Consider the following 57,671-nt stretch of genomic DNA (forward strand, 5'->3'; position numbering starts at 1 on the left):
GGAAGTATCTGACTGTCTATCTTGAAGAGGGCAACCTCCAGATTGATAATAATATGGCAGAGCGGCGGATCAAACCCTTTGTGATTGGGCGCAAAAACTGGGTCATGAACCAAAATCCTCGTGGTGCTGAGGCCAGTGCTATTTTATATTCAATCGTGCAAACAGCGAAAGCAAACAACCTAGAGCCCTTTGCCTTTTTAACACACATTCTGACTGAGTTACCTAAGCTGGGCAGGCATTATGATGATGAGGCTTTAGAGCAATTGTTGCCATGGAATTTGACTGAAAAAATTCAGCCTTTAAATAAAGTGGAATGATACGTCAACGTGGGAAGTTTTGACGTATACGATTATGCTCATCAGAAAAACATTCCAGTGATCGCTGAGTATGTCTGTTCAAAAGAAGTGTATGATTATGTTAAATCGATTGGTGCTGATTATGCACAGGGTTATTATATTGGAGAGCCGCAGAAAGAATTATTAACTGATTAAAACTATGGTAATAAATATGGGTTAAATAATAAAAAGGCATAGAGCAACCTTGTTTACACTTCAGATGTAGGATGTGGTGAGGAACGAACCGCATCAATGTCTAAACCAAAGCCTTTAAACAAACGATTTGGGTGTAGTTCCTTTAAAACGACAAAATTCATTACCCAAAGTTGTTAACCTCTAAAAAATCATAATTTCTTTTTTTTTGACATTTTCTTATAAAACTTCCAATACATTTCAAAGTCACCACTGGATTTTAGTGAGCGTAATTTCAATACTGCTTCTGCTCCCTGCAGACTCCAACGAGCACCGGTTATATCAAGTCGGTCATTAATGAGGGACGGCATGCAACTTCAATAACGCCACTGGCAATAGGATAACCCGCTTTTAATGCGATGCCATACTGCAACCGCTCTTTATTTTTTGGTAAATAATCAGCACATTTATCAATATTTTCTCTACTTTCTATTTTCCGTCTTGTGGCACTGAGTCTGATCCCTTTGGCTACTTGTGAACAATGGCCATTAAGTATTTTGACTGCTCTTTCAGCTATCCATTCCTCAACCGCTTCGTCACCTTTATCAAAGAAGCACCAAGCTGCTTTCAGAGATATTCCAAGACATGGATAAAGTCCATTACAATAGTTGCTTTGATGCTCAGTTTCTTCATCACTTTTTTGATGAGTTTGATCTGGTGAGGTAAACCATCAATTAAAATAACCCATTCCCTCTTTTGTTTTGGATCTCTTTGTAGTGCTGATGTGTCAACACTTTTCCGGACAGTTTTCTAAATATTTTTTTGGCTGTTTCAAGTGATTTTTGTCATTTTGTATTTCCTATCATTTTAGTTTCTCATGTTAACTTTAAACAGATGAAGAGAAAGGGCTTTGCCCTCTGGAACGATAGAGCCGTTCCATTCACCCAAGGTATTTTCACAACGGTAATGATCCTGTTACAATATCTTCACGGCACAGGCTGAGGAGCCGATGGCCGTCAACGGTAATGGGCGGCATTTATGTCGCCTTTTACCCCTCTTCAATCAATCGATTTAAGCTATTTCCTGCTGTATTTCATAATCGACTGGTGACAAATAATCATTAGCCGAATGAAGTCGCTCCCGATTATAAAATACCTCAATATATTCAAATGTTGCCTGCTTTGCTTCTACTCTGGTTTTGAATCGACAATGGTGCGTCAATTCAGTTTTCAAACTATGAAAGAAGCTCTCTGATACAGCATTGTCCCAGCAATTTCCTTTGCGGCTCATAGACTGAATTATGTTATGATCCGACAATATTTTTCTATGACTATCAGAGGCATATTGGCTACCTCGGTCAGTATGCCAAAGCAATCCATCCATTGGTTTACGCTTCCATATGGCCATCAGTAAAGCATCATTGACTAGCTTGGCTTTCATTCGCTCATCCATCGACCAGCCAACAATTTGCCTAGAGAATAAGTCAATGACAACCGCTAAATATAACCAGCCTTCCTTGGTGGCAATATAGGTAATATCACCCACATAGTAGCGATCAGGTTGAGAGACAGTAAACTCTCTTTCCAGTAAATTTGGAGATATACGCTTATTATGCTTGGAATTAGTCGTCGCTTTAAAGCGTCTCTTCGTTTTACAAAACAAACCGGCTTTTTTCATTAATCGACCAATTCTCCGGCGGCTTATATGAACGCCTTTTTCAGCCAGTTTTTTCTTTTAAGACGACGGGTTCCATAAGTCTTGCGACTGTCTTCAAACAGTTTTTTTAGCTGCTCAGTAAGCGCTTCATTTTCTTTCTCTCTATCCGTTTTAGGAGAGCTAACCCAATCATAATAGCAACTACCTGGCAGTCTGAGAAACGGGTTGATCCGTCTCATTAGCTAATTTGACAGCTGATTCTTTAAATTCTGATGTATAGCTTTTATTCGGTTTTTTTGTTTGATCATTCATTTTAGGTCACACTTTTTATCTTTTAGTTATTTTAAGTTGTGTGTCCGGTTAAGTATAGCCACATTAGTGCTTCCGCTTCCTCAATAACAGTTTCTCGCCTCGCTCAAACTCGCCCCCGCTTATTTCTAACAAGCCGATAAACAAAGGTGTTGATATTTTTGTATAAAAACACCCATATTTGCTCAAAGTAATGAATTTCCAAGTTTAGAAATAGTTTTTAACAATGCTTGTCTTTTGATTTTGTTATCTTCATTATGTGCTACTACTTAATAATGCTGATAACTCTTTATGTTTCTTATTATCTGCATCAAATTCTGGTAAATTCATGTGTTTAAACACATTACCCACTTGAATTGAAATATTATGACTATCAATAAAAGCTTGTACTGTAGAGCTGTTTAGTAAACCACAAAGATAATAGGCTGGCTCTGAATCATAAAAATCAACAAAAAACAATTTGTGGTCGGGAACAAAAACTTTTTGACCACTGATAGGATCGTTACCTTTTGTAATGACTGCCGCTCTAAATGATTTATTGCCAGGCTGTTCAGGCCATACCACTTTAAATGGTGCGAAAGTATAACTGCCAACATTTGAAATACAGAAATAAGGTGCGTGTTCTGTCATTCGTTTGCTATATGTTGATCTTAAAATAAGCTGGTCTTGATAGGTGCTAAAAAATCCTTCACACTTTGGTTTGTCTTCCATGTCATTTTCACAATCTTCTAATAACTGTTTTGTGATCCCTTATTAGGCACCAGTACATATAAATCTTTTTTGATTGAGACATAACATTCCTGTATATCTCCAGCCCCTTAACTAAAGGATATAGAAAATCAGGTTCTATCCAAAACTTTCTTGCTGGTTTTACTTTTTCATTTCTTCCAAAGTCAGGGCAGGTTTCAATTTGCACCAAATTATTATTTTTATTTGTATCAATAATTTTTACAAAATAAATACCATTTAATTCTGTGGTTACTCCTTTTCTGCCGTTAACCCAAGTGCTTGCACCAGTGATCTTTTAAATGCTTTAAAACCACCTTTCGGTGTAATAGCCCATGGTGAATCACCTCCCGTAACAGGGGTTGCCTCACACTTATCAATGTCAACTGAATCAAGAGCTTCTTGTTTTGTGAGGTGAGCAGGGATTGCTTTTTTATTTCCTTTAGCCGCTTCCCATATAGCATAGGGTATAGGATATTTTATTGTGTTACCTTTGCATTTTTAGCAATAAAAATAGCTGTTTTATTGGCTGCATCAGGAAATGGCTTTAAAGCTTTTTAGATCATCAATCCCTACAGGTTGAATGATCTGATTATTTCCGATATAAAATGATCGAAAACCTGCTGAAGATGGTGATTGAAAATGAGTTTGCGTGATAACAAATGCTAAAATTCCGTCTTCATCTTTGAGCCATTTATCTGCAACGGTATAGGTGATCATTCCTGATATATCAAGTTCATTTCCACCATGAAATTTTGTTTTTGAGAAAATTCCATAATGATCACAGGTTGGCTTTATACGTTCACGGTATAATTCGGGTAATTTTGACCATCTGACCCAAGGTGGATTACCAACAACCACATCAAACTTTCCTGCAATAGCAGACCAGAAGAAATTACGCACTATACGAAACCAGATACCATTCCAGTTTCTTTCATGTAAATCCAGAATTTTTTCATAAGTATGCTTGAGTGGTGATCTCCATTCTTTCATTTCATTGGATGTAATTAATTTTTTTTGTATTAATTTTTTTTCTGTCTCACGCCACTGAGTACTTTTTGAAACTAAATTATCCATTAGTAAAAATACGGAATCTAAACGACTTCTATCAAAAGCCAATTCTGAAGGCAATAAAATTTCAAGATCGGCTACTTCACTACCAATTTTATAAGAGACAATCAATTCATCTTTTTAGGATTTCGAGCTGGGGAATACACTGCATCCGCTAAAAGAATCGGTATTTCTATATCTGTTCCTTTGTTATTGTCTAATAAATCAGAAATAGCGATTAATATATTCACTCGGGCAGTCTGGACTGCTAAAGGATTTAAATCAAAGCCCCAGACATTGTTTATGATGTGTTTTAACACTTCTAAATCACCCCACCCATCATCTGTTGCTTGTATTTTTATTTTCCTGATTAAAGCCAGTAAGAAAGAAGCTGAACCACATGTTGGATCAAGAAATCGTTGAGTTAAAAAAATTTTTTACATTGATTCTATCCAGAGTGACTTCAACCAACCATTCTGGTGTATAAACTTCACCCAGACTTTTCGTAGCTCATTTGGCACGAGATCTTGATAAAACGACTTAAGAACATCTTTTGAACGTGCGGAAGTTAATTTATCCGCTCTATACATGGAGAATGAAAGCAAAATACCTTTTAATCCATCAATTATTTTGGCTTGATGTTGTTTCAATCTTGCAACATCAAGATACCAACTGAAAATAACTTCTTCTCCAAACCCATTTATTCCAGCACCAGAAAAGAAATTACCCTGTTCAATTTCATATTCCATTCGGTCAATTAATAATTGACCATCAAGGCTGACTGTTTCTCTGATAAATCCTTTATAAGTGGTTAGTGCATGTTCGGCAACAACTTCTGCACCAAGAATTTTTATCAAAAGAGAGTTGTAAGTATGTATGACAAAAAGTGCAACAGGGATCTTCAATTCTTCAGACTTTTTTGTTCAGAGAAATTGACTTGAAATCCAATATTATCAAGAATCCCATTCACTTGGCTGATGGAAAGATTTGATGTTTGTCCATAAAGAGCTTTCCACTCTTCAAAGATCATTTTTATTTTATTATTATTTTTCTTTTCCAGTCGCTCTGATAATGCGTCAGATAAAGCCTGTAACATATTACAGCCAGCATCAGAACTATGACCAAAATCAGTGATTAGATTTCTGATGTAACAGGAACCCATTTACAATCAGTCAGAGCCTTAACTATCAAAGATACACTGGATTCACTTAATGGTAATAATGCATCATGAACTATTTTTCCTCGGCTGTACCGTGCAAATGCAATATGCTCTGCATCGGTAACTATTCCAATATAATCCTCATTGTCGAGGGATTCGAGTTTAGCACGAGTCGGGATATATTTTTTAAGCGATCAAACACCGCATTTTTAAATGCAGAACTGGAAGTACTGCCATTAAATAAGCCCTTATCCTTAAATTCAATAATAACTCTGTTATAACTGGCATCAACTCTTTGCCTCTCCATTTGAAAAGGAATATTTAAAGCATCACCAATAATCTTTATCCATCCCTGGCGTACTTCTGTTTCATTGAGCCAGTTACCTTTGTCTTTCTTAAGTTGTTTGAAAATTGTTTTATTCATAATGGCTCATAGTTAATTAGGTGAAAAATAAATGATGTCTTCTGGACTAACAATGCCTTTTGCCAGACCTAAACGCATAGCGGGTGTTTTTTTGTCTTTTCCTGCAATACAATAATTATAATAAACTCGGAATATATCGAGTAACTTAACAATGTTCTTTGGGTTGTAAGCAGAATACCCATACCACCTTCTGCCAGAACTGCTGGCAGATGAAATAGCTCGCTCTAATAATGATAATCTACGTCTAACCTGCATAAAAAATTATCAATCCCATGCATGGAGGCTTTGTTATATAACCATGCCTGATGGTCTTCATCATAGTGATGTGTCACAACGGTAATGGGCGGCATTTATGTCGCCTTTTACCCCTCTTCAATCAATCGATTTAAGCTATTTCCTGCTGTATTTCATAATCGACTGGTGACAAATAATCATTAGCCGAATGAAGTCGCTCCCGATTATAAAATACCTCAATATATTCAAATATTGCCTGCTTTGCTTCTACTCTGGTTTTGAATCGACAATGGTGCGTCAATTCAGTTTTCAAACTATGAAAGAAGCTCTCTGATACAGCATTGTCCCAGCAATTTCCTTTGCGGCTCATAGACTGAATTATGTTATGATCCGACAATATTTTTCTATGACTATCAGAGGCATATTGGCTACCTCGGTCAGTATGCCAAAGCAATCCATCCATTGGTTTACGCTTCCATATGGCCATCAGTAAAGCATCATTGACTAGCTTGGCTTTCATTCGCTCATCCATCGACCAGCCAACAATTTGCCTAGAGAATAAGTCAATGACAACCGCTAAATATAACCAGCCTTCCTTTGGTGGCAATATAGGTAATATCACCCACATAGTAGCGATCAGGTTGAGAGACAGTAAACTCTCTTTCCAGTAAATTTGGAGATATACGCTTATTATGCTTGGAATTAGTCGTCGCTTTAAAGCGTCTCTTCGTTTTACAAAACAAACCGGCTTTTTCATTAATCGACCAATTCTCCGGCGGCTTATATGAACGCCTTTTTCAGCCAGTTTTCTTTTTAAGACGACGGGTTCCATAAGTCTTGCGACTGTCTTCAAACAGTTTTTTAGCTGCTCAGTAAGCGCTTCATTTTCTTTCTCTCTATCCGTTTTAGGAGAGCTAACCCAATCATAATAGCAACTACGGAAACATCCATAAAACGGCACAGAATCGTTACCGGGTAATCTTTAGCCTGATCAGTTATCCATGCGTACTTCACAAAGTTTCCCTTGCAAAGTACGCTGTGGCCTTTTTAATAAATCACGCTCCTGAATCACTTTTGCCAATTCTTTTTTCAGACGTTTCATCATAAATGTGTTCATCACTTCTATTGGCTACCGTCTTCACCGGTTTGGAATATTTACTGATCCAGGTATGTAGAGTATTTACATTAACACCTAGCTCCCTGGCAGTCTGAGAAACGGGTTGATCCGTCTCATTAGCTAATTTGACAGCTGATTCTTTAAATTCTGATGTATAGCTTTTATTCGGTTTTTTTGTTTGATCATTCATTTTAGGTCACACTTTTTATCTTTTAGTTATTTTAAGTTGTGTGTCCGGTTAAGTATAGCCACATTATAGTCACCATAATCAGTAAGATAACAAATCGCTTTTTCTGGTTCAGACATATTAGGAAAAGGGTGTAAAAGCCATTTATCTTTCCAGTTTCCAATTTCCTGCATGTTTTCTAATCGATCTTTTATTATTTTTAATTTTATTTTATTTTTTGATAAATCAGGGTGTTCTTTTGCTGATCTGAAAAATAGTTCCTGGAATCATTTAAAGTTCTCCGCTTTTCATCAACAGTTAAATCCTTTGTTATTCGAACATAAAAAGCATCACAGCTTCTATTTTTTATTTCGTTATGGAAAGCTGTTAAGCAGGTTGCTCTCATTCCAGAATCTTGATCTCAAAAAGAATCTGATTTTTTTCAACACCACTGAACAATTTATGTATAAAAAGAAATGTCCATACATCGTATATTCAGAATGGATCTGCATTCCATTTTGAGGCAATTTTTGTACTTGATAGAGAGCTTCTGATTCTTCTATATCATCACGAGAAATTGCATCCTTGTATGTTGCTGATATATCGGCACTTAAAGATGATCCATTTGTCTTTTTGGATCTTGAATTTTTTCACACTCTCTTTATAATCACCATTCAACCAGAATCTTGCATGTTTTCGATAGGCGTATTGGGCATTATAATCATTAACAGATAAAGCATTTTCTTCTATTTCAATAGGGCTAATACAAGGATCATAGTTTAAATTCATTTGAAATACGTAGCCTGTTTCATTGTCAGCAGCACTACCGATTGCTGAAAGTTTAATATTTCGTTTATCTTCTCGTCTTGTCCAATTAACAATATATTCCTGTCTATCCACGCTAACATAAAGTCGCTTTATATTGCTTTTAATTAACCTCTGTTCTCTTTCTGATACAAAGGTCATGCACTGTTTATGCAGAAAATCAATTTTTGCATAAACAGTCGCCATACCAACATCAGCAACTTCACAGATTCGCCTTAAAGGGGATTTATTCATTAGAAGTTTGAAAATAAGATTGTTTTTATGAGGCTGTTTTTGACCAGTTGTAGATTGTTTAACTGAAAATGTTTTCTTACAAGACTTGCATCGATAACGACTAGAACCTGATTTTGTTTTCCCAAAAGACTGGTAAAATTCTTTTCCTAACTTAATACTAATGAGATTATTTTTACATGAATTATCAGGGCATGACACCTCTGGAGTTTCTTTTAAATATTCTTCAATTCGCTGTAATTCATCCCAAATTCCTTGATTGCTCTTAACTGGGAATAACTCATTACAAGACTTGCAAATCAGTTTAGTAACTGGCTTTCGACTACCACTTGATAATTTGTAGCAGTCTTTTTGTGATTTATGGAGTTTAACTTGGCTTTCTGTGCTGGCAGGAACACCATAATTTTGGCACAATGGATTTTTGCAAAAATTAACCTGAATATCGTTAATTTCAACTGGAATTCTTGGTTGTTTTATATCAGAAGATATTTTATCCATTTAGATATCCCCTTAAATGTTGATTTTACAAGAATAATAGCTTAATTTATCGCATTTATCAACACCTTTATTTATCGGCTTGAACTTTTGCACGAGGTGCACTACCCTGCACTTCTGTACCTTGTACCATTAACCAGTTGACGGCTTGCGCCTGACTAGCTACGAAAAATGAACAGCCAACAGCGGCTGCCATAAGTGAATTTTGAATTATTTTCATTTATTTAATCCCAAATATTAATTTAATATCAGTATTTATTGTTATACAGTTTGAGCACATTGATGCCCTAACTGAGTTAGTCAGCAATTATGGTTTAACTAAAGTATAGCCTTCAGCAACCAAGTCCATGATGCGTACAACGCCAGCAGAAACTGGAACAGCAACAGGATTAAGCTCAGGTGCATGACCTAATTTCTTAGTGAATGCTTTGATAGTATTCTTACATGCAGAAAACTGTACGCCTTCAGCACTCAAATTCTTGATACGACCGGTATTTATATTATCAAGTGTTAATAATCTCAAACCTGGACCAAAAGCAACAATTTCAACGTCCACTTTTTCTGAACCATAATGTTTCAGGATGTTACTTGCTACGTTAAGTACTAAAGTTTGTTTGAAAGGGTTGGGATCACTGATTTGTAAAACCACATGTTTTTCTGCAAAAGGCTTCGCTTCGCTGGCGAATCCCGTGATTGGTGCAAATGCAAGCATTAGTAATAATGCCGCAAAAATCATTTTTTGGTACATTGGAGCTCCTCTTTTTATTGTAATAATCTCTAGTAAGACGCAGTTGTTCCCATTTTATTCCATAAATAATAAAAATAAGTTGTTGTTTTATATAGTATTATATAATTATTAACTAATATAGATATTGATTCGCATTAGCAATTCGCTACAATGACAGTCTTTATTGACTAAATTAATCAGGATTTATTATGACCTTAGAACGAGCCAGAGAGTTGATTGCCATTCAAGTGGATATGGGTGGCGGTTATAATCGTAATTCGGTGCGGGTATTATTATCCGAAGTGAATCGTGAGCATGGGCAAAGCGGTGTGGATCAAATGATCACTGAGTTTGGCCTGGATGAAAAGTTTGGTTTGCAAGTTGGTCAGAGTATTCAGACTTAATTAGGTTCTGGGTGTTGATTGAGTGTTGTTATTCATGGGCTTATTCAACCTAAAATAATCAGTTGAATCGTAGCGAGAGCGACTTAGGTGCTGAAGGTTAAGGGTTTTATAGGTTATTTTGGCTTTATTCGTAGTCACCCTACGGGTGAAGTCAAAATGTTCTGGAAAATCCTTAAGATTCAGTGCATAAGGCGGTCGCAGTAGGTTCAACTGATTTTTTTTAGGTTCAATGGGTTATTGATGCGGTTCGTGCCTCACCACATCCTACGGGCATTAATGAGTACATGTAGGATGTGGTGAGGTACGAACCGCATCAGCAGTGCTCGAATAATCAAACTGACTTCATTAATTTACGAATATTGGACAGGTGGCGGCGGCTGACTTCTAAGCCTTCTGGTAAATCATTGAGTTTGATTAACATACGTCCATCGGTTTGTTTTTCCAAGGCGGCGATTTTGTCTTTACGAATGAGCGCATTGCGATGAATACGTAAAAAAGTATCGGCAAATTCTTCTTCTAAAGATTTCAATGTATCTTCAATAATGGTTTCTGCAATAACGCCCTCTTTGATATATTTAATGGTGATGTACTTATGATCCGCCAGAAAACAATAAATATCATCAATTGGCACGAGTAAAATCGTACCACGTATCTGCACGCTGATATGCGTCCGATAGGATACTTCTTTATTTTGCTGGCCGAGTTGTTCCAGCTGCACCTTGTTAAGCTTGCTGCAATTTCCCAGGGCTTTTTCCAGCCGTTCTTTGCGTATGGGCTTGAGTAAATAATCAATGGCCTGAGATTCAAAGGCCTGTAACGCATATTCATCATAGGCCGTGGTAAAAACAACCGCCGGTGGTTTGTCCAGTGACATCAGATGTTGTGTGGCTTCCAAGCCACCCATGCCGGGCATACGAATATCCATCAGGACAATATCCGGTTCTTGCTGGTTGACCTGCTCAATGGCTTCAAGGCCATTACTGGCCATGAGCAATTGATAGTCTGAATCAATTTCTGTTAATAGTAGTGACAGGCGTTCCCTTGCCAGCGGTTCATCATCAACAATAAGTATTTTCATAACATTTATAGATCACCTTGGGTTATATAAGGCATTTTCATAATGGCATAAAAAACATCTTCCTTGTCTTCACATATAATCGATGCTTTGCCCTGAAAATGCGCCGTTAGCCGCTCTTTGATATTGGCCAAGGCCATTTTATTGCCTTCTCGATGCACTAGATTTTTACTATTGCTATTTTGCACCGTCAATATCAATTGGTTTTTCTCATATTGACCACTGACAAGAATATGGCCACCATTAATCTCTGGTTCAATACCATGAAAAATAGCATTTTCCAGTAAGGGTTGAAGTATCAATGCAGGCAGCATCGCATCTTCCGGGAAACTGTCAATTTGCCAGTCGATACTTAGGCGCTCACCTAAGCGTTGCTTTTCAATATCAATATAGTGCTGACTGAGCGTCAGTTCTTGTGATCAGGGGATCATCTCATGGTTTTCTTTAAATAACATACGAAAGAGTTCAGCCAAGTCTTCAGTAATGCGTTCCGCAACTTCTGGACGGGTGCGAGTCAAACTGGCGATAGTATTCATGCTATTAAATAAAAAATGCGGACGTATCCTTGCCTGTAATAATTGCAGTTTAGTACAGCTTTCTGTTTCTACTTTAATGCGCCATTGATGTTGCACATAAAAATAACGCAATGCCAGAGCGCCGATGATGGCCCCAATCAATAAATTGTGAACGAGAAATTCCCAATGACTTGCGGATGAAATAATGTCTGTTAGATAATAATGATCCATGATAAGAAAGGTGACTTCACTGATCAAAGTCAGCATGAGTAATATCGCCAGATAACTAGCAACCGCAACAAATTGATTGGAATATTTTTCAAATACCGGCCTTAACAAACATAAGACACTACTACACATCAGCCCATTCCATTGAATAAACAACGATATCAGTGCCAAATCATTCCATAATTGTTGATCGAGCCTTAAGGGTGCAAGGGTCAAAATAAAAGCCAATAGTTCGCCAATGATCACCACAGTAAAAACCATTCTCAAGGAACAGAAATTGGGCAGAAAAAGTGACGATGTTGGGCTTTGATTATTCATATTGATTGACTGATTTGTGTGCTACTGGTGTTTATGATTATTTCACAGCTTAATACACCCTCGCCAAAAAATCTGTGAAAAAGACCATAATATAATGATTTTATGATTATTTTAGTCTTTTTCAGTTTATAATAGCGGATTATTTTTAATGCATATAATGGATCGATAAAGCTATGTCTGACAAGCCCACCACAACTTCAAGCGCCGCCACCCCTGCGGAAAAGAAATCTGTAAAACAGGCAGAAAAGCCCTGGAATGGCCGTTTTACTGAGCCTACAGATGCCTTTGTTGAAGCTTTCACGGCCTCTGTGACCTTTGATCAACGTATGTATCAGCAAGACATTGATGGCTCTATCGCCCATGCCAAGATGCTGGCTCATGTTGGTGTCCTCACTCATGCCGAGCGGGATCAAATTATTGTCGGACTGGGTGACATTCAAAAAACTATCGAAGCCGGTGAGTTCAATTGGTCTATTGCCCTTGAAGATGTACACATGAATATCGAAGCGGCCTTGACTGACTTAATTGGCATCACGGGCAAGAAACTACACACCGGGCGCTCTAGAAATGATCAGGTGGCAACCGATATTCGCCTGTATTTACGTGATGAAGTTGATCATATCCTTATAGCAATAAAACGCTTGCAGATTGCTCTGATTGATTTAGCTGAACAAGAAGCAGACACCATCATGCCCGGCTTTACCCACCTGCAAACTGCCCAGCCCGTTACTTTTGGTCATCACATGCTGGCATGGTTTGAAAACCTTGAACGAGACCGCCAACGTTTTATAGATTGTCGTAAGCGCATTAATATCATGCCGCTGGGCGCAGCAGCACTGGCAGGTACAACCTATCCGATTGACCGTGAATTCACTGCCCGTGAGCTAGGCTTTGATAGTGTGTGTAAAAACTCTCTGGATGCCGTCAGTGATCGAGATTTTGCCATTGAGCTAACGGCGAATGCAGCCTTGTTAATGACCCATTTATCACGTTTTTCTGAAGAGCTGGTCTTGTGGGCTTCGGCACAATTTAATTTTGTTGAACTCAGTGATAGCTTTTGTACCGGCTCATCCATTATGCCGCAAAAGAAAAATCCCGACGTACCGGAATTAGTGCGGGGTAAAACAGGCCGCGTCAATGGCCATCTGATTAGCTTATTGACTCTAATGAAGGGTCAGCCACTCGCCTATAACAAGGATAACCAGGAAGATAAGGAACCCTTATTTGATACGGTTGATACCCTTAAAGGCTCACTGAAAGTCTATGCTGATATGATGCAGCATGTCACAGTGAATAAGGAATCCATGCGTGAAGCCGCTATTCGTGGTTTTTCTACTGCGACTGATTTGGCCGATTATCTGGTCCGCGCCGGTGTGCCATTTAGAGATGCCCATGAAGTCGTGGGTAAGGCAGTGCGTTTGGGTGTTGATACGAAACGTGATCTGGCAGAAATATCACTGGCAGAATTACAGCAGTTTTCGACGGACATTCAGGCCGATGTTTTTGATGTGTTGACGCTAGAGGGTTCGGTTTCAGCGCGCAACCATATTGGCGGTACGGCACCGAAACAGGTGCGAGCAGCCGTTAAACGAGCTCGTGTCCGGATTGCTTAGTAAAGAAAAATGGGATTGAGCTTATTCAACCGCTTCAGATTTCAATTCTTTCACTGCCCGATCCATAAACATACTTGATTACCCATAAAGCTCCGCCATTTTTAGGAGCTTTCCATTCATAGGTGGCGTTTTCATCGCCACGCATAAAAACCTTGGCATCATGTCTTTTAAGTTAAAGCGTCTATTAAACCGATAACAAAATTCAGCAAGATACCGAGGTAAATGTTTTGAGTTAATGGAATGATAGCTTCCCTTCATAGAGTTTTTAATATTACCTATCATAGTGTTAACCCAGATAAACTCAATTTTATCAACACTTGCCGCACCACCACCCGTGACGATTGGAACATGCTTACAGTCAGCTTCTTTAACCGCAGGAAAACAATTAACAGTACTTCCAGGTGTTAAATGAGTTTGTGCCCATCGTTTTATTTCACTGGATTTAAACCCTTTAAGCACATTTAAATTCATTGCAATCGGGTGTCCATCTTCATTAGTAGAAACGGCTGCAACGAACGGTGTTTTATTTTCTGAACCACGACCTCTGGAGCCGCCTCTGTGCTCACCACCCCAGTAGGCATCATCAATTTGAATGATGCCTGATAAAGGTTTACTGTCATCACGTTCTTTCATAACCTGCATGATCTTTTGTTTCATACTCCAGGCTGTATTGTAGCTTACCTTAAGCTGTCTCTTTAATTCTAATGCTGAAACCGCTGTCTTCAATTGAGTCATAAGATGAATCGCTAAAAACCACTTAGATAAAGGCAGTTTGGTACTATCAAATATTGTCCCACAGGTTGCTGATGTCTGATGATGACAATGGTGGCACTGATAAAGATGGCGATGTTCTAGAGTGCAATAAGTCTTATTGCCACACTCTGGGCAAACAAATCCATCAGGAAATTTCCATTTAAATAAGGCTTGTCGGCACTGTTTGTCAGTGCCATAATCATTAAAAAGCTCAAATAAACTATAACCTTCTTGAAACTGAATTTTATTTTTTGACATCATTCTACTCCACACATAATCTATACTTTAATTATAGTATAATTATAGTATAATTATAGTATAATTATCGAAATATGGCGGAGCTTTGTGGGTAATCAAGTAAACATATTAACGTCATCGCCTTTTTGCCACTGGCTTAGGCCATATTGGATGCGATTAGTATCAATATTGGCGTTTTTCAGGCTTTCATTGAGTTTATTAATCAAAATTTCAGCCGATTCATAGACTGTTTCAGGTAATAAAGACAAAATCAAAGTCATCTAAGTGTCCAACGATATCAGCCCAGCGCATTTGATCTTTCAATAATTGGCTGATTACCAGGCGCATTTGCTCACGTTTTTCTTCTGTCATGTTAGACTCTGACTGAAAATCGACCTTCATCAATACCAGTGACAAAGGGTTATCGTAACGACGACTTCTGGATACTTCTGAATTCAAAGTCTGAAACATACTATGATGGTTCAACATGCCCGTCACGGGATCGTGAGACATTTTATGAGAGAGTGTGCTCTCTAATTGCAACAATTGTTTTTCAATCTGAATTTTCTTGCTCACATCGGCATAGTAACAAACGGTTAATTCCTGAGCCTCTTCACCAAACTGCTCACCATTTAGGCTCATTACATCTTGCAGTTCAATCCATTTGTCTAAAATACCGGCAAAAACACCAATACGGGCTTTAGCGCTCAGGATTTGTTGTAAGCAGGGCTCTTTAAGCTCACTAAATCCACGTCCTACAATAGTTTCACGCTCTATACCCAGAAAATCGCAAAAAGACTGATTAAGTTAATAAATACATTGCTGCTCATCAAGCACAATGATAAAAGAAGGGCTGTTTTCCAGCAAATTTAAACATAATGGTGAATTTATAGCTTTGTTTGTCATTATTTACACCTGTTTTATATCCAATCTAGGGGCTTTAATTTACCCTCTAATTATAAGTCACTTTTACCTGTAAGGATTGAAAAGTTTCCTTAAGAGTATAGCACTTAGCTTAAAAAGTGCTTAACATCTTTGCATTTCATTGCGCTAGATCACTATTTCTTCACTTAATTTACACACTCAATTTAGCCATAATGTATCTTTATGCATTCTACTGCTATACTTTATTGAGATTAGCAAATTAAGCTTATACGGTCAGTATTGATACCCACACTTGCGATAATATGGATAAATTTTACTTAGAAAATCATAGTCATAAGAAAATATTACGTAAGTTTTTACAACTTAACAGTCTCAAATTACAGCGCACTAAAAGCTCTCTCAAGCAACGTCAGGGGATTTTTTACAATTATTGCCGCTATTATTCCATATTAATCACCCCTCTTTACCCGGTTTTGTTTCTACCCAATGTCCTGCAGGCATTCCTAAATACAACCCCTCCAAGGACTGTATCCACCGCGCCAAAAAAGATAGCGCTCTCCTTTGATTATAAGCGCCGCGCCTATCGCCAATATGATATTTTGGCTCTGTATTTTATGGGTAGTACCGGCACCATTGCCTATTCCGATAAAAGTGACTTTGATATCTGGGTTTGCCATCGAGAAGACTTGTCAGCCATTGAACTAAAAGAACTGCAACTCAAAACCGAACGTATTAGCCAATGGTGTACTGAGTTTAATCTGGAAGCCAATTTTTTTCTCATTCATACCGAGCAATTTCGTGCCGGAAAAATTGAAAATCTCTCTTCTGAGAGCAGTGGCACATCACAACATCTATTCTTATTAGAGGAATTTTATCGGACTTCAATGCTATTGGAAGGACGCTACCCTATCTGGTGGCTAGTACCCGAATTTGAACAGGTCTACGATGAGTACGTTGAAAATATTATGATCTCAACGACTTTTGAGGACAGTTTCTAAAATTTTTTGGCTGTTTATGATTTTTGTCAACAGCATTGTCCCAGCAATTTCCTTTGCGGCTCATAGACTGAATTATGTTATGATCCGACAATATTTTTCTATGACTATCAGAGGCATATTGGCTACCTCGGTCAGTATGCCAAAGCAATCCATCCATTGGTTTACGCTTCCATATGGCCATCAGTAAAGCATCATTGACTAGCTTGGCTTTCATTCGCTCATCCATCGACCAGCCAACAATTTGCCTAGAGAATAAGTCAATGACAACCGCTAAATATAACCAGCCTTCCTTGGTGGCAATATAGGTAATATCACCCACATAGTAGCGATCAGGTTGAGAGACAGTAAACTCTCTTTCCAGTAAATTTGGAGATATACGCTTATTATGCTTGGAATTAGTCGTCGCTTTAAAGCGTCTCTTCGTTTTACAAAACAAACCGGCTTTTTTCATTAATCGACCAATTCTCCGGCGGCTTATATGAACGCCTTTTTCAGCCAGTTTTCTTTTAAGACGACGGGTTCCATAAGTTATGTAGAGTATTTATTTATTCATAAACGCTTACTCAATGAAGCTGACTTTTTAAACTTCGGTTCAATCAAAAATATTGTTGCCGATGAACTATTTCATAGCGCCACCCTCTGGCATCTCTATAAGGGTATTGATTCACCCTATAAATCCATTTTAAAAATTCTCTTAATGGAATGTTATACCAAAGAATACCCCCGCATTGATTTTCTCTGCCTGCAATTTAAGCAAATAGTCTATAACGAAGACAAGCCGGATATTGATAAGCTTGATCCTTACATTATGATGATGAGCAAAATTAGCCAATATCTTGAAGCAGAGAAGAGCCCGGAACGGCTGGATCTCGCTCGCCAGTGTCTGTATTTAAAAGTCAATGAGTCGCTAACAGAGGCTAACTCCGGCCAAAGCCATGCCTGGCGACAAAATATTATGCAAAATTTGGTCAATGAATGGCATTGGTCTCAAGCCAAATTAGAGTTGTTGGACGGGCGCAGTCACTGGAAGATCGACCAGGTTTGTATTGAGCATAAAAAAATTATTGATTCACTAACGGTCAGCTACCGCAAAGAATCTGATTATTTTCGCTATCATAGTAAGCATGTGCATATCAGTCAGCGTGATTTGCGCATTCTAGGGCGCAAACTCTATGCGGCCTTTGAGAAAAAAGCCGGTAAAATTGAGATCATGATTCATGATAGTGAAATTAATTTACATGAATCTTATGTCTCTATACACCCCATTGGCGAGGCCAATAATGAATTAGGCTGGGCTTTTTATGTGGGTGCTATCAACCAAATTGACAAAAAAACACCCCCACCAAGCAAAAAATCAACTCGCTTACTTAAACTTTTATGCTGGGGATTTTTCAATCATGTCATTTCCAGCCAAAGTAATTTTGTGCTGGATAAAGCACTAGAAGTGCTTAACACCCGTGAAATTAAGCAAATACTAGAAACGCTTGAGCAGATATTTCCTAATGCGGCACCTGGACATGCCAGTATGGAAGCACTCATCAAGCCAACCCAGTTGGATGCCAATATTTTATTTCTCAATATTGGCGTTGATCCTTTTTTAAACCATCATCCCAGTGGCACACAAATTACCACCAAGCAAACCAATGCGCTCAACTATAGCTCTTTGCATGAAAACTTATTGCTCACCATCGATCAAGTACTCATCAATAGTTGGCATGAGGTCATAACCCATCATTTTGATGGTGAAAATGGTTTAATTGAATGCCTCAAACAATATTTAAACTGGAATCACGAAACCGATTTAGCTCGTCAATCTCATGTGCCCAAACGCCCTTCATTGGTTTGCTGTTTTTCCTCTGTGCGTGGTGAGGCAATTTCCCGTTGTATCAGCGAGTTATTCAATAATGTGTTAAACGCATTTCATGGTCCTGAACATGCCTATACAACACGTTATTTGTTTTCCGTTGAAGAAAGTTTTTATCTCATCTGGCAAGATCACTCCGGCCCCAAACACCAAAAAATTCCCGATCAAAAGGAATTGCTGCGTGAGTTATCCTATCCATTGGCTAAATTTCAGTCTTTGCTCATTGATCCCGCCTTTAGTGAGTTTAAAGTATTACGCTTGATTTTTAGTCAAAATAAAGAAAATCATATTCAGTTGTTTTACCAGAATAATCGCAAGACAGCCGATATATACATTATTGATGAACGCGGCAGTCTCTATCATCAGTCCACGCCACTGGAAATCAATAATATCCATATCAATCACTTTGTGTTATTTCTGGATTCGGTGGTCAATCGTCTCAGCTATAGCAACAATTATTTTAATGGCACACTTGATGATGCCACCCTTGATATTGATAGTGCCTTTGATGATCTCCTCATTGATCTGGACAATGAGGGCTCCGAAGTTGATTTACAATTAGAAGTGTTTGAAATCCAAAAAGAGTCACCCAATCAACTCGTGTTGGAAGAACAGTTTTCAAAATTGCAGAGTATGCCGGTGCAATTTTTTAAAATTCAGGTAATTGCAGATTTAAACAAGGATGGTAGTCGGCGTTATGTCATTTATGCCAATGGTAAGGAGTTTAATTCGTTTGAATATGGCCGAGATGTTTATAAGAAAGTGGCGCATGATGTGATTCAGGCAAGACAAAGCAAACAGCGTTATCCCATTTATATTACCGATATCGATTTATCACCTGAACTCAAAGATGCAGAAAGCAGTCATGGCATTCAGGCCACACAATTATTAAAATTTAAGCAGGAAATTGAGCGGCGCTTAAATCAGGCGATTAAGAACCTTTAGTCAATTTCAGATGACATTACTCCAAACGGCGGGACAGATTTGCACTTTAGATGTAGGATGTGGTGAGGTACGAACCACATCAATGGCTTTAAATGTATGGCTTTGATGCGGTTCGTACCTCACCGCATCCTACAATGTAAAGATAAATTGGCTTATTTAATCTGTACCCAACGAGCATTATTCTAGATGACTAATGTTCTCAATAATCGTCTGCATATCCTGTTGCCATTTTTGCAAAATGGCATACAATTCACCATTTTTATCAGGCGCATAATCAGACTCAATAAAATGCGGTGACATGGCCGTTAAAATAGTTTCATCTGCCTCAGCAAAAATAGCAATGGCCAAGGGTAAATAAGGCGTTAATTCAGGGTGTTTTTTGGGCAAGTTTTTTATTTCTTCCGGCTTGCCAAAAAAGACAACGCGATATTTATCAGTTTTAAAACCCATGCCGGTTAAGCCCACATCGACTCGCTGTACGATACTGATGGTATAGCCCGCTTTGCGTATTTCTTCTTGCAAGGCACTCATGGTTTCAGGAAAGGCTTCGGTCGAACGCCCCATAATTAATTGCTCATGATCAGCCTGAGCCAGTGTAGAAACCAGCATCAAGAAAACCATTGAAAGCATTAGAATGCCTACTCGCCATTTTTTAACTACGTTATTTTTCATCTTAGTTTATCACTTTATAAGGTGCTTTCTTCAAGCATGGCTTCATATTTCTCGGACATAAATTCACAGCCCTGCTTGAGTTCATTATTGTTAAACATCGAGCATAAATAATCCGGATTCACTGTCATCACCAACACGGTATCGTCTTTCTTTATGATGGTGTCACGAAAAGGCAGAAACATACCGATACGAGGATCAACGGACAAGGCCTGATTGAGAAAGTTGAAGTTACAAAAATAAATCAGATATTCGTCTTTGTTTTCTTGTTCTTTATCGACAAACCCCTGATCTAGTGTCTGTTCACGAATATAGCGAAAATTATAGCCAATCGCTGCGCGTTTCATGTTTTCGATGGTTTCTTCTAGTGAATAAGAAGATTCGTAGACCAATACTGCCTGACCCTTCTCTTTATTTTTCTGCGCTATGCTTTTTTCTGACTTAGCCAGAGAACGTAGATAAGTGACCACATTGTCAACATCGACTTCTTTTAAGCCCATTGATTGAGCAGAGACCATAGGTGTTGATTCACGCCCAGTCATGATAATGCGCTTTAACATTTGATCCGACGCTGCTGATAAAAAAGCAGGATTGCCAATAGCCGGGGCAATAATTGCCGCATCACGAGGACGAGAGAATGTTACGCCAGTCCCCTTGCCACCCACACCTTTTTCACGATGACAATTGATGCAAATGCTTTCATAAACCTTTTGCCCTTTAGCGATATCACCCTGAATGTGGGCCAGTGAATATTCGGGCACTGCAATCTCAGGTTTCCAGCTACGAATATATTGAATAATATTGCGTATTTCAGTCTCACTCAGGCCGGTAAAGGCAGGCATAATACGACCAGGTCTACCCTTTTGAATCGTACGGTGTAAGTAGCGATTTGAACTGGTGCTTAAGAAGTCACGAAAATTAAGGGGCACGCCAACACCACCATCACCTTCACTGCCATGACAGACCGAACATTTTTTCTGAAACAAGGCATCACCTGCCGCAAGCGAAGCTTTTGTTTCCTTGGCTAAGGCACTGCTGTCTTGTGCTTCGTGAGACTGCGCTGGCATTGCTACAAACAATAAACTGGAGAGTAGTAGAGCTGAAAGCGCCTTAAAGCCTGAAATTTTGAGATGTGTGCTATAGAACATGGCTTATTCCAAATCAAGAACTATGTTGCTGCCCGATTGTTCACTCAGGCAGCGGTTGAGGGTATCAATAAAACTTTCACCACTGCGATCATCCTGCCAGGCATTGCCCTTATCCGTTGCCACATAGTCAAAATGATAGCCTCCAGATTTGGCCGCTAGCCACAATTGCAGAGCAGCCGTTTGGCGATTGATGATGAGTTGTGATTTATTTTCCATGATGATGGTCAGAATACCATCTGATGACTCATAATCGATATCACTGTCTAAGTCTTCCAATGCATCTTCTATCTGAATGATAATATCTTCTACAAATTCTTTGAATTCTGATTCGGTCATGGTTATTTTTGTCATTGTTACTCTTACACTCTTTTTACTATGGACTAGCTAGTTAAGGCTATAGAAGGTGGAAGCTAAGAGCAACTTCGCAAGTACCTCTATAAATAATAATTGAGTATAGACTATCTATTTTCAAGTATCGTAAATAGCTATCTATCTATATTTACTTATAACGCTATATTAACTTATAACGCTATATTAACTTATAACACTATACTAACATAAAGAAAAGCGCTATAGGCATAAAAAAAGCGCAACGAATTAAATCCGTTACGCTTTTTTCTTCAGCATTTTTTGAGACTAGCTCAAAATAGCTGACTGGCTCTTTACTCTAGCTATTTACTTAACTTTGGTTTCCAAAGTATCAGACTTGCCAGAATTGTCTTTCCAGGATAGTTTAACGCTATCACCAGAAGCACCTGCGAATTTGAATGACAGGTATGGGTTTTTAGAAATTGCTACACCCCATTCTGCATTCATGATTGGCGCACCATTGTGCTCACAATCAACGTTTTCAATGAAAAGAGCAGGAATTACTTTGCCTGTCTTTTTATTTTTACGTAAACCAGTTTCCATCTTATGACTGATCAGTGCTTTCACTGTTACTACGCCATTTTTTGCTTTAGCGCGTATTTTTATTGTACTCTTTGCCATTTTTATTCACCTGTTCGTGTTTTTTGCACTTAATAACTGTTTTCTTAATAGCTACGAAAATTAGTCGCTACTAAAAAATTAACCGCCACAACCACCGATGGTGACTTTGACTTCTTTTCTGGCGCTATAGAATTTACCAGCAGATTCACAAATTGCGATGATGTTAGATGTTTTACCCATTTTGATACGAGTAGAAACAAATGCTTCTGCTTTGCCTTTCAGGTTAAATTTGGCAACCAGAGGTGTACCATTCTTTTCTGAAAGTAAAGTAATTGAAGTCACACCACTCAAAGTAGAGCTGATAGTAACAGGCACAACGGCACCGTTTTCAGCGATGTCAGGTGCTTTAATATTGATTTTATCACTTGCAGTTGTCAATTCAGTACCAATTGAGCCTTTCATAGCGCCTGATACGTCTTTTGCTTCAAAAGCTTTTTTATTCCATGCTAGAACCTGAACAGGTACTAACAAACCACTTGCAGCGGCTAAAGCAACGGCACCAGTGGCCATTGTATTTTTCAGGAAATGTCTACGTTGCATCATATCTTCCTTAGTTTCTTGGTTATTGATTCATTTTTTTAACACATGTGTCCCTATACTAGCACTATTTGTGCCAAAATAATTTTTCTGTTAGTTTTCATTGTGATAGCTTTTTTTTGTCTTTTCTAGCCATTTATTTAAAGCAGTTTGCAAGTTGCAGTTTGCAAGTTGCAGTTTGCAAATTGCAATTTATATTCATTTCTGCAATTCAGCTTGGACAATTGGGAAAACAGCAATAAATAGTGCACCTCTAGCCGATTGATTGAGTTTAGCATCTTCGACCCAGATATCACCCTTGTGCAATTGCATTATCTGCCGACAGATAGCCAGGCCTAAACCTGTTCCTCCCGCTCCGGTGCGGGTACGACTGGACTGACTGAATTTATCAAAAATTAAATGCTTATCGACATCAGGCACACCGGGTCCCTGATCTTCAATTTCCAAACGAATACTACCGCTATTATTATATATACGGATATAGACTTTCGACTTATCCGCTGAAAATTTTATCGCATTGCCTAATAAATTGCGGATAAGCTGTTGGATTTTGTCCTCATCACCTTCCACAAAGATATGTTTGCCTGAGGTATCTAATAAAATTTCAATCTGTTTTTCTTCAATCAGGCTACTCAGTTCTTCAACCACACTTTGGGCAATATCGTATAATTGATAAGGGTGAAAAAATATGCCTTCTTTGTGATACTCCATACGAGACAAATCTAAGAGATTATTCACCAAACTCAATTGAACCTCACCGGAATAATTTATTTTTTCAAAATAGCTCTTGATCTTGTCATCACTCACCTGTCCCAGTCGAGTCAATCCAAAGTGACTAAAACTGAGAATAGAGTGCAGCGGGGTTCGCAATTCATGTGACATATTGGCCAGAAATTCACTTTTGGCTTTATCCGCCAGCTCGGCTTTCTCTTTGGCCGCAATCAGATCTGTGGTTTTTTCATCGACTAATTCTTGTAAATGATCACGATGTTGTTTCACTTCTTCTTGTTGCTGTTCAATGGTTTCCAAGGCACGACTGAGTTCATCGCTACGACTTTCTAATTGAATCTGGCGTATCAGCCCACATTGATTATCTGAGGCAATACGCATTGCCTGACTGATCACAAAAACCATCATCAGCAATACCATAAAAAATACCAGCATCGCATCCTGATTGCCGTTCATGCTCAATAAAATCAATGCCAATACAACCGGGAGCCATTTACACAGAATAAACACGGCCACACCACCTCGATAGGATGACAATGAGCCAATAGCGCCTCCGGTGGTTGCAATCACTAAAGATAAAGCGAGGTAACTGAAATTTTGTAATTGATCAAACCAGATCATCATGGCATTGATCAGTCCCCAGAGAAAACCGGATGCCAGGCTAAAAGCATAATAAGAGTATAAATATTGACGATAATTGTGTTGTTCGGCATGAATCAGTTTTGGCAGGACAATAAACCGTCCGATGGTGGTGAGCAGAATAAAGAGCTCAATATACCAATAGTTTTGAAAAAAATACCAGCCATTTTCTGTTGCTAAGGTGATGCTGAGCAATAATAAGACATAGGCCAACGGAGACAAACCAGCACGCACACCAAAATAATTGGCTATGCGTAATTCAGCAGTAGCATATTGTTCAGCAGTTAAATTACTGCACTGGGACGTTACTATAGAAAAAAGCTTAAACTTCAAAGTGAATGATTACTCAATTATTTATTCTTGTTTTAACGGTTCAGTATATAACCATGTTACTTTACAATACGCTAACATTAGCCTAAACATTATACTCTTTCAATTTACGCCATAGAGTAGATTTGTTCACGCCCAAGATACTAGCTGTTTTTTCTCGATTATCATTATTTGCATCTAACAGCTTAAAAATATATCGCCGTTCTAGCTCGGCTAAAGTCGGTTGATCGCTATCAATCTGCTCACTGGTATCCTGCCCGGGCGCTTGTACTGAAACAGGAATTTCATCCAGATGCAAAAGTTCAGTATCAGACAATGCCACTGCCCGCTCAATAATATTACTCAACTCTCGCACATTGCCCGGCCATTGATAGGTTTTCAACAATTGTAAGGATTGTGCATCAAAACCCTCGATAGTGCGCTGGTATTTTTTCGCAAAACGCTTAAGCATCACGCTAGTCAATAAGGGAATGTCTTCCAGGCGAGTGCGTAAAGGCGGCACCTGAATATTTATCACATTGAGGCGGTGATATAAGTCATGACGAAACTTGCCTTCCTGCACCATTTTATCCATCGGCTGATTGGTCGCCACGACAAAGCGTACATCAATATCAATCGGCTCTAGCCCTCCGACTCGAATAATTTGCTGCTCCTGTACTACGCGCAATAATTTGGTCTGCATATTGTCAGAAATATTGCAGATTTCATCGAGAAAGAGTGTCCCGCCTGAAGCGGTTTCTAAGAGTCCTTTTTTTTGTTTGTTGGCGCCGGTAAAAGCACCTTTTTCATAACCGAACAATTCACTTTGTAGCAAACTATCGGTTAAGGCGCCACAGTCAATCACAATAAAGGGCTTCTCTGCTGACTGGCTTTGAAAATGAATGGCTCTGGCCACCAATTCTTTACCCGTGCCCGATTCACCTTCAATAATGACATTGCAACGAATGTCGGCAATTTTGTCGATGATGTCATACACTTTTTGCATATTGCCACCCGTGCCAATCATGCGATAGCGCTCATCCTGATCCTGCTGGGCTTTTAATCGCTCTTTCAAGCGTAAGTTTTCTGCCTTAAGAATGGATACATTTAAGGCTTTGCCTATGGTTATTTTCAGCTCTTCAATATCAAAGGGCTTTTTAACAAAATCGGTTGCCCCCAGACGTAAAACTTCAATCGCATTATCCACATTAGAATACGCAGTGATCACAATGACGGGAATGAGTTTATCCACAGCACGAATCTCTGCCAGCACTTGAGCCCCTGTCATATTAGGCATTTGCATATCGGTAATGACCAGATCAACCGGCTCTTTGGCAAAAAAAGTCATCGCCTCCAGTGGATCAACAAAGATATGACACTCGTAGGTATCATCAAGGTATCGCGCCATCAAGCGCCCGGCTTTTGGCTCATCATCAATAATAATCAGTTTTTGCTTCATACGTCTTTCGTTTTATTTAAGTCTGTTGATGCGTTTGAGGGTGCTATTGTAGATAATCCTAAAAAAATCAGTTGAATCTACTGCGACCGCCTTATGCACTGAATCTTAAGGATTTTCCAGAACATTTTGACTTCACCCGTAGGGTGACTACGAATAAAGCCAAAATAACCTGTAAAACCCTTAATCTTCAGCACCTAAGTCGCTCTCGCTACGATTCAACTGATTATTTTAGGATAATAATGGCAAACTAATCTTCACCATTACTCCACCACCCTCTGCATTTTCTATGTGTAATTGACCTTTATGGTTCTGCACGATACCCAAAGAGATCGACAAACCCAAGCCCGTTCCCTGCCCGACTTCTTTGGTCGTAAAAAAGGGGTCAAAAATTTGATCGAGAATGCCTGTATCGATTCCAGTGCCATAATCACGTACCGATATGATCATCGTTTCGTTATCCAGGCTTAAGGATAAATCAATTTGTTTCTGCTGTGAACGCTTATCCTCTGGCAAATCAGCACTGGCCTGTATGGCATTGAGCAAAATATTGACCAGTGCTTGCTGTAATTTACCCTGATCACCCAAAATCATGACTTTATCATGCGTCATAATGCCATCAATACCATTGAGTTCAACTTGTGCTCGCTTCGCTTCTTGCTTCACCAGACCTTCGAGGTTTTTCAATAGATCAATCAAACAAATGGGTTTGAACTCCTTGTCTGGAATCTGTCTGGAAAAGCTTAATACTCCCTGGACAATTTCAGATGCGCGCAAAACTTCTTCATCCAATGAGCGAATATCTTCCAACATGGTATTCAAAGCCTGAACGAAATTAGTTTCAATAGGGCTGTCTTTTTCTTCTGAGTGAGCAATATTTTTTTCCAGTTCACGATAAATAAGCCGTGATAAGGAACGAATATTATTCAGCGGATTGTTAATTTCATGACCGATGCCCGCCGCCATCTGCCCCAAACTAGCCAGTTTGGCATTTTGGATCATCATGGTTTCTGCCCGAATCCGCTCTTCTAGTGCCTGCTCTAACTTACCGGCCATATAATTAAATGACTCGGATGACTCCTGCATTTCATCAATATCACTGATAATCGGTACCGCTTTTTTACCATCAGCAAAGGTCTTTAAGTTTTCTGCCAGATGCATAATTGGCGTAGAAATCGCCCGTGAAGCAAAATGTGCCAGAAACAAACTACTAAATGCTGCCAGGCCTGCCAGAAACCAAATCCCCATACGAATACTTTCAAAGGGCGTACTAAAAGCGGCATCTTCCACTTCGTTTACTATCACCCAGGAGGTCAGCGAGTCGGGATAAGGGAAGTATTCAATATAGTAAAAATGTTTATCCCCCTTCATATTGGCCACCGAGCCATAGGCTTGATCCTGATACGCATCCCAGATAACGCCTTTATCCAGCGTTTGTAATTTTTCTACTGTGGACTTGAGGTGGGCGAAACGTAAAAAAGTATTATCATCATAGAGTATTTGCCCATTGCGAACGCTATTTTCTTCATCCACTTCAGCAATCATTAACTTGCCGTCATACAATCGGGCTGCTAATTCCAATACTTGATCAATATTCGCCCCTTTGATGGCTACCGCCAGATAGCCTACTCGCTGCCCCTCAAAACTTAGGGGCACAACCCCATCAGGGATCACTATGTTATTTTCCTGTCCCATTTCATCACGCGTCTGGGGCAGTTCAATAAAGCTCACTTGGCCATCAGGCAATTCAGATAAGAGCTTCACCTGCTCTGGTTGAATGATTTCCTTGTCCATAATGGCGTATGGCTCAAAGCCTTCATAACGGGTAATGCTCTCATTGCCTGCACGTATTTTTAGCACGGTATTACCCCGTACATCGAGGATTCTAAAAGTATCAAATAAAGAAATAACGGATTGATATTGCTGTAAGAATTCACTCAGAACAAAGAGTCGAACAGCATATTCTTCATGACGCTCATTTAAACGTGCCTGATTAAGTACCGGCATAAACTGCTTCATGGCCTGAGATTCGGGCAATTTGAGAATCAGTCGTTGATCGGTCTGCAAACTGCGGGTGATTTCAATGGCAATGTTTTCTAAACTGCGTTGAATATCTTCAGCAGCATCCAAATGGTAGATATTTTGCACATAATAGCTGGCAAACAAGCCCAGAGCCGTCGCCGGTAATAAAGTGGCCAATGTCACCCAACGAAAGATGTAGGATTTTAGTTTCACTCCCTATCCTTTTTATTTCTACAAAACAGTAACTTATTCAATAATTTTTCCATCATTTTATACATCGTTTTATGCATTGCTTACAAATTGACTTAAATTCATTACTTACATATTATCATGAAAATGCGCGGTTCTTATGACTATCCACCTAAGTCATTATCCTAACTTAATCAGTTGAATCGTAGCGAGAGCGACTTAGGTGCTGAAGATTAAGGGTTTTACAGGTTATTTTGGCTTTATTCGTAGTCACCCTACGGGTGAAGTCAAAATGTTCTGGAAAATCCTTAAGATTCAGTGCATAAGGCGGTCGCAGTAGATTCAACTGATTATTTTAGGATTATCCTAACTTAAAATTTGTGTATAATAGCGCTCTATACCCGTGATACTTGGAAATGCAGCGAGGCATTTTGACTAAGAGCCGATTGAGTGTATAAGTACTACATGATTGAGGCTTTTAGTTACATCTCTTAACAAAAAGAACGAAGCCTGCATTTCCAAGTATCATGGGTATAAATAAATGCTTAAGTTAGCTATCAACATTCAACAACCATCAACAACACAATAGGTGAAACTATGAAATGGTGTCGTGCAGAAATGGCACTTTATCTAATTATCGCTATATTAGGTATTGGCAGTATGATCACAGCCTGTGGACAAAAAGGCCCACTGTATAAGGCAGACAATAACACTTCTCTGGAACAAACCGGTGCAAGACATACTTAATTGTCTGCCATTGACGAGCAATCACTGAAAAACGAAGCATTTTATGGATTATTTTAACTATCAAGACGGCCAGCTCATGGCTGAAGATAATGTTGTGGCAAAACTGGCACAACATTATGGTACGCCACTTTATATTTATTCTCGTGCGACCTTCGAACGTCACTGGCATGCCTTTGATGAAGCTCTGGGGGATCAGCCGCACCTGATTTGCTATGCGGTTAAAGCAAACTCCAATTTAGGGGTGCTCAATATTCTTGCTCGCTTAGGCAGTGGTTTTGACATTGTTTCTCTGGGTGAATTAGAACGCGTGCTAGCCGCTGGCGGCTCACCGGATAAAATCGTTTTTTCCGGAGTCGGTAAACGCCCCGATGAAATAAAACGCGCTCTGGAAGTCGGTATCCACTGCTTTAATCTTGAATCAGAAGCAGAGATTGAGCGTGTTAATGCCGTGGCAGCAGAGATGCAAATGGTCGCTCCTGTTTCGGTGCGTGTTAACCCCGATGTTGATGCCAAAACCCATCCCTATATTTCCACTGGTCTAAAATCCAATAAATTTGGTATTGCCATTGAAGATGCCCGTGCTGTATATCAACGCATCAGCCAATTAGATAACCTGAAAATTGTTGGTGTGGATTGTCATATCGGCTCACAATTATTAGAAATTTCACCCTTTATCGATGCCCTGAAACGCGTCCTGGCACTGGTGGATAACCTGCGTAAAGACGGCATTAAATTACAGCACATTGATTTAGGTGGTGGCTTGGGCATTCCTTATAATGATGAACAGCCCCCTTCACCCGCAGAATATGCACAGGCAATTAAAGTGGTCATGGCTGGTCGCTTGCAGACCATTATTCTTGAACCTGGCCGTGCGATTGCAGGCAATGCAGGAATTTTAGTCACACGTGTTGAATTTCTTAAGCCAAGCAATGATAAAGACGGTAAAAATTTCGCGATTATCGATGCCGCCATGAATGACTTAATGCGCCCAGCACTGTATCAGTCCTGGCAGGGTATTATCCCCGTACTTGAAGGCGGCAATCCCGATGCCGACACGATGGTATATGATCTGGTAGGGCCGGTCTGTGAAACAGGTGACTTTTTAGGCAAAGATCGTGCCTTGGCTATCAAGGCTAATGATCTACTAGCAGTACGTTCTTCGGGTGCTTATGGTTTCTCAATGAGCTCAAACTATAATTCCCGTCCCCGTGCCGCTGAAGTCATTGTTGATGGAGCAGAACATTATCTGGTGCGTGAGCGCGAGTCTATTGTCTCATTGTTTAACTCTGAATCTGTTTTACCCTAGTGGCTCGTTTAGCAAACCCTTCATCCAATAAAGCAAACCTAGCGGACTGCCCCTGTCAGTCCGGCTTGCTGTTTCAAAACTGTTGTCAGCCCTTTCTCGACACCACAGCTGAGCACATCCCCGAATCAGCTGAACAGCTAATGCGTTCACGCTATTGTGCCTATGTGGTTCAGGATGAGAGCTATTTATTAAATACCTGGCACCCAAAAACACGTCCAGCAATACTTGATTTAGACACTTCTGTTGATAAATGGATCGGACTGAAAATTCTAGGTTCTGAATTAGGGCAAAAAGCCGATAACACAGGTACAGTGCATTTTATTGCTCGCTTTAAAAGCAATGGCAAGGCGCATAAACTGGAAGAGAATTCACAGTTTGAGAAAATTGACGGACGTTGGTTTTATCGACAAGCGATTATCCTAAAATAATCAGTTGAATCGTAGCGAGAGCGACTTAGGTGCTGAAGATTAAGGGTTTTACAGGTTATTTTGGCTTTATTCGTAGTCACCCTACGGGTGAAGTCAAAATGCTCTGGAAAATCCTTAAGATTCAGTGCATAAGGCAGTCACAGTAGGTTCAACTGATTTTTTTAGGATTATACTGTCAGATACTTTTTAACCAGTTCATCATCCAGAGTATCCATTACACCGGTGGCCACTTTTCTGCCTCTTTCCATAATGATAAAGTCTTTACCCACACGACGGGCAAATGGTAATTTTTGTTCCACCATAACGACGGTGATATTCGCTTCTTCGTAAACGTCAATTAAAACCCACGTTCACAATAAGCTTCAGTTAGCTCAAACTATGATCTTCAATTCGTAATTTGGAGATACAAATGAGCAACCATTCAAAAGATGCTTCGATGAAGCAACACATAGAGGCCTGCCAAGCCAGTAACTTAAGCCAGGCAGTTTATTGTCAACAACATAAGATACCCTCTCATATTTTTAGCTATTATCGAAAGAAGTTGGGTTATGTTAGCTCATCAAAACAGGTCAACACCAACAATCAACTCATTCCCATTAATTTACTGGCCAATTCCCCCACAAGCAATGCAATTAAAGTAAGCCATACCAATGGTTTCAGTTTGGAAATCAATTCTGATACGAACCTGAATCAGCTCAAGTCCATTCTGGATTTGCTCAGGACTGTTTCATGATAACGGGCATCACAGTCAATCAGGTTTATCTGGTTTCTGGTGTTACCGATATGAGAAAAGCAACCAATGGGCTATCACTGATTGTCTCAGAGCAATTGGAACACAATCCCTTTGATGGCAGTGTCTTTGTTTTTTGTAATCGTCAGCGAGATAAACTTAAAATACTGTACTGGGAGCGTAATGGTTTCTGGCTTTACTATCGTACACTTGAAAAAGGGAAATTCCAGTGGCCGATGGAAAAAGAACAACCCACTCTTTCGTTAACACTGAGAGAATTACAGTGGTTACTGGATGGTTTATCTTGCACACAACACCATGCTCACCCTGAAATTCATGGTCTGGAAAACAACTAAAAAAGTCCCTTTAGATGCGCATTAAACAGAATAAATACAAGCATTTAACGCTCATTTTTAGTATAATATAACGCATGAGTTCAACAGACAAAATACTACCAGAAGAGATACCAACGCTCAAAAACAGGGTGCTTGAACTCCAGTCAAAAGTGGACTGGTATGAGGAACAATTTCGTCTGTTGCAACACAAACGGTTTGGTACTTCCAGTGAAAAAAAAGAAGCCCACCCCGACTTCTTTAATGAGGCAGAAACGTTCGCCGAAGAAGCACCGGAAGTCCGTGAAACCATTACTTATGAGCGTAAAAAGCCCGGTCGTAAGCCTTTACCTAAAGACCTACCTCGTAAAGTTGTTCGTCATGAGTTATCTGAAGCAGAACAAGTCTGTGACTGCGGTCATCACTTGCATGAAATTGGTGAAGAGACCTCAGAGCAACTGGAAATTGTTCCTGCTCAGGTATATGTTGTAGAACATGTTCAGGTTAAATATGCCTGTCGTGCTTGTGAGGAAGGCGTTAAAACTGCTCCTAAGCCTGCACAGCCCATTCCTAGAAGTTTTGCATCACCCAGCCTGCTGGCCTATATCATTGTTTCTAAATTCCTAGACAGCTTGCCTCTCTATCGACAGGAAGCGATATTTAAACGCTATAAGATAACACTTTCCAGAGCCAGTATGTCCAACTGGGTGCTTAAATCAGCTGAATTACTCAAACCCTTTTATAATCGGTTGTTGTATTATCTCATTAGGCAGAAAATCATCCAGGCCGATGAAACAACGATGCGAGTGATCCATGATGGACGTGAGAATTGCCCTAAATCTTATATGTGGCTCTATCAAAGTGGCGGCTATCATTCCAAGTGTCCCATTGTTTTGTATGAGTATCAGCCTACTCGTGCAGGCCAACATGCCAAAACCTTTTTAACGGGGTTTTCAGGTTACCTGCAAACGGATGGCTTTCCCGGTTATCATATATTCGAAAATGAGAACAGTGAAGTCACTTTATTAGGCTGCATGGCACATGCTCGTCGCAAGTTCCATGATGCCTTAAAAGCATTACCCAAGAACAGTCAGAAAAAGCCTGGCATGGTACAAATGGCGATCAGTAAAATTGCTAAATTGTATGCGATTGAAAAACAAATCAAACCGCTCAATGCTGAACAACGTTACCTGATCCGTCAGGAAAAAAAGCAAACCACTACTGGATGACTTTAAAAAGTGGTGTGATGATAAAGTGACTAAAACAACAAAAGACAGTAAGTTGGGTGTCGCTATTCGTTATGTGATCAATCAATGGAAGTATCTGACTGTCTATCTTGAAGAGGGCAACCTCCAGATTGATAATAATATGGCAGAGCGGCGGATCAAACCCTTTGTGATTGGGCGCAAAAACTGGGTCATGAACCAAAATCCTCGTGGTGCTGAGGCCAGTGCTATTTTATATTCAATCGTGCAAACAGCGAAAGCAAACAACCTAGAGCCCTTTGCCTTTTTAACACACATTCTGACTGAGTTACCTAAGCTGGGCAGGCATTATGATGATGAGGCTTTAGAGCAATTGTTGCCATGGAATTTGACTGAAAAAATTCAGCCTTTAAATAAAGTGGAATGATACGTCAACGTGGGAAGTTTTGACGTATACGCTTCTTCATTGAGCTTGATGATAATATCACCAATTTCCTGAACCACATTGGGCTGAATGCCTTCCGTGGGTTCATCCAATAATAGAATTTTGGGCTCCAAAGCCAGCGCTCGACCAATAGCCAATTGCTGCTGTTGCCCACCCGACAAATCACCACCGCGACGTTTGATCATTTGTTTTAATACCGGAAATAATTCAAATATTTTTTCCGGTAGTTCTTTGCACTTGTCTTTACGTGCAATCAGCCCTGTTTGCAAATTTTCCAGCACCGTGAGCTGAGAAAATATTTCCCGTCCCTGTGGCACATAGCCGATCCCTGACTGGGCTCGAACAGAAGCACTTTTGTCTTGTAGTGACTGATCTTCAAAGGTGATCTGACCACTACGAATGGATAATAGACCCATAATTGATTTCAATAAAGTGGTTTTACCCACACCATTACGTCCCATCAGACAAACGCAACTGCCTTGTTTGATCTCAATATCTAAATCCCAGAGAATATGACTCTCACCATAGAATTGATTGAGTGATTGTGTACTGAGTATATTCATTCGCCCAGATAAACCTCGATTACTTTTTGATTGTTTTGTACTTCATCCATTGTGCCTTCAGCCAGCACACTGCCCTCATGTAATACGGTTACTTGATTCGCGATAGAGCGAACAAAGTCCATATCATGTTCTACGACGACAACAGAGTGCTTACCTGCCAAGGAGGTGAGTAGTTCCGCAGTGCGATCCATTTCCTGATGGGTCATGCCTGCAACCGGTTCATCCACCAGTAAAACTCTGGGATCCTGAATCAGCAGCATACCAATTTCCAACCATTGTTTCTGACCATGTGATAGCAAATTGGCTTTCGCATGATAGAGCTCCATTAAACCAATGGTCAGCATTACCTGTTCAATACGATCTTTTTGCTCTGAATTGAGGACGGTGAACAAGGTATGCCAGACCCCCTTATTGGTTTTCATTGCCAGCTCCAGATTTTCCCAGACTGAATATTCAGGAAAAATAGTGGGCTTTTGAAACTTTCGACCAATACCGGCCGTGGCAATATCATGCTCTGACATAGTGGTCAGATCTATGGTTTGGCCAAAATAAACCATACCGGTATCAGGTCGTGTTTTTCCCGTGATCACGTCCATCATAGTCGTTTTACCCGCACCATTGGGACCAATAATACAGCGTAACTCACCATCATCGATATACAATGATAATTTGTTCAGTGCTTGAAAGCCATCAAAGCTAACACTGACATCTTCAAGATAGAGTACGGTCTGATGACTGATATCCAGTTTAAATTCATTGCCAAAATCCGTTTCTTGCAGACTATGATCAAAGGTACGATCACGGCTAAAAACATCCTGAAGGGTGTGTTGCACCCAACTCAAAGCACTCATGCTGTTTTCTCCGCTAATTTCTTCTCTGCTACTGGATGTTCCGTGCTATCTGCCTGACTTTTAAAGCGTGCTAATAAGCCGACAATTCCTTTGGGAAGATAGAGCGTTGACACAATAAATAATGTACCCAGAGCAAAGAGCCAAAACTCAGGTAAAGCACCGGTAAAATAAGTTTTCGCATAGTTCACCAGCAAAGCGCCGATGACAGCACCAAACAAAGTGCCTCTACCACCAATGGCGACCCAAATAGCCAACTCAATGGAGTTAAGCGGGGAAAACTCACCGGGGTTAATAATGCCGACTTGAGGGACATATAAAGCACCTGCCACACCGGCCAGCATGGCAGAGAAGACAAAAATCCACAGTTTAAAGTTTTCGACTTTGTAACCAATAAAACGGGTTCTTAATTCGGCATCACGAATAGCGACGACTATTTTCCCTAATTTGGACTCAACGATAAACCGTGAGGCCATGTAGCCCATAGCCAATGCTAGGGCAGACAAACTAAAAATAACAATTCGAGTACCATCTGATTGCAGGCTAAAACCTAAAATATCTTTAAAGTCGGTCAGACCATTATTACCACCCAGACCCATTTCATTTCTAAAGAAAGCCAGCATCAGTGCATAGGTCATCGCCTGAGTCATAATGGATAAGTAGACACCCGTCACCCTGGAGCGAAAAGTCATCCAACCAAACACATAGGCAAGTAAACCCGGAATGAGAAAAATCATCAGCGCAGTAAAGGCAAATGAATCAAAGCCCTGCCAATACCAGGGCAGCTCCTGCCAATTCAGAAAGACCATAAAGTCAGGCAATTCAGGATTACCATAAACACCCCGATCACCAATCTGACGCATCAAATACATGCCCATGGCATAGCCACCCAAAGCAAAAAAGGCTGCATGTCCTAAACTTAAAATCCCGCAATAACCCCACACCAGATCAAGGGCAATCGCCAGTAATGCCAAGCACAGGTATTTGCCCAATAAGGTCACCATATACGTGGGGATATGAAATGAGGAAGACTCAGGCACTAAAAAGTTAAAAATAAACACCAGAGTCGTGAGGAAAACTAATACGGATAGTAGCCATTTGCCCCCCGTGTCTTTATGCATGAAGTGTGGGAAAAAACGATTAATAAACATTTTAATGGCCTCCTGAAGAACGGCCTTTCTGTGGAAAGAGTCCATTGGGTCGTTTTTGAATAAAGATGATCAGAAAGATTAATACAATAATTTTTGACATCACGGCACCCGCCCAGGGTTCTAGGAATTTATTAGTAATCCCCAGCGTCATTGCTGCCACTAAAGTCCCCCATAAATTTTCTACACCACCAAAGACCACAACCATGAATGAATCAATAATATACGCCTGTCCCAGATTGGGGCCAACATTCGTTAATTGACTCAGGGCAACGCCAGCAACACCGGCAACGCCTGAACCCAGACCAAAGGTGAGTGAATCAACCCACTGAGTTTTTATCCCCATTGCGGTTGCCATACTGCGATTTTGTGCCACCGCTCGCACTTGCAAACCCAAGGAGGTTTTTTTCAATATGAGTATTAACAGAGCAAAAACCATTAAGGCAAAAAAGAAAATATAAATACGATTATAAGTAATGGCAAAGGCTGGATTTATAATCAATGAACCACTTAACCATGAGGGTGTAATCACGGGGACGTTTTGTGCGGATATTAGAGTACGCACCATTTGTTGCAATAGCAAACTGATGCCAAACGTAGCCAATAAGGTTTCTAAAGGACGACCATAGAGATGCCGAATAACGCCCCGCTCTATGGCAATACCAAAGAGTCCTGACACCACAAATGCAGCAGGAATCGCAACGATAAGAGACAGGCCAATATCATTAGGCATCAATTGTTGCACCAGATAGGTAGTATAAGCACCCAGCATGATTAATTCACCATGCGCCATATTGATCACACCCATCACACCGAAGGTGATGGACAGTCCAATGGCTGCCAGTAATAATACCGAGCCAAGACTTAAGCCAAAAAATAAAGTCTCCAGATTACCAAACACCGACAACTTGGCATTGATTCTTTTTAAGCCTTTCTGAGCCGCAGCAATAATCGTCTTATCCTGCTCAATAAATTCGCCTTTGTCATCCTGTGCTAACACTGCATTTAGTTTCCCCTTAGCACTGGGATAAAGACTATTACCTAAGATTTTAATGGCAGCATGACGTAATTGACTATCCTTGCTGTCAACTTCGATAAGGGCAATGGCAAGCTTGAGTAAGTCTTTTTGTGCATCATCTGTTTCATTGCTTTGGGCGGTTTTAAGAACCGGTAATAAGCTTGCATCCTTGCCGGTTAATATTTCTTTTAAAGCAGACTTTCGAGTCTTAAGATCAGCATGAGTTATTTTTTTCTGGGCTAATAAAGTGCGGATGGTTTTACGGAGTTTATTATTGGTGCTAATTTTCTTTATGGTCTTTTTTTCCACAAGTCCTATACTGCTATTATCCAAGGCATTGAAGATTTCATATTGTGCCTCTTTTTTCTGAATAATCACCACCGACTTATCGGCTTTTTGATAGTACAATTTTGACTTCAACAAAGCTTCCAGAAGAACCATGCTTTGTGGATCATCAATATTTGCTAATTGTTTGACAGCAATTATTTTTTTCTTAAAGCTTTTAACTTGCAACGGGGGAATTAATTTTTCCAGTTGAGCATGAGCTGATATTTTCTCCTCCGCTGAATCCGTATTGGCATAGAGATTGGCAACAGAAAGCAGACAAAGCACTAAGGCTGTCACTAATCTATTGAAATTAACTTTTTGCGGGATGAGTTTCATTTTATATTTATTAATCGTAATGGTTAATTTGAGGGTAGAAAAGCAATAAACGATTACCGAGGCTAGAGATACCAAGCCAGGGTAATCGTTACTTAAGGTGTTATTTATTTAGCCAGACACTTTTTCGCTTTAGTATCATAGTTGCCACATTTGATAGGAGCAGTCCAATCAGAAATCAGATTCTTACTACTGGGCAAGAAGTCAGACCATGCATCACCTGCGACAGTGCCTTCTGTTGACCAAACCGTTTCAATCTGACCATCATCTTGAATTTCACCGATTAAAACAGGCTTGGATAAGTGATGGTTCTTATTCATGACGGCGATACCACCGGTCAGATTAGGTACTTCAAGGCCAATCATCGCTTGTTCAACGTCATCCGTTGCGACTGATTTTGCTTTCTCAACGGCTTTAACCCACATTTCAAAACCAATATAAGTTGCTTCCATTGGATCATTGGTCACTCGCTTGTCACTCTTGATAAATGTCTGCCACTTTTTAATAAAGGCTTCATTTTCTTTGCTTTCAACACTCATAAAATAGTTCCAAGCAGCAAGATGACCGACTAGAGGCTTGGTATCAATACCTGAAAGTTCTTCTTCACCCACTGAGAAAGCCACTACTGGAATATCTTCTGAGGAGATGTTTTGATTACCGAGTTCTTTATAGAAAGGTACGTTAGCATCACCATTGATGGTTGATACGACAGCAGTTTTCTTACCTTGTGAGCCAAACTTCTTAATGTCAGACACGATGCTCTGCCAATCAGAGTGACCAAAAGGTGTGTAGTTAATCATAATATCTGCTTTCTTAACGCCTTTTGACAATAAGTAAGCTTCAAGGATTTTATTGGTTGTACGAGGATAAACATAATCCGTACCTGCCAGAACCCAGCGCTTGACGTCCAGTTCATTCATTAAATAATCAACCGCAGGAATCGCCTGCTGATTAGGTGCAGCGCCCGTATAGAAAACATTCTTTGATGATTCTTCACCTTCATACTGAACCGGGTAAAATAATAAGCCATTTAGCTCTTCAATAACCGGTAAAACAGATTTACGTGATACTGAAGTCCAGCAACCAAAAATAACGTCAACCTTATCTTTTTCAATCAATTCGCGGGTTTTTTCAGCAAAAAGAGGCCAGTTCGATGCAGGATCAACCACTACGGCTTCCAATTTTTTTCCTAATAGACCGCCTTTTTTATTTTGTTCATCAATCATCATCAAAACTGTGTCTTTCAATGTGGTTTCACTGATGGCCATAGTGCCTGATAGTGAGTGTAGAACACCGACTTTAATCGTATCAGCCGCCCATGACATTGTCGCACCGGCGAAGGTTGAAGCAGTGACGACCGTCGCCAATGCAAGATTTCTCAGAGATTTTGTTAACATGTTATAATTTCCTGTCGATTTTTAGTAATGATCCGATTTATTACTTTTGTCCACTTGAGTTTAAATCGAATAAGCCTACGATGACATTCGATAACTGGCGCATAGATATACGTTAAATGACGTATTTTTATTTTAATTAATTGAAATTTATATAAAAAATATGATAACTAATTACCATGAATAAGGATGTTCTGCCCAATCGGCGTAAATATAATCAATGGGTTGCCAATGAAACACTGGAAGATTATGCCTTACGTTATACCGCCAAGAAATCCCGCCTCTGGTCTGCCGCCTGGGTGGCAAATACCGCCTTGGGAGTGGTTTCTTTTCTCGCTTTAGAAGCGATTGGCGGTGCGATCACCTTAGATTATGGCTTTACCAATGCCATGTGGGCAATTTTGGTAGTTGGGATCATTATTTTTCTGTCTGGCCTGCCCTTATCATTTTATGCGGCACGAGATGGTGTGGACATTGATCTGCTAACCCGTGGTGCGGGCTTTGGTTATATCGGCTCAACCATATCATCATTGGTCTATGCCTCTTTTACCTTTATCTTTTTTGCCTTGGAAGCCGCCATTATGTCAATGGCATTGAATATGATTCTGGGAATTCCATTGTCCATTGCTTATGTGATCAGCGCATTGGTAATTATCCCTCTGGTCACTCACGGCATCAGTCGAATTTCTTTATTTCAGGCCTGGACTCAGCCTTTGTGGCTGGTTTTGCAAGTGTTGCCCTTGGTATTTATTGGCATCCATGAAGCCGGAGCCTTTGAGCAATGGCTGAATTTTTCTGGCACCAGTAATTTGAATACCACCATCACCGGCCAAGAAAATAACAGCTTTAATTTATTGCTTTTTGGTGCCGCAGCGGCCGTTATTTTTCCCTTGATTGCACAAAATGGCGAGCAGGCAGATTTTTTACGTTTTTTACCTGAAAAAACCAATAAGAATCGAGTCCAATGGTGGTTGGCAGTCGTTGGCGCAGGTCCCGGCTGGGTGGTATTCGGTGTCATTAAATTATTTATTGGCTCGTTTTTGGCAGTGTTGGCGCTTCAACATGGCATTTCACCATCACTGGCCAGTGATCCTGCTCACATGTATGCAATGGCTTTTTCTTATATCACCGCTAATCCTGATATCGCTTTGTGGCTAACCGGCATCTTCGTAGTTATTTCGCAATTAAAAATCAATGTCACCAATGCCTATGCAGGCTCAATTGCCTGGGGTAACTTTTTTTCCCGTGTCACCCATAGTCATCCGGGCAGAGTCGTCTGGTTATTTTTCAATGTTGCCATCGCCTTAATGCTAATGGAGTTAGGTTTATATCAAGCATTTGAAAGTATTTTAATCACCTACGCCTGTCTAGTCGTGGCCTGGGTTGGCTCTGTCGTGGCAGATCTTGTGATCAATAAACCTCTGGGACTGAGTCCTGCTCACATTGAATTCAGGCGCGGCCACCTTTATGATATCAATCCAGTCGGTGTGCTGTCCATGTTGATTGCCTCGGTCGTGGGGATTATTGCAAACTGGGGACTATTGGGCGAAACTGCAAAAGCGCTGGCCGCTTTTATGTCCTTATTAATTCCCTTTGTTACCGTACCTCTCATTGCCTGGCTGACACAGGGCAAGTATTACCTTTGCCGCCACGATGTACCGGAAAAAAACACCGCAAGCTCAGCACAACCAGAAGAACCAGCACAGTACGCCTGCCAGATTTGTGAAAATGATTTTGATCAGGAAGATATTCTACATTGCCCCAGTTATGAAGGGACAGTTTGTTCATTATGATGTGTCAACACTTTTCCGGACAGTTTTCTAAATATTTTTTTGGCTGTTTCAAGTGATTTTTGTCATTTTGTATTTCCTATCATTTTAGTTTCTCATGTTAACTTTAAACAGATGAAGAGAAAGGGCTTTGCCCTCTGGAACGATAGAGCCGTTCCATTCACCCAAGGTGTTTTCACAACGGTAATGATCCTGTTACAATATCTTCACGGCACAGGCTGAGGAGCCGATGGCCGTCAACGGTAATGGGCGGCATTTATGTCGCCTTTTACCCCTCTTCAATCAATCGATTTAAGCTATTTCCTGCTGCTGTATTTCATAATCGACTGGTGACAAATAATCATTAGCCGAATGAAGTCGCTCCCGATTATAAAATACCTCAATATATTCAAATATTGCCTGCTTTGCTTCTACTCTGGTTTTGAATCGACAATGGTGCGTCAATTCAGTTTTCAAACTATGAAAGAAGCTCTCTGATACAGCATTGTCCCAGCAATTTCCTTTGCGGCTCATAGACTGAATTATGTTATGATCCGACAATATTTTTCTATGACTATCAGAGGCATATTGGCTACCTCGGTCAGTATGCCAAAGCAATCCATCCATTGGTTTACGCTTCCATATGGCCATCAGTAAAGCATCATTGACTAGCTTGGCTTTCATTCGCTCATCCATCGACCAGCCAACAATTTGCCTAGAGAATAAGTCAATGACAACCGCTAAATATAACCAGCCTTCCTTGGTGGCAATATAGGTAATATCACCCACATAGTAGCGATCAGGTTGAGAGACAGTAAACTCTCTTTCCAGTAAATTTGGAGATATACGCTTATTATGCTTGGAATTAGTCGTCGCTTTAAAGCGTCTCTTCGTTTTACAAAACAAACCGGCTTTTTTCATTAATCGACCAATTCTCCGGCGGCTTATATGAACGCCTTTTTCAGCCAGTTTTCTTTTAAGACGACGGGTTCCATAAGTCTTGCGACTGTCTTCAAACAGTTTTTTAGCTGCTCAGTAAGCGCTTCATTTTCTTTCTCTCTATCCGTTTTAGGAGAGCTAACCCAATCATAATAGCAACTACGGGAAACATCCATAAAACGGCACAGAATCGTTACCGGGTAATCTTTAGCCTGATCAGTTATCCATGCGTACTTCACAAAGTTTCCCTTGCAAAGTACGCTGTGGCCTTTTTAATAAATCACGCTCCTGAATCACTTTTGCCAATTCTTTTTTCAGACGTTTTACTTCATCATAAATGTGTTCATCACTTCTATTGGCTACCGTCTTCACCGGTTTGGAATATTTACTGATCCAGGTATGTAGAGTATTTACATTAACACCTAGCTCCCTGGCAGTCTGAGAAACGGGTTGATCCGTCTCATTAGCTAATTTGACAGCTGATTCTTTAAATTCTGATGTATAGCTTTTGTTCGGTTTTTTTGTTTGATCATTCATTTTAGGTCACACTTTTTATCTTTTAGTTATTTTAAGTTGTGTGTCCGGTTAAGTATAGCCACATTATTATGTTGTGCCTTAGATGCCCGTTGCGGTGATCAATGCCGTCCTGACGCACACATTGTTGCACAAACCTCAGCAATTTTTAAACGTATTCTACCGAATTTTATTTATCAATCATTGCATTCTATGGTGGGGCATTTTCTGGCGATTTTCATCATTACTTCGGGCATCATTGCCAGCTTATTTGTCGTGGTGTATTACGCACAGAAAGATAAGAGTCATGTCGATTTGATTTTTATCAGTGCGACAATGTGGCAGATTTATTTTTTATTATTGATCGTCACCGGTATTTTAATCTGGCTCTATGTGCTGGCTCAAAATACTATGCGCCTAGCATTAAAAGAGACCCATCTACAAACGGAACGCCTCACTCATGAAGTTGAAGCTCATGAGGAAACAGCCATTCAATTAGCCAAGGCAAGGGATACTGCCAATATTGCTAATCGAGCAAAATCTCGCTATTTATCCGGTGTCAGTCATGAATTGAGAACCCCCTTAAATACCATTTTTGGCTATGCACAATTAATGGAAGGCAATGCCAATACCGACGCTAAAAGCAAAAAAATTGCCACCGTCATTAAGCGCAGTAGTGAACACTTATCCGATGTCATAGAAGGCTTGCTGGAAATTTCTAAAATTGAAGCACGTAAACTGGACTTACACCGTGACAAGGTTGATCTAAATGCCCTCCTCCATCAACTCGAAGCCATGTTTCAGGCACAAGCACTGGCCAAAAACATTGAATTTAAGGTTGTCTTTCAAAATAAAATGCCCTATTTTGTTTCTGTTGATGAAAAACGTCTACGGCAGATCCTGCTTAACCTATTATCCAATGCCATCAAGTTTACTCATCAGGGTAAAGTGGAATTACTCATCCAATACCGAAACCAGGTTGCCTGTTTTGTGATCAAAGATACTGGAATCGGCATTGCGGAAACCGATCAGGAAAGAATTTTTGAACCCTTTGAACGCGTTCATGAGACACAAACAGATGCTCCGCAACAACAAGTCTCAGGCACTGGCCTAGGCTTGTCGATTAGTCGCCTGATGATCGAAATGATGGGCGGTAATTTGACCCTGAATAGTCAATTAGGCATCGGAACAGAATTCACTCTGAAGCTTTTTTTACCCAGTGTATCTTTGTCCCGCACAGAAGAAGAAAATCGCTCAAATCAGAGTGCGGCTAATATTAATGGCTATACTGGCAAGACTAAACACCTTATGGTGGTTGATGATAATCCCAATCATCGCAACCTGATGAATGATTTCCTACAACCATTGGGATTTATCGTACACCTAGCTGAGTCAGCAGAGCAGGCTCTGGAATTGCTACCTCAACTATCCATTGATTTATTTTTACTGGATATCTCTATGCCGGGCATGGACGGTTGGCAGTTGGTGGAACAATTACATCAGCAAGGCAACGATAAACCAATCATTATCATTTCTGCCGACCCTTATACAAAAACTCAAATACAGCTGCATAAAGCTGACATTGATGCCTATATCACCAAGCCAGTAGCCTTTGAAAAATTATTGCACCAATTGCAGATTAGCCTTGAAGTGCAATGGCAAATGGCAGAAACCGCAATAGCTGAATCAACATCCTCTGGCAAACCATCTGAATTGACTCAAGTTACACCTGCCGAAAAAACACTCTCTCATGAGCCGGATCAAAAAGTACTGGCTTCTTTAAAGAAATATGCTCAAATAGGTTATTTGAATGGTGTTTTAGAGAGTATTGAACAATTGGCAATAGATAATACCGAAACAAAATGGCTCAAAACACTGAAAATTTTATCGGAACAGTGCAACCTCAATGAAATTGTTCGTCTTATTGATGAACATAGCCTGATAGCCCCCGAACAGCAGGAGAAAAAAGTTTGAAAATGCAGTTTAAGGACAAGCTCACGGTATTAGTAGTTGATGACTCACCCGAATCATTAAGCATGATCAATATGGCATTGGATGATGCAGGCATCGCTGTTTTAGTTGCCTTAAATGGTCAACAGGCCATCAACGTCTTAGAGCATGTGACACCGGACATCGTCTTATTAGATGCCGTCATGCCAGTCATGGATGGCTTTCAATGTGCCCGTGAAGTACGTAAGAAACTACCTCTGACACCGATTATTTTTATGACCGGACTCAGTGAAGTGGAACACATTGTTAAAGCTTTTGACGCTGGGGCAAATGACTATATCGTTAAACCCATTCGCCCGGAAGAAATGTTGGTTCGGATCCGCCAACATAGCAATAACACCCGAAAATTACTCGAAGCACAAAAAACCCTTGATGCAATGCGCCAACATGTCTTTTGCATTAATAAAAGCGGTCGGCTGATATGGGCAACACCGGAAGCTCAGGTGTTGTTGAATCAATATTCAGAGCAGCAGGGACAAGCTGATATTAATATAGAAGAACGCCTTAGCCGCTGGCTATCCTCCGGTGCTCAGGATGGACATGATCTGGTATTACCCTTGCAGAATAGCCTGATGTTAACGGTTTATTATTTTAAACAAACCGAAGAAGATGAATATTTATTAAAAATCCAATCACCGGATGTCGCTGTCGATCCCTCCGTATTGGAAGAAAGTCTTAAAATCACCTATCGAGAAGCCGAAGTCTTACTCTGGCTGGCACATGGTAAAACCAATCGGGAAATTGCTGAAATTCTCAAAATGAGCCCCCGAACCGTGAACAAACATCTGGAGCAAATGTACCCTAAAATTGGTGCTAACAATCGTACCACAGCGGCATCCATTGCCATTCAGAAGATTTTAGGGGGACGAATTGGTATGCCCGGAAAATAAAATAAATTGCAGCTTATAACATACCATGTTCAACAATAAATTTAATAATCGCTTGCAGTCCGACTTCTTTTTTCATCTTGGCAAAAATGAAAGGACGTTCACCACGCATTTTTTTTGCATCACGTTCCATCACTTCAAGTGAAGCACCCACATAAGGCGCGAGATCAATTTTATTAATCACCAGTAAGTCTGACTTAGTAATACCTGGGCCACCTTTTCTGGGAATCTTATCACCCGCAGCCACATCAATAACATAAATCGTTAAATCAGAAAGCTCCGGGCTAAAGGTAGCACTTAAATTGTCTCCACCACTTTCAATAAAAACCATATCCAGGCCTTCAAAACGTGCTTGCAAATCACTCACTGCCGTTAGGTTCATCGAAGCATCTTCGCGGATGGCAGTATGAGGACAACCGCCCGTTTCTACACCCAAAATACGTTCTTCTTCAAGTGCGCCATTGCGAATAAGAAACTCCGCATCTTCACGGGTATAAATATCATTTGTTACCACAGCAATATTATATTGATCCTTCATATTGCTACATAGTGCTTGCAAGAGTGCTGTTTTACCTGAGCCGACTGGGCCACCGACACCGACTCTTAAAATCTGATCAGACATTTGTTTTTCCTTTATGTTTTTACTCTATGTTTCAATAAATAGTAATTGTTCAGTGTCATTCCCATACCCGATTAAAGCGTTATATAATCCTAAAAAAATCAGTTGAACCTACTGTGACCGCCTTATGCACTGAATCTTAAGGATTTTCCAGAACATTTTGACTTCACCCGTAGGGTGACTACGAATAAAACCAAAATAACCTGTAAAACCCTTAATCTTCAGCGCCTAAGTCGCTCTCGCTACGATTCAACTGATTATTTTAGGATAATCCTAAAAAATCAAGAACGAAATAAGCGTGAATATTGCACTTCATGTTGTGCACAAGCAATACTAAAACCCGGTGCTAACGTACCAATTTCTTCATCACAAAGTGACATTGCATTTACGACACTATCATTAATTTTTGCTATCAACCCACTGAGAATTCGTTGCCCGGCAGTTTGTCCTAACGGAATAAGTTTGATGCTGGCGGCCACCTGATTTTCACACCATGACCAAAGAAAACCACGAATAGCTTCTGGTAATGGAATACGCCAAACAACACAGGCCAGAGAAAAAACCAGCGCATAGGTCGGTGTTTCAAGCTGCCCGATAAGCGTTCGATATTGTTCAATATTCGCTTGCTCAGCATTAGAGGTAGGCAATATATCATTGAGTAAACGCCACAATGCCCGTCCCATTTGCTGGTCTTCAAGATATAACTCACTAGACTCACGACTGGCCAGTAAAAATTGATTCCATTGTTCCAGCTTCTGAAAATCTTGTGCCTGCCACGCCTGATACAGTCGAACTAATACCGGTGCATCCAAGGTCGCAAGCGAGTCACTTAAAATACCCTGAATCCATTTATTTGCTTCTGCTTCATTACTAACCCAAGCTTTTTCAATAGCGGTCTCTAAACCCTGAGAATAAGCATAAGCACCAATTGGCAATGAGGGGCTAATAAGTTGCCAAAGACGTACCAGAGCATAAGGATCAACGGCTTCCTGTTCTGACATTGTTAATGATATTGGCATTGATGCGGCTTTAGTCATGTGAGTGGCTGTGAGAATGGCCACCATAAGCACCACTTTCAGGCTCAAAAGGAGCTTGAGCTGTGCTCACATTCAGGCCTAATTGTTTGAGCATGTCATCAAGCACATGGTCATGCAGATACGATAATGAGTTACTGGATATTTGCAAGGGGACATGACGATTACCCAAATGATAACAGGCTCTTGCCAGCAGCAAGGCATTGTCACATTGCACCAGTGACACAGTTTCATTGTCTGCCTGAATTTGGATAATTGAGCCATCTTCAGCCTGAAGGCAATCCCCTCCGCGTAACACCTCTCCGCGTTGAAGAAATAGTCCCGCCTGACGACCATCATCCAAAGTCACTTTCAAGCGACTTTTTTGGCGCAATTCAAAGGGCAATTTAAGATTTGCCGTGGCAGCTTTGGGTTCTGCTAATTTTTCGGTGATCTTTAACATAAAATAAATACAGTTCTGCTATTATAAATGTGGTTTAAAATAAAAAGTAACGTTGTGCTAGCGGTAATTCAGTGGCCGCTTCACAAACTAATAAGCGACCATCAGCACGCACTTCATAGGTTTGTGCATCCACTTCAATATTGGGCAGATAATTATTATGAATTAAATCTGCCTTGCTGATTTCACGGGTATTTTTTACCGCCACCAGACGCTTTTTCAGTCCGATGGCTGAAGCAATATTATTATCCATTGCCGCCTGAGAAACAAAAGTGACACTGGTACTTTCACGGGTCGCTCCATAAGCACCAAACATCGGGCGATAATGAACTGGTTGCGGTGTGGGGATCGACGCATTGGGGTCTCCCATAGGTGCTGCGGCAATGAATCCACCCTTAATAATCAAAGCCGGTTTGGCGCCAAAAAAAGCCGGTTTCCATAACACTAAATCCGCTAGTTTGCCAACTTCGATACTACCCACTTCATGTGCAATACCATGAGTAATCGCAGGATTGATGGTGTACTTGGCAATATAACGCTTGATGCGCTGATTATCATTACGTTCAGAATCACCTTCCAGAGGGCCAAACTGAACTTTCATTTTATGGGCTGTTTGCCAAGTACGGGTAATCACCTCACCCACTCGACCCATTGCCTGAGAGTCAGAAGCTATCATGCTGAACGCCCCTAAATCATGAAGAATATCTTCGGCAGCAATCGTTTCTCTGCGAATTCGAGATTCCGCAAAGGCGACATCTTCGGCAATACTGGCATCCAGATGATGACACACCATGAGCATATCAAGGTGTTCATCAATGGTATTGACGGTAAAGGGTCGGGTTGGATTAGTGCTGGAAGGCAAGATATTGGCTTCACCACAAAGCTTGATAATATCCGGCGCATGTCCACCACCTGCCCCCTCGGTATGATAGGTATGAATGGCTCGATGTTTAAAAGCAGCTAAGGTATCTTCCACAAAACCGGATTCATTGAGGGTATCGGTATGAATCGCCACTTGGATATCCATTTCATCAGCAACGGACAAGCAGGTATCAATAGAGGCCGGCGTTGTACCCCAGTCTTCATGAAGTTTTAAACCCATTGCCCCTGCAGCCACTTGTTCGCGCAAGGGCTCTTTCTGACTGGCATTGCCCTTGCCCATAAAGCCAAGGTTCATGGGAAATTGATCCGCAGCCTCCAACATACGATGTAGATTCCAGACACCCGGGGTGCAAGTCGTGGCATTAGTCCCTGTGGCAGGGCCGGTGCCGCCACCAAACATGGTGGTAACTCCTGACATGAGTGCTTCTTCTATTTGTTGCGGACAGATGAAATGAATATGCGAATCAATACCACCTGCGGTAATTATTTGACCTTCACCGGCAATGACTTCTGTTCCAGGGCCCACAATGATAGTAACACTCGGTTGAATATCCGGATTACCTGCCTTGCCTATGCCTGCAATGCGACCATTTTTAATCCCAATATCGGCTTTAACGATGCCCCAATGATCCACAATCAGGGCATTGGTAATCACGACATCCACAACATCTGCACCACAGGACTGACTTTGCCCCATGCCATCTCGAATGACTTTACCACCACCAAATTTGACTTCATCGCCATAAATGGTGTGATCGGCCTCGACTTCTAATAGCAGTTCCGTATCCCCCAGACGAACCCGATCACCGGTTGTGGGGCCATACATTTCAGCATAGGCTCTTTTGGAAATTTTACTCATGCCTGTTTCTCCAGTTGTCCCATCACCAGACCATTAAAGCCATAAATTTTTCTCAAGCCCGAGTATTCTACTAATTCAACTTCACGTTCTTGACCCGGCTCAAAACGAATTGCAGTACCTGCGGCAATATTAAGACGAAAACCTTTACTGGCTTCACGAGCAAAAGACAGTGCGGGATTAGTTTCATAAAAGTGATAATGCGAGCCCACTTGAATCGGTCGATCACCGGTATTGGCCACGGTCACGGATAGGGTTTTCATGCCGACATTGAGTTCAATGTCACCTTCATCAATAAAATATTCACCGGGTATCATGAGGATCTCCTACAGCAAGAATTAGGTAATGGGATTATGTACGGTTACTAATTTAGTACCATCAGGGAAAGTGGCTTCGACTTGGACATCATGTATCATCTCTGCAATACCGTCCATTACATCATCAAGCGATAATAAAGTCGTGCCATAAGACATCAATTCAGCAACGCTTCTACCATCACGAGCCCCTTCCATAATGGCCGCTGAAATATAGGCAACCGCCTCAGGGTGATTGAGTTTTAAGCCTCGCTCCTTACGCCTTTCTGCTAGCAGACCTGCTGTAAAAATCAGCAATTTATCTTTTTCTCTTGGGGTAAGCTGCATTGAATTCTCCGCTTTAATGAGTATGAAACGATGATATGGTAAAACTAAAACTTAATCTATACGGTAATTAACCTATTTCCTAAGATTCCTATCATCATGTGAGCATAATTTGGCTGAAATTACCCAATTATACGAACAAGCTAGCCTTATATTATCCAATTTATGGCTCTATAAAACTTTAAATTATCTCTTTTGTTCAGGCTGTAATAGCATGGACTCACTCGCATTGGACAAAACTGCCTTTAGACAAAATTCCACTATTGTGGTATTATATGCCGCTAAATTACTCGTCAGCAAATCCTTTGAGGTTATTTAATAATGTTCTATAAAGTCTTTCCAACCGCGCTTATTTTCAGTTTTCTATTCAGCAATACTTACGCCTTTCAATTCCCACTAGAAATGATTGACTACATGGATAATTCAACCATTATTATTTATGCTAAAAAAGATGATATTAATAAAACATCTACCTGGATTCCCGGTGAAGGCAAAGTGCCTTTGGGCATTAACGAGCTTGTTTCCACGGTAAACGCTTGGTTAAAAACTCAGTCTGAGATGGCCTCTTTAAAAATTAACTTGATTACCCACAAAGCTCCGCCATATTTCGATAACTATACTATAATTATACTATAATTAAAGTATAGATTATGTGTGGAGTAGAATGATGTCAAAAAATAAAATTCAGTTTCAAGAAGGTTATAGTTTATTTGAGCTTTTTAATGATTATGGCACTGACAAACAGTGCCGACAAGCCTTATTTAAATGGAAATTTCCTGATGGATTTGTTTGCCCAGAGTGTGGCAATAAGACTTATTGCACTCTAGAACATCGCCATCTTTATCAGTGCCACCATTGTCATCATCAGACATCAGCAACCTGTGGGACAATATTTGATAGTACCAAACTGCCTTTATCTAAGTGGTTTTTAGCGATTCATCTTATGACTCAATTGAAGACAGCGGTTTCAGCATTAGAATTAAAGAGACAGCTTAAGGTAAGCTACAATACAGCCTGGAGTATGAAACAAAAGATCATGCAGGTTATGAAAGAACGTGATGACAGTAAACCTTTATCAGGCATCATTCAAATTGATGATGCCTACTGGGGTGGTGAGCACAGAGGCGGCTCCAGAGGTCGTGGTTCAGAAAATAAAACACCGTTCGTTGCAGCCGTTTCTACTAATGAAGATGGACACCCGATTGCAATGAATTTAAATGTGCTTAAAGGGTTTAAATCCAGTGAAATAAAACGATGGGCACAAACTCATTTAACACCTGGAAGTACTGTTTACTCAGATGGGTTAAATTGTTTTCCTGCGGTTAAAGAAGCTGACTGTAAGCATGTTCCAATCGTCACGGGTGGTGGTGCGGCAAGTGTTGATAAAATTGAGTTTATCTGGGTTAACACTATGATAGGTAATATTAAAAACTCTATGAAGGGAAGCTATCATTCCATTAACTCAAAACATTTACCTCGGTATCTTGCTGAATTTTGTTATCGGTTTAATAGACGCTTTAACTTAAAAGACATGATGCCAAGGTTTTTTATGGGTAATCAAGAAAATTAATGAAATCGAATTAAAAAAAGTAACGAAGCATGAAAAAGATAATTACTGGTATTATCTGGTGCAATTAAAAAACAAAAAGGATATTAAATACTTGGCAATTCTAATGAATGGCCAGATTCTTCCGGCGATTAAAGAACCTCAATCCTACAAATAATGAATCCTATATTTGTAACAATAAAAAAAGGGGTGCTGATAAATTATTGAGTTAAATTTTATTTCTGCACCTTGAAGGATCTTTTATTTATTAATTTTCGAGGGTGTCAATGAATATAATTACTCTGTTCCCGTTTCTTAAATGGTTTAAATTTATTACCAAAGAAACACTCAAGGATGATTTTTTAGCAGGTCTTACTGGCGCGGTTATTGTGCTCCCTCAAGGAGTTGCCTTTGCCACCATCGCCGGACTTCCCCCCCCAATATGGTCTTTACACTGCAATGGTCACTCCGATTATTGCAGCACTCTTCGGCTCATCCCATCATCTGGTTTCCGGTCCGACAACGGCAATTTCTATTGTGATTTTTTCTGCCATCAGCAATCATGCGACTCCCGGCACACCAGAATTTATTTCCCTGGCACTGACGCTGACGTTTTTAGCCGGAGTCTATCAACTGGCCTTTGGCATCGGTAGACTCGGCTCTCTGGTCAACTTCGTTTCTCATACAGTCGTCATCGGCTTTACCGCTGGGGCTGCGATTTTAATTGCCACCAGCCAGATGAAACATATTACCGGAATAGAACTCCCAAAAGGTGAAACCTTTATACATGTCTGGATGGATATTTTCGCCGATATAGGACACACCAACCCCTATCTTATTGCCATCGCACTGGTGACTTTACTGACTGCCTTGTTGACCAAAAAGCTTTTTCCTAAAATACCCAATCTGCTCATTGGTATGGTGATTGGCAGTCTGCTGGCTCTGTATTTAAAACAAAGCACCGATTCCATTAAACTAGTGGGTGAAATCCCCGATCATCTCCCGCCCTTTTCAACCCCTGATTTTTCCTGGGAATCCATTAAATCACTTGCGCCTGAAGCCTTTGCCGTAGCCTTATTGGGTCTAATTGAAGCCGTATCCATCAGTCGTGCCGTCGCCAATAAATCCAATCAGCGTATTGATGCCAACCAGGAGTTTATCGGTCAGGGTTTGTCCAATATAGCCGGCAGTTTCTTTTCCAGTTATGCTGGTTCCGGCTCTTTTACCCGCTCCGGAATCAATTATGAAGCCGGAGCAAAAACGCCCTTGTCAGCCATTTTTGCAGCCTTAATGTTAATGCTTATTGTGCTTTTGATTGCCCCTCTAACCGCTTATTTACCCGTAGCGGCTATGGGCGGGGTGATTCTTCTGGTGGCGTATAACCTGGTTGATTTTCATCATATCAAGCAGGTTTTAACCATGAGCAAATCTGAAACGGCCATTTTATTAACTACCTTTTTTGCCACCCTATTTTTAGAACTGGAGTTTGCCATTTATCTCGGTGTTATTTTATCTCTGGTATTTTTTCTGGCCAAAACCTCCACACCGTATATTCCCACTTTATCCACCGATCCATCAACAGCGCATAGAAAAATGGTCAATATAGAAAAGAAACCGTTAAAACAATGCCCTCAAATAAAAATTATTCGTATTGATATGTCTGTTTATTTCGGTTCCATTAACTATATTCAGAATCGCCTAGCTCGAATTGTAGAAAATGAACAAATTAAGCATATTTTAATTGTTTCCAGCGGTATCAACTTTATTGATCTGGCTGGGGCAGAAGCTTTGGTAATAGAAAACAGACGTCTCAAAGCAATGGGAGGTGGACTCTATTTTGTTGGTATTAAATCTACTGTGTATGAGTTTGCTGCAAAATCCTGCTTTATCCAAAATATCGGTTCTAATCATTTTTTTGATTCCAAACAAGAAGCCATACACGCACTTTATAATCGAGTTGACCATGATATCTGTGCCAAATGTAATGCCTTAATATTTAAGGAGTGCGAATAAAAAAATATTATTACTTAACTTTATTTATTGTGAATAGCAAAATATATTTTACTTCTTCTGAGCTTGTAAAAATTCACCATTATATTTAATAAGATTGCAATGATTGCAATACTCCAGACAATTACTGCTCCACTAGGTAAATCAAATAGGGCAGAAAATACTAAGCCACTCAGATAACCTAATAAACCAATAATATAACCAAAAATCAATTTATTTCTACCACTAAAATGAATGCTGCCTAAAGCAGGAATTATTAAACTTGAAAAAACTAAATAAACACCGACTAATTGAACAGAAGCAGTTATAGCCAAGGCAAATAATATATAAAACCCCTGACCTCCAATGTGTTTTTTAAAATTTATCCAAATAAGGATAACAAAAATGGAAAGAAAACAGACCGGAAGCAATTGTTCCCAGGTGACCCACAATATTTGTCCCACCAACAAATCTTTTAAATGTTCACCACCATGAGGATTTCCTGCCAGCATAAGAATGCTGGCAGTGGCAGCCAGCACAAAGGTGATACCAATCACCGATTCTTGATATGCCCCCCACTTTTTTTCAATTTGTCCTAATAAAAAAGCACCTAATAATGCACTCAATATTGCGGTTGCTTGTATTGCCCAATTACCATATTCTGCCAAGTCAAAAAAATGTGCAGTAATAACACCCAAGCCTGCAATTTGAGCAATTGCTAGGTCAATAAAAATAATTCCTCGTTTTAGCACTTCCTGACCTAAGGGAACGTGAGTCAGTAAGACTATAATTCCAGCACAAAAGGCAGGTAATAAAATACTCATATCCAAGCCTTCATAATTCATTGCATATTGTCCTTTAATAATTGAATTAAGCGATCCATCCATTGAAATAAAGTTTCATTATTATTTACCGTAGAAGGTAATGCAATGGCATGAATCCCAGTTTTACTGGATAGCCAATGAGCAGCTTTCGGATCCTGGTAAGTGCTATAAATAATAATATCTGCAGGCGTATTTTGCATCTGTTTTAACAGCGATGACAGATGACGACTGCTTGGAGGTACGCCGGGTTTAGGTTCTAATTCAGCAACTTTATTCAGCTTTAACCACTGTTGTAAATAGACCCAACTATTATGCTGAACAATGATTGATTTACCTCGAATGTCATTACTTTGTTTTTGCCATTTTTTCGTTGCTTTTTTCCAGCGAGTTTTAAAATCAACTAGCTTGCTTTGATACTCTTTACTATGAGCCGGATCGATTTTTTGTAAGCGTTTTGATAATTTTTTTGCAACAATAGCAACCCGCCTGGGGTCTAATTGTATGTGTGGATTACCTGCCGCATGCACATCTCCCATAGAGCGATCTAAAATGATCGGTTTATCTAAGAGTTTAACCATCTTGCTACTCATAAAATAACCTTTTTGACCCGGTTGTACTTTTGAGTTGCCGGATTTTCGTAATAAAATGGGCAACCAGCCTATTTCTAAATCAGCACCGCTACAGACCAGAAGATCGGCTTTTCGCATTTTAGCAATTAAGCTGGGTCGAGCTTGAATATAATGTGGGTCCTGTTCAGCAGTCGTTGCACTAAAGCTGGTCACTAAAGAACCCCCTAATTCCTGACTTAGAGCCGCCCATTCGGGTTCACAGGCAAAAATATTAACTTGGCTTGCATAAGATGTGTTTATACTTGTAAAAAAAAGAAATATAAAAAATAGTGGATGTATATTCATATTATTTATCCTGTTTAATAGCTATGAGCACCATGAGCGCCTAGACTAAAAGTGTATTGCAAAAAGAGTTGCTGATCGGTATCTCTATAGGATTGATCATTATTATATTGCAGACGAATTCGGCTAAATTCAGAGGGTATCCATTCGATCATGGCACTATAACGTTCAGGTTTATAACCATCACCTTCAAGACCGGCGTCATATAAAACCAGTGAGTTTGAGCCACTGCTATGGCTGGAAAGGTGATCATAACGTATGCCAGTACGCCATTGTGAATTGAATTGGTAGATGCCTTGTGTATACCAACCTTTTTGATGGCCTTTATAGGTACTTAAATTATTAGATGAAAAACTATCCAAGGCAACATCACCATCTTCTTTTCTATCAAAATATTCAAATTGAAGTTTCAGATGATTTTTACTCGCGTTTGGAGACCACTTATAAATCAAATCCAGGGCATTAATCTTGCTATCACCAGAAAATAAAGTCGTACCCGTGTTTGTTCTATTATTGCTTTCTCGATCATCAACATTATTTGCCTGCCAGTGACTTAAACCAATTTGCCAGCTATTTTGAACATTAAAATCGCCACCCAATTTGACAAATGTTGTCCAACTACCAACACCTGAATGATTACCTGATGCTGGAAATTGATGACCAGAAAAAAATTCAGTGCCTACATTGATAAATAAATCTGTGGGTGCCGTATAACTGATTTGCAGACCATCATCACCATATTGATCACCAAAGAGAGCTCGATAAATTAAGGGGGCATCAGCAAAATCCCAGGCATGAGCATGTTGATTGTTTAGATAGCCAATATCAGAGAAAAACCGCCCCATTTTTATTGTGAGTCCATCATATAACGCTGAAGTTTGAGCAAAAGCTTCTTCTATGCCAAGCTCTGTATTTCCATCCTCATCAGCAAAGGACAATGTTATTTTTCCATAAAATAGCTGATCGATATTTGAACTGAGTGTGAGCTCACTTTCTCCCAAACTCAGTCCTTTTGAAAATAATCCCGCTTCACCGCCCAAAGAATAACCAGTTATATGGTATGCATCAGGATCATTTTTATAATTTGCATAACGACCATCTAAAATTAAACTAATTTGTGGGTTAAACACATTATTTGTTATGGTTTCTGTATCGTTATCATTCGCTAATTCAGCTTCTTCAGCCTGTTCCTCAGCCGTTATTAATTTTTCTTCATTTTGTTGAGATTTTTGTTGAGCTTGATACAACCCTTTTTCAAGTGCTGTAATGCGTTTTTCATAATCACGTTTAAGTGACTCAAGTTGTTGTTTTAATTGTTCCACTTCAGAGTCGGCAGATACCATACCAGAGGCGCATATAAAGCTACTGGACAACAGTATTAAGCTTAGTTTTTTCATATTAATTCCATTTTTTTCTTAAGCCTATGCATTCGAGATAACTGAAAATATATTTTTCAGGTAAATTCAGAGCTAAAGAAAATAAGTAAAAACCATCAAAATAGATTATTCATCAAGAATGAAATAGTTTTTGAGAGTAAGAACTCAGATTAAATTTGTATTGCAAAAATAATCTATAAGTTATTAAAGTAATGGACTTAAATAAAAAAAGGAGGTGCTCGGGTAGAGTAATATTTTCTGAGGGGGATAATGATACTATTGACCTGGGCGATAAGAATGGCTTCAAAATATCTTTCAGGTAATTCGAGTTGTATGGTCGGAATTATTAATGCAGGAGAGGCATCGGCTGTTTGAAATGTAAGGCAATAATCATTATGAACATGAAAGAAATGTTCTGTTGAATGTTCCAGAATAACAAACTGTGAAACAAGCAATAACATGACAATCAAATTATTCAATTTATTTAACCATAGTCGGTTTAATATTTGAAATGTGTTAATTTGAATGCTCATTAGTTCAGGACTGTTACCAGAGAATGAATATCCGGCAGATTATATAGTGATATCCTATTAAAAACAAATAGAAATTATAAGCGGGTGTAAATCTATCTGTGTAATTGCCCGCTAAATATAAGGAATTATTATCCATTACCGCTAATTTATATTTCTGCTGCAACTATTCAGCATAATTCACGTGCTAGGTTGATACTTTACAATACGCCTAGCCTAATAGTTACCCTCTCTTCAAGTATTCCAAATCCTCGGAATATGAGCATCCTGTTCCATAATAGCGGGACGGATAAGTTGCCAGACTTGGATAAAACAAGCTCGGGCATACTCTGCCTGCTCACCAAGAAAACGACAAATCAATACATCTTCTTTAAGCGTTGCACTGATATGCCCCTTAATAGGGTCTTCAGCGCTGGACAATTGTTCAAATAAGCCCTGCACGGCTTTAAGCTGATCACGACTGCAATTGGTCGCCACTAGAGTGGCCGTCAAAGTCCAGGAAGCCATTCCCCATTGTTCTTTAAGCATTGCAGACTGCCCCTTGATTTGACAACGTTCAATAAACAAGGGCTTATCATCACGCCAGAGTTCAAAATGTTGTCGACATTCACCCGACACATAAGGTTCTGCACTGGCCTTGCGTCCCAGACAGAGCATTTCCCAGCCAATAAAACGTGCCCCTTTTGCTAGGGTGATCAGGGTTTTTAGCTGAACTTTACTGTCATTAAATAACAAAGTTTCCTGCGGCAACCATTCGAGAAAAGCAGATTTTTCCACATGCAGCGTTTGTGTCAGTGAGGCAAATTGCCCAGCAGAGCGATAAAATTTACCGGCTGCCGGTGTGGTGATCAATGCATGAGCTGAGTGCTGTATACGCGCATCAATTTTAAGTTGATCACCATGAACAACACCACCGGGAGGATGCAGTAAATAAACATGACAGATCTGAGGCGATTCTGGATAAAATGGTTTTTGC

The 57,671-nt window shown here is 40.0% G+C and carries 60 protein-coding genes and 5 pseudogenes (2 of these 65 cut by a window edge); 18 read left to right on the forward strand and 47 right to left on the reverse strand.

Going from position 1 to position 57,671, the window contains the following annotated elements; translation table 11 throughout:
• Together tnpC (JEU79_RS02410) and JEU79_RS02415 are read left to right on the forward strand one after the other, a co-directional pair.
• Window positions 1-317, forward strand: partial view of an IS66 family transposase gene (tnpC, locus tag JEU79_RS02410; RefSeq protein WP_425511136.1) — the end only. It extends 1,138 nt beyond the left edge of the window; 317 of the gene's 1,455 nt are visible here — the last part of the coding sequence; its start codon lies off the left edge, out of view; it ends in the stop codon at window positions 315-317.
• A gap of 9 nt (window positions 318-326) precedes the next feature.
• The gene (locus tag JEU79_RS02415; protein WP_198262811.1) at window positions 327-491 is read left to right on the forward strand and encodes an EAL domain-containing protein; all 165 of its coding nucleotides are present in this window, start codon (window positions 327-329) and stop codon (window positions 489-491) included.
• Window positions 492-679: 188 nt separating this feature from the next.
• On the opposite strand, the gene JEU79_RS02420 is transcribed toward JEU79_RS02415, so the two are convergent.
• From JEU79_RS02420 to JEU79_RS02490, 14 genes and pseudogenes are all read right to left on the reverse strand, one after another.
• Complete coding sequence (locus JEU79_RS02420) at window positions 680-838, reverse strand: hypothetical protein (RefSeq protein ID WP_198262812.1); 159 nt, start codon at window positions 836-838, stop codon at window positions 680-682.
• 700 nt (window positions 839-1,538) lie between these two features.
• Window positions 1,539-2,344: pseudogene (locus JEU79_RS02425) on the reverse strand (IS3 family transposase); the annotation flags it as partial.
• Window positions 2,345-2,687: 343 nt separating this feature from the next.
• Entirely contained in the window at window positions 2,688-3,062 is a 375-nt protein-coding gene (locus tag JEU79_RS02435; RefSeq protein ID WP_198262814.1) for a hypothetical protein, read from the reverse strand.
• 630 nt (window positions 3,063-3,692) lie between these two features.
• Window positions 3,693-4,340, reverse strand: coding sequence for an Eco57I restriction-modification methylase domain-containing protein (locus tag JEU79_RS02440; protein ID WP_198262815.1), 648 nt, complete (start codon window positions 4,338-4,340; stop codon window positions 3,693-3,695).
• Window positions 4,337-4,528: a hypothetical protein gene (locus tag JEU79_RS02445; protein ID WP_198262480.1), complete on the reverse strand. Its 192-nt coding sequence runs from the start codon at window positions 4,526-4,528 to the stop codon at window positions 4,337-4,339. The genes JEU79_RS02440 and JEU79_RS02445 overlap by 4 nt, the downstream gene beginning before the upstream one ends.
• Before the next feature lie 117 nt (window positions 4,529-4,645).
• Entirely contained in the window at window positions 4,646-5,065 is a 420-nt protein-coding gene (locus JEU79_RS02450; protein ID WP_198262481.1) for a cupredoxin domain-containing protein, read from the reverse strand.
• Between the two features lie 44 nt (window positions 5,066-5,109).
• Complete coding sequence (locus JEU79_RS02455; RefSeq protein WP_198262816.1) at window positions 5,110-5,370, reverse strand: hypothetical protein; 261 nt, start codon at window positions 5,368-5,370, stop codon at window positions 5,110-5,112.
• A gap of 121 nt (window positions 5,371-5,491) precedes the next feature.
• Window positions 5,492-5,791, reverse strand: coding sequence for a hypothetical protein (locus tag JEU79_RS02460; RefSeq protein WP_198262483.1), 300 nt, complete (start codon window positions 5,789-5,791; stop codon window positions 5,492-5,494).
• A 224-nt stretch (window positions 5,792-6,015) separates the two neighbouring features.
• Complete coding sequence (locus tag JEU79_RS27260) at window positions 6,016-6,141, reverse strand: hypothetical protein (RefSeq protein WP_281400817.1); 126 nt, start codon at window positions 6,139-6,141, stop codon at window positions 6,016-6,018.
• Between the two features lie 35 nt (window positions 6,142-6,176).
• Window positions 6,177-6,986, reverse strand: coding sequence for an IS3 family transposase (locus JEU79_RS02470; protein ID WP_198262817.1), 810 nt, complete (start codon window positions 6,984-6,986; stop codon window positions 6,177-6,179).
• 94 nt (window positions 6,987-7,080) lie between these two features.
• The gene (locus JEU79_RS02475) at window positions 7,081-7,332 is read right to left on the reverse strand and encodes a transposase (RefSeq protein WP_198262818.1); all 252 of its coding nucleotides are present in this window, start codon (window positions 7,330-7,332) and stop codon (window positions 7,081-7,083) included.
• Window positions 7,333-7,875: 543 nt separating this feature from the next.
• Window positions 7,876-8,862 carry an IS1 family transposase gene (locus JEU79_RS02480; protein ID WP_198262819.1) on the reverse strand — a complete coding sequence of 329 codons (987 nt, stop codon included), beginning with the start codon at window positions 8,860-8,862 and terminating at the stop codon, window positions 7,876-7,878.
• A gap of 67 nt (window positions 8,863-8,929) precedes the next feature.
• The gene (locus JEU79_RS02485) at window positions 8,930-9,079 is read right to left on the reverse strand and encodes a hypothetical protein (protein WP_198262820.1); all 150 of its coding nucleotides are present in this window, start codon (window positions 9,077-9,079) and stop codon (window positions 8,930-8,932) included.
• Window positions 9,080-9,166: 87 nt separating this feature from the next.
• Window positions 9,167-9,607, reverse strand: a complete 441-nt coding sequence (locus JEU79_RS02490) for a DsrE family protein (protein ID WP_198262821.1) — start codon at window positions 9,605-9,607, stop codon at window positions 9,167-9,169.
• 188 nt (window positions 9,608-9,795) lie between these two features.
• Between JEU79_RS02490 and JEU79_RS02495 the strand changes: the two genes are divergently transcribed.
• A complete protein-coding gene (locus tag JEU79_RS02495) occupies window positions 9,796-9,990 on the forward strand; it encodes a hypothetical protein (protein WP_198262822.1) in 195 nt (64 codons plus the stop codon).
• A gap of 331 nt (window positions 9,991-10,321) precedes the next feature.
• Here JEU79_RS02495 and JEU79_RS02500 read toward each other — a convergent pair whose 3' ends face one another.
• The 3 genes from JEU79_RS02500 to JEU79_RS02510 form a co-directional block, all read right to left on the reverse strand.
• The gene (locus JEU79_RS02500; protein ID WP_198262823.1) at window positions 10,322-11,068 is read right to left on the reverse strand and encodes a LytR/AlgR family response regulator transcription factor; all 747 of its coding nucleotides are present in this window, start codon (window positions 11,066-11,068) and stop codon (window positions 10,322-10,324) included.
• Between the two features lie 5 nt (window positions 11,069-11,073).
• Window positions 11,074-11,379: a sensor histidine kinase gene (locus JEU79_RS02505; protein ID WP_198262824.1), complete on the reverse strand. Its 306-nt coding sequence runs from the start codon at window positions 11,377-11,379 to the stop codon at window positions 11,074-11,076.
• Window positions 11,380-11,484: 105 nt separating this feature from the next.
• A complete protein-coding gene (locus JEU79_RS02510) occupies window positions 11,485-12,069 on the reverse strand; it encodes a sensor histidine kinase (RefSeq protein ID WP_214660473.1) in 585 nt (194 codons plus the stop codon).
• Window positions 12,070-12,299: 230 nt separating this feature from the next.
• On the opposite strand from JEU79_RS02510, the gene argH reads away from it, so the two are divergent.
• Window positions 12,300-13,739, forward strand: coding sequence for an argininosuccinate lyase (gene argH, locus JEU79_RS02515; RefSeq protein ID WP_198262826.1), 1,440 nt, complete (start codon window positions 12,300-12,302; stop codon window positions 13,737-13,739).
• A 78-nt stretch (window positions 13,740-13,817) separates the two neighbouring features.
• On the opposite strand, the gene JEU79_RS02520 is transcribed toward argH, so the two are convergent.
• The 3 genes from JEU79_RS02520 to JEU79_RS02530 form a co-directional block, all read right to left on the reverse strand.
• Window positions 13,818-14,750, reverse strand: a complete 933-nt coding sequence (locus JEU79_RS02520; RefSeq protein ID WP_198262827.1) for an IS1595 family transposase — start codon at window positions 14,748-14,750, stop codon at window positions 13,818-13,820.
• A gap of 95 nt (window positions 14,751-14,845) precedes the next feature.
• Window positions 14,846-14,998: a hypothetical protein gene (locus JEU79_RS02525; RefSeq protein ID WP_198262828.1), complete on the reverse strand. Its 153-nt coding sequence runs from the start codon at window positions 14,996-14,998 to the stop codon at window positions 14,846-14,848.
• Window positions 14,982-15,371 carry a GGDEF domain-containing protein gene (locus tag JEU79_RS02530; RefSeq protein WP_198262829.1) on the reverse strand — a complete coding sequence of 130 codons (390 nt, stop codon included), beginning with the start codon at window positions 15,369-15,371 and terminating at the stop codon, window positions 14,982-14,984. Before JEU79_RS02530 ends, JEU79_RS02525 begins: the two co-directional genes overlap by 17 nt.
• A 545-nt stretch (window positions 15,372-15,916) precedes the next feature.
• Here JEU79_RS02530 and JEU79_RS02535 point away from each other — a divergent pair.
• Window positions 15,917-16,612, forward strand: a complete 696-nt coding sequence (locus JEU79_RS02535; RefSeq protein WP_198262830.1) for a hypothetical protein — start codon at window positions 15,917-15,919, stop codon at window positions 16,610-16,612.
• Between the two features lie 31 nt (window positions 16,613-16,643).
• On the opposite strand, the pseudogene JEU79_RS02540 reads toward JEU79_RS02535, so the two are convergent.
• Window positions 16,644-17,141: pseudogene (locus JEU79_RS02540) on the reverse strand (IS3 family transposase); the annotation flags it as partial.
• On the opposite strand from JEU79_RS02540, the gene JEU79_RS02545 reads away from it, so the two are divergent.
• A complete protein-coding gene (locus JEU79_RS02545) occupies window positions 17,091-19,421 on the forward strand; it encodes a class I adenylate cyclase (protein WP_198262831.1) in 2,331 nt (776 codons plus the stop codon). The pseudogene JEU79_RS02540 and the gene JEU79_RS02545 sit on opposite strands and share 51 nt — an antisense overlap.
• 177 nt (window positions 19,422-19,598) lie before the next feature.
• Here the strand turns inward: JEU79_RS02545 and JEU79_RS02550 are convergent, their stop codons facing one another.
• The 8 genes from JEU79_RS02550 to JEU79_RS02585 all read right to left on the reverse strand — a co-directional run bounded on the left by JEU79_RS02550 (window position 19,599) and on the right by JEU79_RS02585 (window position 28,133).
• A complete protein-coding gene (locus JEU79_RS02550; protein ID WP_198262832.1) occupies window positions 19,599-20,093 on the reverse strand; it encodes a DUF302 domain-containing protein in 495 nt (164 codons plus the stop codon).
• A gap of 14 nt (window positions 20,094-20,107) precedes the next feature.
• Window positions 20,108-21,238 carry a c-type cytochrome gene (locus JEU79_RS02555; protein WP_198262833.1) on the reverse strand — a complete coding sequence of 377 codons (1,131 nt, stop codon included), beginning with the start codon at window positions 21,236-21,238 and terminating at the stop codon, window positions 20,108-20,110.
• Window positions 21,239-21,241: 3 nt separating this feature from the next.
• Window positions 21,242-21,589, reverse strand: coding sequence for an iron donor protein CyaY (gene cyaY / locus JEU79_RS02560; protein WP_246539944.1), 348 nt, complete (start codon window positions 21,587-21,589; stop codon window positions 21,242-21,244).
• A 324-nt stretch (window positions 21,590-21,913) separates the two neighbouring features.
• A complete protein-coding gene (gene soxZ, locus JEU79_RS02565) occupies window positions 21,914-22,228 on the reverse strand; it encodes a thiosulfate oxidation carrier complex protein SoxZ (RefSeq protein WP_198262834.1) in 315 nt (104 codons plus the stop codon).
• A 78-nt stretch (window positions 22,229-22,306) separates the two neighbouring features.
• Window positions 22,307-22,771 carry a thiosulfate oxidation carrier protein SoxY gene (soxY, locus tag JEU79_RS02570; RefSeq protein WP_343074928.1) on the reverse strand — a complete coding sequence of 155 codons (465 nt, stop codon included), beginning with the start codon at window positions 22,769-22,771 and terminating at the stop codon, window positions 22,307-22,309.
• Window positions 22,772-22,963: 192 nt separating this feature from the next.
• Window positions 22,964-24,466, reverse strand: coding sequence for a sensor histidine kinase (locus JEU79_RS02575; RefSeq protein WP_198262835.1), 1,503 nt, complete (start codon window positions 24,464-24,466; stop codon window positions 22,964-22,966).
• Between the two features lie 82 nt (window positions 24,467-24,548).
• Window positions 24,549-25,901: a sigma-54-dependent transcriptional regulator gene (locus JEU79_RS02580; RefSeq protein ID WP_198262836.1), complete on the reverse strand. Its 1,353-nt coding sequence runs from the start codon at window positions 25,899-25,901 to the stop codon at window positions 24,549-24,551.
• A 228-nt stretch (window positions 25,902-26,129) separates the two neighbouring features.
• The gene (locus tag JEU79_RS02585) at window positions 26,130-28,133 is read right to left on the reverse strand and encodes a sensor histidine kinase (RefSeq protein ID WP_198262837.1); all 2,004 of its coding nucleotides are present in this window, start codon (window positions 28,131-28,133) and stop codon (window positions 26,130-26,132) included.
• Between the two features lie 573 nt (window positions 28,134-28,706).
• Between JEU79_RS02585 and lptM the strand changes: the two genes are divergently transcribed.
• Genes lptM through JEU79_RS02600 form a run of 3 tightly spaced genes read left to right on the forward strand, consistent with a single transcriptional unit; the run spans window position 28,707 to window position 30,590 of the window.
• A complete protein-coding gene (gene lptM, locus JEU79_RS02590) occupies window positions 28,707-28,856 on the forward strand; it encodes an LPS translocon maturation chaperone LptM (protein WP_198262838.1) in 150 nt (49 codons plus the stop codon).
• A gap of 43 nt (window positions 28,857-28,899) precedes the next feature.
• Window positions 28,900-30,162, forward strand: coding sequence for a diaminopimelate decarboxylase (lysA, locus tag JEU79_RS02595; protein WP_198262839.1), 1,263 nt, complete (start codon window positions 28,900-28,902; stop codon window positions 30,160-30,162).
• Window positions 30,162-30,590 carry a YchJ family protein gene (locus tag JEU79_RS02600; RefSeq protein WP_198262840.1) on the forward strand — a complete coding sequence of 143 codons (429 nt, stop codon included), beginning with the start codon at window positions 30,162-30,164 and terminating at the stop codon, window positions 30,588-30,590. The genes lysA and JEU79_RS02600 overlap by 1 nt, the downstream gene beginning before the upstream one ends.
• 167 nt (window positions 30,591-30,757) lie before the next feature.
• Here JEU79_RS02600 and JEU79_RS27265 read toward each other — a convergent pair whose 3' ends face one another.
• Window positions 30,758-30,892 carry a hypothetical protein gene (locus JEU79_RS27265; protein WP_281400818.1) on the reverse strand — a complete coding sequence of 45 codons (135 nt, stop codon included), beginning with the start codon at window positions 30,890-30,892 and terminating at the stop codon, window positions 30,758-30,760.
• Window positions 30,893-30,999: 107 nt separating this feature from the next.
• Here JEU79_RS27265 and tnpA point away from each other — a divergent pair, with 107 nt between their 5' ends.
• From tnpA to tnpC (JEU79_RS02615), 3 genes and pseudogenes are all read left to right on the forward strand, one after another.
• Entirely contained in the window at window positions 31,000-31,323 is a 324-nt protein-coding gene (gene tnpA / locus JEU79_RS02605) for an IS66 family insertion sequence element accessory protein TnpA (protein ID WP_198262602.1), read from the forward strand.
• Complete coding sequence (tnpB, locus tag JEU79_RS02610) at window positions 31,320-31,676, forward strand: IS66 family insertion sequence element accessory protein TnpB (protein ID WP_198262841.1); 357 nt, start codon at window positions 31,320-31,322, stop codon at window positions 31,674-31,676. Before tnpA ends, tnpB begins: the two co-directional genes overlap by 4 nt.
• Window positions 31,677-31,750: 74 nt before the next feature.
• Window positions 31,751-33,284: pseudogene (gene tnpC / locus JEU79_RS02615) on the forward strand (IS66 family transposase).
• Here tnpC (JEU79_RS02615) and JEU79_RS02620 read toward each other — a convergent pair.
• The 5 genes from JEU79_RS02620 to urtA form a co-directional block, all read right to left on the reverse strand.
• The gene (locus tag JEU79_RS02620) at window positions 33,260-33,859 is read right to left on the reverse strand and encodes an ATP-binding cassette domain-containing protein (RefSeq protein WP_198265826.1); all 600 of its coding nucleotides are present in this window, start codon (window positions 33,857-33,859) and stop codon (window positions 33,260-33,262) included. The pseudogene tnpC (JEU79_RS02615) and the gene JEU79_RS02620 overlap by 25 nt on opposite strands.
• Window positions 33,860-33,861: 2 nt before the next feature.
• Entirely contained in the window at window positions 33,862-34,716 is an 855-nt protein-coding gene (gene urtD / locus JEU79_RS02625) for an urea ABC transporter ATP-binding protein UrtD (protein WP_198262842.1), read from the reverse strand.
• Entirely contained in the window at window positions 34,713-35,864 is a 1,152-nt protein-coding gene (urtC, locus tag JEU79_RS02630) for an urea ABC transporter permease subunit UrtC (RefSeq protein WP_198262843.1), read from the reverse strand. The genes urtD and urtC overlap by 4 nt, the downstream gene beginning before the upstream one ends.
• Window position 35,865: 1 nt before the next feature.
• Window positions 35,866-37,542: an urea ABC transporter permease subunit UrtB gene (gene urtB / locus JEU79_RS02635; RefSeq protein ID WP_198262844.1), complete on the reverse strand. Its 1,677-nt coding sequence runs from the start codon at window positions 37,540-37,542 to the stop codon at window positions 35,866-35,868.
• Between the two features lie 104 nt (window positions 37,543-37,646).
• Window positions 37,647-38,864, reverse strand: coding sequence for an urea ABC transporter substrate-binding protein (gene urtA, locus JEU79_RS02640; RefSeq protein WP_246540490.1), 1,218 nt, complete (start codon window positions 38,862-38,864; stop codon window positions 37,647-37,649).
• A gap of 242 nt (window positions 38,865-39,106) precedes the next feature.
• Between urtA and JEU79_RS02645 the strand changes: the two genes are divergently transcribed.
• Window positions 39,107-40,726, forward strand: a complete 1,620-nt coding sequence (locus JEU79_RS02645; protein ID WP_246540492.1) for a purine-cytosine permease family protein — start codon at window positions 39,107-39,109, stop codon at window positions 40,724-40,726.
• 288 nt (window positions 40,727-41,014) lie between these two features.
• On the opposite strand, the pseudogene JEU79_RS02650 reads toward JEU79_RS02645, so the two are convergent.
• A pseudogene (locus JEU79_RS02650) lies at window positions 41,015-42,178 on the reverse strand (IS3 family transposase).
• 36 nt (window positions 42,179-42,214) lie between these two features.
• Between JEU79_RS02650 and JEU79_RS02655 the strand changes: the two are divergent.
• Window positions 42,215-44,128 carry an ATP-binding response regulator gene (locus JEU79_RS02655; protein ID WP_198262847.1) on the forward strand — a complete coding sequence of 638 codons (1,914 nt, stop codon included), beginning with the start codon at window positions 42,215-42,217 and terminating at the stop codon, window positions 44,126-44,128.
• 2 nt (window positions 44,129-44,130) lie between these two features.
• Window positions 44,131-45,054, forward strand: coding sequence for a response regulator transcription factor (locus JEU79_RS02660; RefSeq protein WP_198262848.1), 924 nt, complete (start codon window positions 44,131-44,133; stop codon window positions 45,052-45,054).
• A gap of 13 nt (window positions 45,055-45,067) precedes the next feature.
• Here JEU79_RS02660 and ureG read toward each other — a convergent pair whose 3' ends face one another.
• The 6 genes from ureG to ureA form a co-directional block, all read right to left on the reverse strand.
• Entirely contained in the window at window positions 45,068-45,673 is a 606-nt protein-coding gene (gene ureG / locus JEU79_RS02665) for an urease accessory protein UreG (protein WP_198262849.1), read from the reverse strand.
• 278 nt (window positions 45,674-45,951) lie between these two features.
• Entirely contained in the window at window positions 45,952-46,689 is a 738-nt protein-coding gene (locus JEU79_RS02670) for an urease accessory protein UreF (RefSeq protein ID WP_246539948.1), read from the reverse strand.
• Window positions 46,690-46,699: 10 nt separating this feature from the next.
• A complete protein-coding gene (ureE, locus tag JEU79_RS02675; protein ID WP_198262850.1) occupies window positions 46,700-47,146 on the reverse strand; it encodes an urease accessory protein UreE in 447 nt (148 codons plus the stop codon).
• A 34-nt stretch (window positions 47,147-47,180) separates the two neighbouring features.
• Window positions 47,181-48,884 (reverse strand): urease subunit alpha, encoded by a 1,704-nt coding sequence (ureC, locus tag JEU79_RS02680; protein ID WP_198262851.1) that lies wholly within the window; start codon window positions 48,882-48,884, stop codon window positions 47,181-47,183.
• Entirely contained in the window at window positions 48,881-49,198 is a 318-nt protein-coding gene (locus JEU79_RS02685) for an urease subunit beta (protein WP_198262852.1), read from the reverse strand. The genes ureC and JEU79_RS02685 overlap by 4 nt, the downstream gene beginning before the upstream one ends.
• Window positions 49,199-49,219: 21 nt before the next feature.
• Complete coding sequence (ureA, locus tag JEU79_RS02690) at window positions 49,220-49,522, reverse strand: urease subunit gamma (protein ID WP_198262853.1); 303 nt, start codon at window positions 49,520-49,522, stop codon at window positions 49,220-49,222.
• A 411-nt stretch (window positions 49,523-49,933) separates the two neighbouring features.
• Between ureA and JEU79_RS02695 the strand changes: the two genes are divergently transcribed.
• From JEU79_RS02695 to JEU79_RS02705, 3 genes and pseudogenes are all read left to right on the forward strand, one after another.
• Window positions 49,934-50,155, forward strand: a complete 222-nt coding sequence (locus JEU79_RS02695) for a hypothetical protein (protein WP_198262854.1) — start codon at window positions 49,934-49,936, stop codon at window positions 50,153-50,155.
• A 31-nt stretch (window positions 50,156-50,186) separates the two neighbouring features.
• Window positions 50,187-51,089 (forward strand): IS1595 family transposase, encoded by a 903-nt coding sequence (locus JEU79_RS02700; RefSeq protein ID WP_198262855.1) that lies wholly within the window; start codon window positions 50,187-50,189, stop codon window positions 51,087-51,089.
• A 263-nt stretch (window positions 51,090-51,352) separates the two neighbouring features.
• A pseudogene (locus tag JEU79_RS02705) lies at window positions 51,353-53,078 on the forward strand (SulP family inorganic anion transporter).
• A 20-nt stretch (window positions 53,079-53,098) separates the two neighbouring features.
• On the opposite strand, the gene JEU79_RS02710 reads toward JEU79_RS02705, so the two are convergent.
• The 5 genes from JEU79_RS02710 to JEU79_RS02730 form a co-directional block, all read right to left on the reverse strand.
• Window positions 53,099-53,941, reverse strand: coding sequence for a metal ABC transporter permease (locus JEU79_RS02710; protein WP_343074929.1), 843 nt, complete (start codon window positions 53,939-53,941; stop codon window positions 53,099-53,101).
• Window positions 53,896-54,660, reverse strand: coding sequence for a metal ABC transporter substrate-binding protein (locus tag JEU79_RS02715; RefSeq protein WP_246539950.1), 765 nt, complete (start codon window positions 54,658-54,660; stop codon window positions 53,896-53,898). The genes JEU79_RS02710 and JEU79_RS02715 overlap by 46 nt, the downstream gene beginning before the upstream one ends.
• Window positions 54,661-54,806: 146 nt before the next feature.
• Complete coding sequence (locus JEU79_RS02720; protein WP_198262857.1) at window positions 54,807-56,186, reverse strand: hypothetical protein; 1,380 nt, start codon at window positions 56,184-56,186, stop codon at window positions 54,807-54,809.
• Between the two features lie 197 nt (window positions 56,187-56,383).
• A complete protein-coding gene (locus JEU79_RS02725; protein ID WP_214660474.1) occupies window positions 56,384-56,698 on the reverse strand; it encodes a hypothetical protein in 315 nt (104 codons plus the stop codon).
• A gap of 231 nt (window positions 56,699-56,929) precedes the next feature.
• Window positions 56,930-57,671 carry the 3' portion of an urease accessory protein UreD gene (locus JEU79_RS02730; protein WP_214660475.1) on the reverse strand. The gene runs 137 nt beyond the window's last position, so 742 of the gene's 879 nt are visible here — the last part of the coding sequence; its start codon lies off the right edge, out of view — the gene reads right to left on this strand; the stop codon is at window positions 56,930-56,932.

This window comes from sulfur-oxidizing endosymbiont of Gigantopelta aegis, from assembly GCF_016097415.1.
Lineage (GTDB): Bacteria > Pseudomonadota > Gammaproteobacteria > GRL18 > GRL18 > GRL18.

Excerpts from the sequence above, each read along its gene's own strand:
- soxY (WP_343074928.1), bottom strand. The coding sequence starts at position 22,771 with ATGATGCAACGTAGACATTTCCTGAAAAATACAATGGCCACTGGTGCC.
- soxZ (WP_198262834.1), bottom strand. The coding sequence starts at position 22,228 with ATGGCAAAGAGTACAATAAAAATACGCGCTAAAGCAAAAAATGGCGTA.
- JEU79_RS02550 (WP_198262832.1), bottom strand. The coding sequence starts at position 20,093 with ATGAAAAATAACGTAGTTAAAAAATGGCGAGTAGGCATTCTAATGCTT.
- JEU79_RS02495 (WP_198262822.1), top strand. The coding sequence starts at position 9,796 with ATGACCTTAGAACGAGCCAGAGAGTTGATTGCCATTCAAGTGGATATG.
- tnpB (WP_198262841.1), top strand. The coding sequence starts at position 31,320 with ATGATAACGGGCATCACAGTCAATCAGGTTTATCTGGTTTCTGGTGTT.
- JEU79_RS27260 (WP_281400817.1), bottom strand. The coding sequence starts at position 6,141 with ATGCCGCCCATTACCGTTGTGACACATCACTATGATGAAGACCATCAG.
- JEU79_RS02500 (WP_198262823.1), bottom strand. The coding sequence starts at position 11,068 with ATGAAAATACTTATTGTTGATGATGAACCGCTGGCAAGGGAACGCCTG.
- JEU79_RS02460 (WP_198262483.1), bottom strand. The coding sequence starts at position 5,791 with ATGAATAAAACAATTTTCAAACAACTTAAGAAAGACAAAGGTAACTGG.
- JEU79_RS02520 (WP_198262827.1), bottom strand. The coding sequence starts at position 14,750 with ATGTCAAAAAATAAAATTCAGTTTCAAGAAGGTTATAGTTTATTTGAG.
- JEU79_RS02490 (WP_198262821.1), bottom strand. The coding sequence starts at position 9,607 with ATGTACCAAAAAATGATTTTTGCGGCATTATTACTAATGCTTGCATTT.
- JEU79_RS02660 (WP_198262848.1), top strand. The coding sequence starts at position 44,131 with ATGCAGTTTAAGGACAAGCTCACGGTATTAGTAGTTGATGACTCACCC.
- ureA (WP_198262853.1), bottom strand. The coding sequence starts at position 49,522 with ATGCAGCTTACCCCAAGAGAAAAAGATAAATTGCTGATTTTTACAGCA.
- JEU79_RS02420 (WP_198262812.1), bottom strand. The coding sequence starts at position 838 with ATGCCGTCCCTCATTAATGACCGACTTGATATAACCGGTGCTCGTTGG.
- urtC (WP_198262843.1), bottom strand. The coding sequence starts at position 35,864 with ATGTTTATTAATCGTTTTTTCCCACACTTCATGCATAAAGACACGGGG.
- JEU79_RS02580 (WP_198262836.1), bottom strand. The coding sequence starts at position 25,901 with ATGAAGCAAAAACTGATTATTATTGATGATGAGCCAAAAGCCGGGCGC.
- ureC (WP_198262851.1), bottom strand. The coding sequence starts at position 48,884 with ATGAGTAAAATTTCCAAAAGAGCCTATGCTGAAATGTATGGCCCCACA.
- JEU79_RS27265 (WP_281400818.1), bottom strand. The coding sequence starts at position 30,892 with ATGGTGGAACAAAAATTACCATTTGCCCGTCGTGTGGGTAAAGACTTT.
- JEU79_RS02510 (WP_214660473.1), bottom strand. The coding sequence starts at position 12,069 with ATGGTTTTTACTGTGGTGATCATTGGCGAACTATTGGCTTTTATTTTG.
- JEU79_RS02685 (WP_198262852.1), bottom strand. The coding sequence starts at position 49,198 with ATGATACCCGGTGAATATTTTATTGATGAAGGTGACATTGAACTCAAT.
- JEU79_RS02535 (WP_198262830.1), top strand. The coding sequence starts at position 15,917 with ATGGATAAATTTTACTTAGAAAATCATAGTCATAAGAAAATATTACGT.
- JEU79_RS02505 (WP_198262824.1), bottom strand. The coding sequence starts at position 11,379 with ATGCTGCCTGCATTGATACTTCAACCCTTACTGGAAAATGCTATTTTT.
- cyaY (WP_246539944.1), bottom strand. The coding sequence starts at position 21,589 with ATGACAAAAATAACCATGACCGAATCAGAATTCAAAGAATTTGTAGAA.
- JEU79_RS02710 (WP_343074929.1), bottom strand. The coding sequence starts at position 53,941 with ATGGATGGATCGCTTAATTCAATTATTAAAGGACAATATGCAATGAAT.
- urtD (WP_198262842.1), bottom strand. The coding sequence starts at position 34,716 with ATGAGTGCTTTGAGTTGGGTGCAACACACCCTTCAGGATGTTTTTAGC.
- argH (WP_198262826.1), top strand. The coding sequence starts at position 12,300 with ATGTCTGACAAGCCCACCACAACTTCAAGCGCCGCCACCCCTGCGGAA.
- JEU79_RS02530 (WP_198262829.1), bottom strand. The coding sequence starts at position 15,371 with ATGAGCCTAAATGGTGAGCAGTTTGGTGAAGAGGCTCAGGAATTAACC.
- lptM (WP_198262838.1), top strand. The coding sequence starts at position 28,707 with ATGAAATGGTGTCGTGCAGAAATGGCACTTTATCTAATTATCGCTATA.
- JEU79_RS02670 (WP_246539948.1), bottom strand. The coding sequence starts at position 46,689 with ATGCCAATATCATTAACAATGTCAGAACAGGAAGCCGTTGATCCTTAT.
- JEU79_RS02700 (WP_198262855.1), top strand. The coding sequence starts at position 50,187 with ATGTCAAAAAATAAAATTCAGTTTCAAGAAGGTTATAGTTTATTTGAG.
- urtB (WP_198262844.1), bottom strand. The coding sequence starts at position 37,542 with ATGAAACTCATCCCGCAAAAAGTTAATTTCAATAGATTAGTGACAGCC.
- JEU79_RS02455 (WP_198262816.1), bottom strand. The coding sequence starts at position 5,370 with ATGGGTTCCTGTTACATCAGAAATCTAATCACTGATTTTGGTCATAGT.
- JEU79_RS02555 (WP_198262833.1), bottom strand. The coding sequence starts at position 21,238 with ATGTTCTATAGCACACATCTCAAAATTTCAGGCTTTAAGGCGCTTTCA.
- JEU79_RS02725 (WP_214660474.1), bottom strand. The coding sequence starts at position 56,698 with ATGAGCATTCAAATTAACACATTTCAAATATTAAACCGACTATGGTTA.
- lysA (WP_198262839.1), top strand. The coding sequence starts at position 28,900 with ATGGATTATTTTAACTATCAAGACGGCCAGCTCATGGCTGAAGATAAT.
- JEU79_RS02720 (WP_198262857.1), bottom strand. The coding sequence starts at position 56,186 with ATGAAAAAACTAAGCTTAATACTGTTGTCCAGTAGCTTTATATGCGCC.
- tnpA (WP_198262602.1), top strand. The coding sequence starts at position 31,000 with ATGAGCAACCATTCAAAAGATGCTTCGATGAAGCAACACATAGAGGCC.
- JEU79_RS02475 (WP_198262818.1), bottom strand. The coding sequence starts at position 7,332 with ATGAATGATCAAACAAAAAAACCGAATAAAAGCTATACATCAGAATTT.
- JEU79_RS02545 (WP_198262831.1), top strand. The coding sequence starts at position 17,091 with ATGAACGCCTTTTTCAGCCAGTTTTCTTTTAAGACGACGGGTTCCATA.
- JEU79_RS02485 (WP_198262820.1), bottom strand. The coding sequence starts at position 9,079 with ATGAAAATAATTCAAAATTCACTTATGGCAGCCGCTGTTGGCTGTTCA.
- ureG (WP_198262849.1), bottom strand. The coding sequence starts at position 45,673 with ATGTCTGATCAGATTTTAAGAGTCGGTGTCGGTGGCCCAGTCGGCTCA.
- JEU79_RS02480 (WP_198262819.1), bottom strand. The coding sequence starts at position 8,862 with ATGGATAAAATATCTTCTGATATAAAACAACCAAGAATTCCAGTTGAA.
- ureE (WP_198262850.1), bottom strand. The coding sequence starts at position 47,146 with ATGTTAAAGATCACCGAAAAATTAGCAGAACCCAAAGCTGCCACGGCA.
- urtA (WP_246540490.1), bottom strand. The coding sequence starts at position 38,864 with ATGTCATGGGCGGCTGATACGATTAAAGTCGGTGTTCTACACTCACTA.
- JEU79_RS02435 (WP_198262814.1), bottom strand. The coding sequence starts at position 3,062 with ATGACAGAACACGCACCTTATTTCTGTATTTCAAATGTTGGCAGTTAT.
- JEU79_RS02695 (WP_198262854.1), top strand. The coding sequence starts at position 49,934 with ATGGATAATTCAACCATTATTATTTATGCTAAAAAAGATGATATTAAT.